Genomic DNA, 56061 nt, shown 5'->3' with positions numbered 1-56061 from the left:
TGACTTTCTTGATCGGGGAAGGGGTGTGCTCGGCATCCGCCGCGCGCTGCTCGCGGTCGCGGTAGGCCAGGTAGGTGCGCTGGGTGGCGATATGGCCGGCCACGTGCTTGGCGTCGTGCCACACGCCCCAGATGAACGAAGAGCCACGGCGCGACAGCCAGGGCAGGCCGAGGAAGTACACCCCAGGCTCCTTGGACACGCCGCGCTGGTGCTGCGGCTTGCCATTGGCGTCGAAGGCATCGACCTGCAGCCAGCTGAAGTCCACGCCATAGCCGGTGGCCCAGATGATCGTGCTGACGCCAGCCTCGGCCAGGTCCAGTTGCAGCAGCGGCTCGCTGATGCACGCAGGGTCCGGCAGACGCTTGCGGGCCTCGGGCTCTTCCGGCAGGTCCAGGCCGTTGCGCTCGACGTAGGCATCGGCGGCATCGAGCAGGGCCAGGTAGTTCTCGTCGCCACGACGGATGTTGTCGGCCAGGTCGGGCTGGAAGGTGACCACGCCGTCGGCGAAGGCCTTGGTCAGGCCGACCAGGGTCATGCCTTGGTGGGCCAGGGCGCGGAAGTCCACGGTATGGCCGCCACGGGCGCCGCTGACGGCGATGGTCACGTGCTCGCGGCCAGGCTTGGCGATTTCCGCGTCCCATTCGCCGAGCACGCCCAGCCACCAGCAGAAGTCACGGTTACGGTAGCTGCGTGGCGGGCGGTCATGGGCGCCTACCGACAGGTAGACCTTGCGCCCGGCACGCATCAGTTCCTCGGCGATCTGCACGCCCGAGGAGCCGGCACCGACGACCAGCACCGCGCCTTCGGGCAGTTGCTGAGGGTTGTAGTAGGCGGCCGAGTGGATCTGGTGCAGGCGTTCGTCCTTCGGCGCGATGGCCGGGATCACCGGGCGCTGGAACGGGCCGGTGGCGGCCACCACACGGTTGGCGTGGATCATGCCCTCGTTGGTTTCGATGGTGAAGCCCGGGCGGTCGGCGTTGCGCACCACTTTCTTCACCTCGACGCCGGTGCGCACCGGCAGGTTGTACTTGCGCACGTAGGTCTCGAAGTAGTCGGCGACCTGGTCCTTGCCAGCGAAGGCATCGGGGTCGAGGTCGAATTCCAGCCCTGGGAAGCGGTCGTGCCAGACCGGCCCGTTGGCCACCAGGGAATCCCAGCGGCCGGTACGCCAGGCTTCGGCGATGCGCTTGCGCTCCAGCACCAGGTGGGGCACGCCGAGTTTGCTCAGGTGCTCGCTCATGGCCACGCCGGCCTGGCCGGCACCCACCACGAGGGTGTCGATTTCGATTGTGTTCATTGTCATGTCCGATCCCTTCTTGAAAGGCGGTTTTATTCAGGTCGGTTGGGAGACCGTCTTTGCCTGGGGCCAGACTAGGGATGCGCTTTGGATCGCGAAATTATTATTTAGCTAATGCTTGCCCATAAATTGACGAAGGCCTTGTGATACGGGGCTTTGAGCCATGCTGGAGGCCATTGGCGCGGGCAATTTCCTGGCCCTTGGCCCGGCTTAGTTTTTTCCTGCCCAAGACCCAGGAAAAAGGTGGTTTCGTGGGCCGGCCGCTTCTGCCCAGAATGCCTTCGATTACGCGAAAGTTCGCTTTTCGCAGTGCATGGGACAGACACGATCAGGAGTCGCAGACATGACCTTTTCCATCATTGGCCGCTGCCAGGAAACCGGCCAGTTGGGCATCGCCATCAGCTCGTCGAGCATCGCCGTGGGCGCCCGCTGCCCCTGGGTACGCGCCGGTGTGGGTGCCGTGGCCACCCAGAACATCACCTTGCCGGCCCTCGGCCCGCAGATCCTCGATGTCCTGGAGCAGGCCCAACTGCCACCTGCCGCCGCCCTGGACCGGGTACTCAGCGCCAACGGCTGGAGCGAGTATCGCCAGGTCACGGTGATCGACAGCCAAGGCCAGGTGGCGCTGTTCACCGGCAAGGAGGCCCTAGGCGTGCACAACGCCGTGGCGGGCGAGCAATGCGCGGCGGCGGGCAACCTGCTGACCTCCACCCAGGTCATCGAAGCCATGGTCGAGGCGTTCGAACAGGCCGACGGGCACCTGGCTGACCGCCTGCTGGCCGCCATGCACGCCGCGATCGCCGCCGGCGGCGAGGCGGGGCCTGTGCATTCGGCGGCGCTGAAGATCGCCGGCGAGCTGACCTGGCCGCTGGTCGACCTGCGCGTGGACTGGACGGACGAAGACCCCATCGCGGCCCTCGACCAGCTCTGGCAGGCCTACCGGCCGCAGATGCAGGACTACGTGACCCGCGCCCTGAACCCCACCGCCGCGCCGAGCTACGGGGTGCCTGGCGATGAGTGAGTTCACCAGCCGTGAGCTGCTGGCCAGGCTGGTCGGTTTCGCCACGGTCAGCCGCGACTCCAACCTCGAGTTGATCGCCTTCGTCCGCGACTACCTGGCGGGCCTGGGCGTGCACAGCGAGTTGTTCCACAACGCCGAAGGCACCAAGGCCAACCTGTTCGCCACCATCGGCCCCACGGACCGCGGCGGCGTGGTGTTGTCCGGGCATACCGACGTGGTACCGGTGGATGGCCAGGCCTGGAGTGTCGAGCCGTTTCGCCTGAGCGAACAGGATGGCCGCCTGTACGGGCGCGGCACCGCCGACATGAAAGGCTTCATCGCCTCGGTGCTGGCGGCGGTACCGGCGATGCTCGCCGAACCCTTGAAGGTGCCGGTGCACCTGGCGTTTTCCTATGACGAGGAAGTGGGCTGCCTGGGTGTGCGCTCCATGCTCGCGGCCCTCGAGCAGCGCCCGCACAAGCCGCGCCTGTGCCTGATCGGCGAACCGACCGAACTCAAGCCAGTGCTCGGCCACAAGGGCAAGCTTGCGATGCGTTGCCAGGTGCACGGTGCGGCCTGCCATTCGGCCTACGCGCCCTATGGGGTCAATGCCATCGAATACGCGGCGCGGTTGATCGGCAGGCTCGGTGAGATCGGCGACGGCCTGGCCCGCCCGGAGCAGCACGACACCCGCTTCGACCCGCCGTTCTCCACGGTGCAGACCGGCGTGATCAAAGGGGGCAGGGCGCTGAACATCGTCCCGGCCGAGTGCGAGTTCGACTTCGAGGTACGTGCCTTGCCCGGTTTCGAGGCGCAGGCCGTGGTCGACCAGTTGCAGACCTACGCCGAGGCCGAGCTGCTGCCGCGCATGCGTGCGGTGGATGCCGGCAGCGATATCCGCCTGCAGCCGCTGAGCGCCTACCCGGGGCTGGCCACCCCGGCTGACAGCGAGGCGGCGCAGTGGGTCGCGCTGCTCAGTGGTTCGAGCGAGTTCACCACCGTGGCCTTCGGCACCGAAGGCGGGCTGTTCGACCAGGCGGGCATTCCCACCGTGGTGTGCGGGCCTGGCAGCATGGACCAGGGGCACAAGCCGGATGAGTACCTCAGTGTCGAGCAGTTGCAAGGGTGCGATGCGATGCTTGGGCGGTTGCTGGCGTATCTCAGGGGGCATTGAGTGTGCAGGGGGCTGCGAAGCGGCCCCAAATGGCAACAGAACGTCTTGACTGACCGGCAGTTCAGCCAACCCAGCTCACCTTTTGTCCTGGATCTACTATTTCTTGGGATCGATATGATATGCCGGACCGAAACCGCCCCTTAGAATGGCGTTATCCCGGATGTCGCAAGGCCCGCGTCCATGGTTTCCCAAGAACGAGTAGAACCCCTGCAAGCCCCGCAGATCGCCACATCGGTCAAGCCGGAACTGCGCGTCGGCTTCGTGCTGATGAACCAGTTCACCCTGGTGCCGGTGGCCGGCCTGGTGGACTCGCTGCGCTTTGCCGCCGACAAGTCGTTCCGCAGCCAGCAGGTGTACTGCCAGTGGGACTGGATGACCCTCGACGACCAGCCGATCAGCGCCAGTTGCGGCATGCCCGTCTCGCCGACCAAGCCCTTGAACCTGTGGGCGCAGTACGACTACATCGTCCTCGCCGGCGGCTTGCTGGGCGAGACCCGCAATCCGCCGGCCTGGTTGCTGGAGGCGCTGCGCGACCTGCATGCGGCGAACGTACCGATCATCGCCCTGTGTTCCGGCTCGTTCGTGCTGGGCAAGGCCGGCCTGCTCGATGGCCGGCGCTGCGCGGTGCACTTCACCTTGCGCGATGAGTTCAAGGAGCGCTTTCCCCTGGCCACCATGGTGATCGACAAGAGCTACGTGGACGATCGCGGCATCATCACCTGCCCCGGCGGCACCGCCATCGACCTGGCGGCCAGCCTGATCCGCCGACACTGCGGCGCGGTGCGGGCGCAGAAGGGCCTGGAGTACCTGCTGGTGGACGAGCGGGCGGAGGAGGCGCGGGAGGAAGCGGCCAGCGTCTACCAGAACGATCGTGTCCAGCGCGCCATTGCCTTCATGCGCGCCAACCTGGATGCCTCGATGACCCTCAAGGCCGTGGCCGAGGCGGTCGGCACCCACCCCCGGCAACTGCACCGGGAGTTCGTCGCCAACACTCAGGAGCCGCCTGCCAATTACTGGCGCAAGCTGCGCCTGGACCATGCGCGGCGGCTGCTGGTCAATACCAGCCAGAACATCACCACCATCGCCCTGGCTTGCGGGTTTTCCGATGCTTCGCACTTCATCCTGTGGTTTCGCAAGCAGTATGGCGAGACGCCGTACAGCTTCCGCAAGCGGCGGCATGAGGTGGAACGCTTCGACTGGCATGGGGACAAGGTGGGGCTGGACCCGGAGTTGTAGCAGGAGGATTGTAGGGGCTGCACAGCAGCCCCGGCGTTCTCAACGCTGCCCGAAGGCCTGGATCTCGATCCGGTACTCAGGCGTTGCCAACGCCGCGCCCACGCACGCCCGCACCGGTGGTTGGTCGCCAACCCAAGCGTCGTACACCTCGTTCATCGCCTTGAACTCGCCCATGTCGGCCAGCCAGATCTGCATGCGGGTGAGGTTGCTCTTGGTGGCGCCGACCTGGGCCAGCCAGTCGTCGAGCTGGGCCAGCACGCAGCGGGTCTGCGACGCGATATCCCCAGGCGCCAGGGCCACGATCCCCGACGTCTCGATGCGCCCATCGACGATTACCAATTGGCTGGCGCGCGCTCCGGGGTTGATACGTTCGATCATCCTGGCGCTCCTTCAGAACAGCACATAGGTCTTGCGCAGGGGCTCGCGGATATCCCACACGCCCTCGCAGTTCTCCGGAAACAGCACGGCATCGCCGGCGCGCAGTTCCACCGGTTCGCCACCGTCCGGGGTGAAGGTGCACCAGCCGCTGACGATATGGCTGAACTCACGGTTCTTCAGGTGCCGGCGGAACACGCCCGGGCTGCTTTCCCAGACGCCGATGCTGGCGTTCACCGCCTCATCGGTCTGGTGTTGCCCGGTGGCGGCCTGGGCGATCGGCTCGCCGATCGGCAACTTGGCAGGTGCCAGCTCGCCCAGGGGCGATTCGGCGGCATTGCGCACGACAGTCAGTACTTGGCTCATGAAAACAGGCTCCTTGAGGTGTTGCGAGCAGGGGTGGTCATGCAGGGACTATCGCACCGGGGCGCTGGCCGGCCATATAACGCCTGGGACGAGTCATGGAAGGTGGCCGCCGGCTTATGCAAGTTGTCATGGATGTTCTAGGGGGCAAGGCAGGAGGCTTTCTATCGTGTCGGGACAATCACAAGAAACCGGAGACCCTCGACATGAAAAACACCCAGGCCATCCCAATGGAGCACGCCGCATGACCCGCTCGGCACTGGAGCGCCTCGACGGCGAATGCTTCGACGTGCTGGTCGTCGGCGCTGGCGCGGTGGGCTGCGCCGCCGCCCGGCAACTGGCCGCGCGCAATTTCCGCACCCTGCTGGTGGACCGTGGCGATATCGGCGCCGGCACCTCATCCCGCTCCAGCCGCATGCTGTATTCCGGGTTGGGCTACCTGGCTGCGCGCTACCCCTTGTGGCAGATCCCGCTGCGCCCGCTCGACATGTGGCAGCGCCTGCGCTACACCCGCGAGGTGATGCGCTGTCGCGCCGAGCTGGTCAAGGAAATGCCCGGGCACCTGACCAAGCACCGCTTCCATTATCCGTTCCGCCAGGGCGACCGTTATCCGCCATGGCTGGTGGACATGGGCTTTCGCCTGGTCGAGGCCCTGGGCGGCTGGAAGGTGCCGCTGGCCTACCGGCGCCTGTCGCGGGACAAGGCCGCAGGCGAGAGTGCCATGGCCGCCGACCTGGGCGGGCCATTGCGCGGAGTCGGGGTGTTCGAGGAGTACATGTACGCCTGGCCCGAGCGCATCTGCGTGGACACGGCGCTGGACGCCGAATGGCGTGGCGCCACGCTGCGCACCTACACCCGCGTCAGCCAGCTCGAGCGCGCCGATGGCCACTGGTGGGTCACCCTGGATGAGCAGGCCCCGGAATGCCTGGGTCAGGCCCGGGTCAAGGCCCGGGTGGTGATCAACGCCGCCGGGCCTTGGGTCGACCGGGTACCGGGCGCGGGTGGCGACAGCGATACGCGCGTGCTGGGCATCAAGGGCGTCAACGTCATGGTGCGCCTGCCCGAGTCCTACCGTGGCCAGGGGTTGGAGGCGTTCTCCAGCAAAGGCGAGCCGTTCTATGTCTTCCCCTGGCGCGACTTCCACTTCATCGGCCCCACCGAGTCGACGTTCACCGACAACCCGGACCAGGTGCGTGTGCAGGACAGCGAGATCGACTACATCCTCGGCGAGGCCAACCACCTGTTCCCCGAGCTCGGGCTGACCCGCGCCGACGTGCAGCACTGCTGGTGCGGCGTGCGTCCTACCTCGACCCTCGACGGCCGCACCGCCTACCTGCCGGTGCGCCTCAGCGAAGCGGCGGACAAGCCGGACCTGCTCACCCTGACCGGCTCGACCATCATGCTCCACCGCCACGCGGCGCGGGTAATCGCCCGGGCGGTGGAGCGGCGGCTGGGCAAGCGTGGCGCCGCGCCGAAGGGCATGCTCGAGCGGGAGCGGGTGGCGGCGGACGACATTGCCCGCCTCGTTGCCCGCGAGCATGTGGTACGCCTGGTGGACCTGGTGCGCCGGCGCCTGCCTTGGGGGCTGGACCCGGACCTGGGGCGCCAGCGCGTGGAGCAGCTATCGCAGGGCATGGCGGCGGCGTTGGGCTGGTCCGAGGTGCGGCGGCAGGAAGAGCTGCGGTATTTCGAGGAGGATACGGCGCGGGTGTACCGGCAGTTGTGAGGGCCGCAGCGGCTCGCGTGGGCTGCTTTGCAGCCCATGACCGCTGAACCGGCCTCGGGGTGTGCCCGCGAATACCGCTACCGCGACCGTGTCAACAGGCCATCGAGCACCACTTCGCAGGCCGCTCCCCAGCTCGTGCTGGAAGGCTGGTGCATGAGCACCGCCAGGCCGTCGGCAGTGAAGGTGCCCGGCGTGGCGATCGCCTGGCCCAGGGCCTTGAGGGGCTGTTCGGGCTGACGCTGGGCACTGGCCACACAGTCCTGCAGGTTGCCCAGCACCAGGGCCCGCGCCTGCTCCGGCGGCAGGCCCTTGTCGCTCAGCCATTGCTGCAGGTCGTGCAGCAGGAAGTAGAACCAGCCGTTCATGCACGCCGCGACGGTGGCCAGTTCGAACGCCGACTCGTCAGCGACCACCACCAGGTTGCCGAGTGGGCCCAGGCATTGTTCGGTGGGCCCATCCGCCGGGCAGACCACCACGGTGGACTGGTTGTACTGCGCCGCGTACGACAGCATCGCGCGGACGCAACGGGCGCCAGGAAAGGCCGTCGCCAACTGCTCCAGGCTCACCCCGGCCGCCAGCGACACCAGGCGCTGCCCAGGCCGCACCTGCACCTGCGCCGCCAGTTCGCCGAGCGACCCGGGGCGCACGCCGAGCACCAGCAGCTCGGCCTGCTCGACCACCGCCTGGTTGTCGGGCAGCACCTGGCAACCGTATTCCCGGGCCAGGGCCGCGGCCCGCTGGGCATTGCGTGGAGAGAGCAGGATGGCGCCGGTGAAGCCGCTGCGGCGCAGGCCATGTACCACTTTTTCGGTCAGCTCGCCGACCCCTAGGATGCCCAGGCTGTGCATGCCGCCTCCTTCAGCTTTCCAGGCCGGCGCGACGCTGGCCCCAGAACAGGTTCATGTTGACCCCCAGGCTGAGGAACGGCTCTGGTGGGTTGCGGTTCGGCCCAGCGCCGCCGAGCAGGAAATCGATCAGTTCGTCGCGCTCGCCCGCCAGCCAGTCGGCCAGCAGGGTGCCGGTGGCGGTGCCGCGGGTGATGCCCAGGCCATTGCAGCACAGTGCCCCATGGATGTTCGGCGTCAGGCTGCCGAAGAACGACAGGTGGTTGCGCGACAGGCACATGGAACCGCCCCAGGTGTATTCGAACGGCATGCCCGAGAGCATCGGGAAGCGCCGTTCGAACGATTCGCGGTGCTGGCGCCCGGCGCGGTCCAGGTAGCGCTGCTGGGCACGGCCGTCGGCGTTGAAGCTGAAGCTGTTGCGTACCAGCAGGCGCTGGTCGGGGGTGCGGCGCAAGGTGCTGCCGAACGGGTCGGCGGGGATGATGCCCCAGGTCGGCTTGCCGCCCAGGCGCGCCTGTTCCTCCTCGCTCAGTGGGCGGGTCATGCTGGCGTAGGTGAATATCGGCAGCAGGCGCCCGGGCAAGAAGCCGAAGTGGCTGGCGAAGGCGTTGTTGGTCAGCAGCAACTGGTCGGCGACGATCTCGCCATCCGGATGCCTGAGGGTGATGCGCCGGCCTTGCTCGAGGTGGCTGATCGGCGTGTTCTCGTACAGCGTGACATTGCCCGGCAGGCTATCGGCCAGGCCCTTGACCAGGCTCGCCGGTTGCAGCAGCTGGGTGCCGGGGGTGTACAGCGCCTTGCGGTAGAAGGCAGTGCCCAGGTGCGCGGGCAGGTCACGGGCGTCGATCATCTCGTAGGGCTGGCCGAGCTTGTCCAGGCCGCTGCGGTAGGCATCCAGCACCGCCAGGCCCTTGTCCTCCACCGCCGCCTGGTACTTGCCGTCCGGGCGCAGTTGGCAGTCGATGCCATGCTCGGCGATCAGTTGCCTGAGGATCGTTTGGGCGCGCAGGTTGAGCTTGAGGTTCATCCTGGCCGTGGGCAAATCGCCAATGTAGTCAGCAGCGCCAATGTCGTGGGGCAGGTCGATGGCAAAGCCGGAGTTGCGCCCCGAGGCGCCGAAGCCTACCTGCTGCGCCTCGACCAGGATCACCTGGTCGCCGGGGTGACGCAGGGCCAGTTGCCGGGCGGCGGCAAGGCCGGTGAAGCCCGCGCCGAGCACGACCCAGCGCGCTTCGCTCCGCCCCCGGTGAGCGGGACGAGGCTGGCGCCTGGGGCTGAGGTCGAACCAGCCGCAACCGTTGTCGTCCGCGGGGGTAGAGGTGTTTCTGTACATGTTTTTTATCCGTGTTGTTTTCTCCAATATCGCACCGAGGGGGCAGGGGGGATATAACGTGCGGGACGGCTCATGGAAGGTTTTGCCGGCAAACGGTTTTACAGCCGCCATTTGGGGGCGCGAAGCGGCTCCAGGACTACTTGGATATTGAGCCTACTCCTCACGCCCATGCGGCCGGTTCTTCACCATCACGAACAGCTTCACCCGGTCGCTCACCTCTTGCAGCAGGTGACGGAAGCCTTCCTCGCCATCCTGCCCCACCGGATCGACGAAGCTCCAGGTGATCGTCGCATTGGACTGGGGCAGCTCCGCCAGTTCGTTGGTGCGCCTGTCGCACAAGTCGATCAGGTAGTCGAACGCTTCACCGGCGAAGGTCTCCAGCGGCTTGCTCTGCAATCCTTGGCCGGATATCCCGGCATGCTCGAGCACTGCCCGTACACGTGGATCCACCTCGGTAGGTCGCACGCCGGCGCTGAAGGCCTCGAAGTGCTCGGGATCGGCATGGCGCAGCACGGCCTCGGCGATCAGTGAACGGGCGTCGTTGTGAATGCAGACGAACAGTACGCGCAGTCGTGGGTTCATGGCTCGGCACCTCGGGCGGCGGGTTGGCAGGGATGCCTGTCCAGATTAACGCCCGGTGCCCGGCGTGGGGTCGCTGTAAGGAAAAGTTCACTTTGCGAGAGCGGGCTTGTCGGGCGGCGAATCGTCGCGAACGGGTTGCAACCGACACGCCCCCGCCCATCCTCAGTGCGCCAGCGCCTGGTTCGGCCGATAAAAAATGAAGTGGCTGGTCTCGGCCGTCTTGCGGTAGGCCTTGGCCCAGTCGGGTAGTACGTGGCGGTCGTGGAAGTACAGGGCACCGCCGGTGGAGTCCTCGAGCTGCTGGTTGAGCGCCTTGCGGGCGATCTCCTTGGCCATCGCGTAGCGCTGCGCTTCCTCCACCTGGTCGGGACGCCCGTCGCACCACCAGGAAAACTGGCAGCTCCCGCGCTCCACACCCTGCTTGACCACGCCGCAGATACTGTCGGGGAAGCCGTCGTGGCCCAGGCGGTTGAGCACCACGCTGGCCACCGCGGCCATGTCCCGGGCATCGGTGCCCTTGGCTTCCCAGTAGAGGGTACGGGCCAGGCAGGTGATGCTGTCGTCCATGGGCGACTGGCCGGCCGGGTCGACTGCCTGCACCTCGCCAGGGCTGAGGGTTTCGCGTGGCTTTGGCGGCGTGGCGTCCTCGACGACCCTTTCCTCCAGCACCTCGGCCTTGTCCTCGGCGACCGCGGCCTGGGGGCTGTCGGCGGCGTGCAACGGGCCTGCGAGCAGGGCCAGGGTCAGACCGGACAGCATCCACGAGAGGCGCATGGCCATGCTCCGAAGTGTGAAGTGAATCTCAGTCTAGTGCCCTGCATGGCTTCAATCGAGCATGAGGCCCAGCACCAGTGGCAGGGTGATGGCCGCGGCCATGGTCTGCAAGGCGATGATGGTGGCCATCAGCGGGGCGTTGCCGCCCATCTGCCGGGCCATGACGTAGGATGACGACGCCGTGGGCAACGCCTGGAACAGCACCGCCACCACGGCTGCCTGGCCTCCCAGCCCGAGCAGGCGGCACAGGCCCCAGGTTGTCATTGGCAGGACCAGGAACTTGAACGCCGAGGCCGCCGCCAGCGGCCGCACCTGATGGCCCAGGCGCGCACCGCCCAGCGCCGCGCCGACGCACAGCAGGCCCAGGGGCAGGGCGGCCTGGCCCAATGCCTTGACCGTCGGTTCCAGCCCCGCCGGCAGGCCCAGCCCGCTCACCCGCAACAACAGGCCGCCGGCGCAACCGACGATCAACGGGTTGGCGAAGATCGCTCGCAGCACCGTGAGCGGTGAGCTGTGGCGTGCGCTGAAGCGGGCGAACACCAGCACGCAGAGCAGGTTGACCAGCGGCACGATAGCGGCATTGGCCACTGCCGCCAGGGCGATGCCCGCGCTGCCGTAGATCCCGGCGGCAAGGGTGGCGCCGATGTAGTTGTTGAAACGCACACCGCCCTGGAATACCGAGGTGAAGTCGGCGCCATCGTGGTGCACCACGCCTTGGTAGAGCACCAGCAGGGCGGCACCGAGCACGGTCGAGAGCATCAGCACGCCGACCATGCCCAGCACCGGCACACCGTCGAGGTTGGCGGTGGCCAGGCCGTGGAGGAACAGCGACGGTAGCAGCACGTAGTAGCTCAGACGCTCGGCGCCGGGCCAGAAGGTGTCGGCGAGGAAATGGCGGGTGCGCAGGAAAGCGCCCAGGGCGATGAGCAGGATGATGGGCACCAGGGTGGTCAGCAGCAGGTGGAGCATGGCGGCATTCCGTTGTCGGGTCTGGCACAGACTACCGCTGAGCAACGATGGGAAAAAACGGTGTTTTCTGCAGTGACTATTGAGGAAAACTGCATGGTCGCGAGGGGGATCAGCTCGCCAGGGCTGCCCCGAGCACGGCACTGAGGTGCCGGCGCTGGCTCTTTTCATGTTCCAGCAGCACCACCCGACGGGTCAGCTGCGGTTCGCCGAAGGGCAGGCGGATCGCCGGCGGCAGGCGTTCCAGGTCATCGTCGGCCATGGGAATGATGGCCACGCCCAGGCCCATGGCGGCCATGCGCGCCAGGGCTTCCTGGCTGTCCAGCTCCATCTGTTCGCTGACCTGCAGGTGTTGGCGGCGCAGTTCCTGCTCGATCTGCCGGCCGGCCCAGGCGCGCTTGTCGAAGCGCAGGAACGGCTGGCTGGCCAGCAACTGCGGCAGACTCTGGCCGGCGAGCTCGGTGCTGGCCACCGCCCAGAAGCGGTCCTCGAACAAGGTGGTGTACTGCAGGCACTGGGGGTAGGGGCTGACCGGCTCGGTGGTGATCGCGGCATCCAACTCGCCGTCCTCGACCCGCCGCGCCAGCTCCGCCGACATCCCCGAGGCGACGCTGATGTGCAGCTGTGGGTGATGGGCCTTGATCCATACCAGGGCCTTGGGCAGGCGCCGCGCCAGTACCGTATGGATCGCGCCGATGCGCAGCCGCCCGCGCAGGCTCGGGCCGCTGGCCAGGGCGTCGGCGAGTTCGTCGTAGGCCGCCAGGATGCTTTCGGCGCGAGCCACCGCCAACTGCCCGGCCTCGGTCAGCGCCACCTGGCGGCGGCTGCGGTCGAACAGGGTGACCTGCAGTTCGTCTTCCAGGGTCTTGATGTGCAGGCTTACCGCCGAAGGGGTCAGGCTGAGCAGGTCGGCAGCCCGGGCGAAAGTGCCGTGGCGGGCGATGGTCACCAGGGTGCGCAGGGCTTTGAGGGACATGCGAACGGCCTCCGGGGTGGGGTGGCGGCACGTTACAGGCTTCGGGCGGTGGGCGGCAAGGACAGGGCTGCGTTGTCTTGCAGAGAACAAGCGCCCGAAAGCCCAACGGGTACCCTGTAGGGTCGGGCTTGCCCGCCAAAGGCAAGCCCTGTCGCCCCCGGATCAGGCCACATCCACCAGGACGATCTCGCTATCCTCCACGGCCGTGACCTTCAACACCGGCTCCTGCTCGATGGCCAAGCCATCCCGCGCCTTGACCCGCACCCCGTTCACCTCCACCAGCCCCTTGGCCGGCACCAGATATCCCCGGCGTTCGGCATCGAAGCGGTACTCGGCGCTTTCCCCGGCCCGCAGGGTGGCCGCCACCAAGCGTGCGTCGGTACGGATACGCAGGCTGTCTTCATCCCCGGCCCGGCCGCTGGCCAAGGTCACGAAACCCTCGCCACGCTCGCCCTTGGGAAACGGCCGGGTGCCCCACGACGGTGCTTCGCCGACCCGCTCGGGGACGATCCAGATCTGGAAGATGCGCGTGTCGACCTTCTCCAGGTTGTACTCGCTGTGGACGATGCCGGTACCAGCGCTCATCACCTGCACATCGCCAGCCTCGGTACGGCCCTTGTTGCCCAGGCTGTCCTGGTGGGTGATGGCCCCTTCGCGGACATAGGTGATGATCTCCATGTCCCGGTGCGGATGCGGTGGGAAGCCGCTGCCGGCGGCGATCAGGTCGTCGTTCCACACGCGCAGGTTGCCCCAGTGCATGCGAGCCGGGTCGTAGTACTCGGCGAAGGAGAAGTGGTGATGGGCGTCGAGCCAGCCATGGTTGGCGTGGCCGAGGCTTTCGAACGGTCGCAGTTGCAGCATGATCGTGCTCCTTGAATGGGTGGAATGACGCCATGATGCGCCAATAAAAGATCGAAAATAAGCGTAAATATCGGCTTTATATGATCTATTTAATAGATATATAAAGGTGCGGTACTCCCTGCGATTCATCGCCTAATCCCCTGATCTTCAAGCATTCGCTGGCGATTTTTTGCAGATGCGGCGAACATGGCCTGCTGATTCGACCTGCAATGGAGTGACCGTGCCCCACGAGCTTCCCCCAGCCTCGGCTGAGTTGACGCCACCGGCCCAACTGCCTTGGTTCCGCCGCCTGGCCGCGCGCCTGCTGGGCCGTGGCCTGACCCGCCTGCGGGCACAGCACCGCGACTCCTGGTTCCTCGGCCATGCCACCGGCCAGCGCAGTGGCCATGCCGACGGCCTGCGCGAAGGTTACGAGCGTGGCCGGGCGGAAGGCTACGAGGCCGGGCGCCAGGTGCTGGTGATCCGCGACGTGCGGCCCGACAGCGCCGCAGTCCCCGGTCAGGACGACGCGCTGTTCGACGACTGGCGCCTGCCGCTGAGTGCCGAGCTGAAGAAACGCTTCAAGGCCGACGTCGCCCAGCGCCTGCCCGCCCAGGCACAGCCCAGCGCGGCGCAATGGAAGCTGATCTTCAGCGATACGCCGTCCACCTGCGTGGTCGCTGGCGCGGGGGCGGGCAAGTCCACCTCGCTGGTGCTGCGCCTGCTGCTGCTGCGCCATTACCTGGGCTTCGAGCTGGACGCCATGACCGTGGTGACCTTCACTCGCGAATCGCGCAAGGACTTCATCAAGCGCCTGGTACAGGTCTTCGCCCTCTGGCAAGTCGAACTGCCGCCAGCCCAGGCCCGTGAGCTGGTGCGCACCTTCCACTCGCGCATCCTGCCGCTGGTGCGCAGCCTGCCGGGCTTCGGCCAGTTGCGCGCGTTCGAGACCCTCGGCCAGGAACTGCCCGCGGGCAACGAGGCCAACGCCGAGGGCAATCCCTTCGACCTGCGCCTGAACGACGCCCAGCGTCAGCAGCTCAACCTCTGCTACCGCGACCTGCTGCAAGGCAACCCACGTTTCGCCGAACTGGTGGCGGCGATGCGCCGTGAGGCCCTGCAGCTCAAGCCGCTGGACCCGGACCACCCCGACGTGCAGAAGCGCGTGCAGGTGACCCAGCTGGCCGCACAACGCGACGAGGAGCTGTGCGACCTGATCGAGGACCTCTGGTTCGCCGCCGGCGCCTGGCCGATCAAGGGGATCGAGCCATGCCGCGACACCGTGCAGATCCGCGGCAGTCGTTTTCACGTGCATGGCCGCCTGGAAGGCCTGGACGCCTGGGTGGTGCTGGGCTTCGACCCGTCCGAGAGCGCGCAGTACCAGCGCCCAGGGGCCAGGCTTGGAGTGCGTGCGGAGTGGGCGGTGAAGCGCACCCTGTTTCAAGCTTTCTGCGACAAGCCTTTGATATGGCTGGAAAACTACGCATCGGCAAAACGCCTGGCCGCTTCCCTGGCCGGCGATGCCGTGGCCGGGCCGGGGTTCGAGTACAAGGTCAAGGGCGAACTGGCGCCGGCGCCCTTGCTCGATGCCTTCGTCAGTGCGGCCAGCTTCATCGAGAACCTGGGCCTGGACGTGGGCACCGCCGTGGCCGGGATGCGCTTTGCCCCAGGCGACAGCGACGGGCTGTTCTTCGAGGCCCTGGCCTTGTACTGGCAGGCGCTGGAGGCGCACCTGCTGGCCCAGTCGCCACCGGTGATGACCTACAACCGCATGTTCGCCCTGTTCGGTGAGAACAACCCGGAGAACCTGCGCCTGTTGCCCGACCCGCTGCTGCGCCCGATGGCGCATCTGATGATCGATGAATTCCAGGATGTCTCGCCGCAGATCGTCAGCTGGTTGCGCGCGAGCCTGGCAGAAATCCGCCGACGCGGCCCGGCTATGCACGTCGGGCGCAACGCCGGGCATTCCTCGTTGATGTGCGTGGGTGATGACTGGCAGTCGATCTACGGCTGGCGGGGCAGCTCGCCGAAGTACTTCATGGAATTCGCCAAGACCTTTCCGTCGCCGGCCAATACCCGGGTGATGCTGGTGGAGAATTACCGCAGCCAGCAGCACATCATCGCGGCCGCCGAGCACCTGGTGAAGGGCGCGCCGGCCATCGCCGGCAAGAAGGCCAGGGCCAGCGGCCCGGCGGCCGAGCTGCCCTTGTCGCCGGTGAAGGTTTGCGAGCGCGATGAGGCGGCGCTGGCCCAGACCCTGATGGAGCATTACCAGCAGGGTGAGACGGTGATGATGTTGTTTCGAAAAACAAGCGATAAGTCGTTGATAAACGAGCATTTGGTTTCGGTTCTTCAAGTTGAGTCCAGCTTGCCGCCGGATCAGCGCCGGCTGCGCCAGCTCACCTACCACAGCGCCAAGGGCCTGCAGGCCGACGCGGTATTCATGCTCGGCGACTGCCAGTACCTGACCAGTTCGCCGTACAAGAACCAGGTCTATCGCCAGGCAGGCCTTGGCCGTGCCGGGGATGCCCAGCCGTTCGACACGGCGCAGAAGGAAGAGGTGCAACGCCTGGCCTACGTGGCCGTGACCCGGGCGGCCAGGCACTGTTATTGGCACGTGGAGCCGGCCAGCGGTGAGGCGGGGCAGCTTCGCGCCTCGGCCCAGGTCGATGGCCGGCACGTGTTCTTCGAGGACCTGCGCGGCCAGTAGCCGTGTCGTGGCCAGGGGTCGGTGTCGCGCATGCGACGGTCGTTGAGGGGCCAGCATCGCGTCGCCGCATGCGCGAAGGTGGGATGCCGGACGCCGTGCGGACGTCCGCTGCGTAGTAGCCGCCGGCATGAGGGCGGCGGCATGTCCGGCCTGGCGCGCAGGCGCCGGGCCCTGGCCAGGAGAATGCCCATGCGCTCGACCGCGACACCCAAGGATCACCTGCTTGACCTCAATGGCATCGAGATCGCCGTCCGTACCTGGGGGCCGGAGGATGGCGTTCCGGTGCTGGCCTTGCACGGCTGGCTGGACAACGCGGCCTCCTTCGAGCGCCTGGCGCCACTGCTCGACGGTTGCTTCGTGGTGGCCCCGGACCTCGTCGGTCACGGCCGTTCCGATCACCGCCGCGACGACAGCGGCTATTACCTGTGGGAACACGCCGAAGACATGCTGGCGGTGCTCGACAGCCTGGGCCTTTCGCACGTCCATGTGCTGGCCCACGGCATGGGCACGGGGATCGCCTCGGTGCTGGCGGCGTTGTCCAGTTCGATTGCCAGCATGATTTTCCTCGATGGCATGGGGGCTCCCTTCACCGTTGCCGAGGATGACCGGGTGCAGCACCTGGCCCGGGCCTACCGCCTCAAGCGTCTGGTGCGGCGCAGCCGCCTGCAAGGTTTCGCCGAGCCGGACGGCAGCCAGTTCGACAGCCTGGAAACCGCGCTGCAGCAACGCCGTAACCGCCTCGACGGCAACCTGTCGGACGAGGCCGCACGTTTGCTGGCACTGCGTGACCTGCTGCAGGTGGGCGAGGGCTATTGCTGGCGGCACGACCCGCGCCTGGTATTGCCCGAGCCCATGCCGCTGACCGAGCGTGAAGCCTGCGACCTGCTCAGGCAAATAAACTGCCCGCTGTACCTGATGCTCGGCCGCCAGGGGGCCTTCGCGGGCAGTGGTTTCGAGCAGCGCCGCGCGGCCTTGCCTGGGCATGCCCGGGTGTCCTGGCACCCCGGAGGGCATCATTTCCACCTGGAGGCGCCGGACAGGGCGCTGGTGGACCAGATCCTGCGGGTGCTGGCCAGCCACGACCTGGGCCAGTTGCAGCGCCTGGTCAACGAATGAGCGCGACCGGGCGCTGGTCGAGCCGGCGCCCGATAGGCTATGGTGCTGCCAAGCCTTTCCCTGTGCCTTGCAAGGAGGAACTGCGCATGCGGCCTTTCACCATCCAGTGCATCGACCATGTGGTGCTGCGGGTCAGTGACCTGGCGCGCAGCGTCGCTTTCTATCGTGACCTGCTCGGCTGCCAGGTGAGCCGTCAGCGGGACGACCTGGGCATGATCCACCTCGCCGCCGGCACGGCGATGATCGACCTGGTGGCGCTCGACGGCCCGCTGGGGCGTCGAGGTGGGCGAGCCGCAGCCCGTGAGGGGCGCAATGTCGATCACTTCTGCCTGCGCATCGAGCCGTTCGACGAGGCAGCCCTGGTCGGCTACCTGAACGCGGCGGGCGTGGTCGTGGAGCCCGCCGAGAAACGCTACGGTGCCGAGGGCGAGGGGTTGTCGCTGTACTGCTTCGACCCCGATGGCAACCAGGTCGAGCTCAAGGGGCCCTCCGCCGGCCCATAGGGAAAGCCCAGTACCCCGGCGGCGCCGGGATCAGGAGACTGCATGAAGGACCTCATCGTCAGCCAGCACATGATAGGCACCCCCCAGGGCAGGCTGTTTGCCCAAGCCTGGACTCCCACTCAGGCGCGGGGCGAGCCCTTCGTCCTGCTGCATGACTCGCTCGGCTGCGTGGCGTTGTGGCGCGACTTCCCCGCGCAACTGGCGCAGGCCACCGGGCGCCGGGTCGTCGCCTACGACCGGCTGGGCTTCGGCCGTTCCGATGCCCATCCCGGCCATCTGCGCCCGGGCTTCGTCGAGGCCGAGGCGCACGAGGGTTTCGCGGCCGTGCGTGGTCATTTCGGCATCGACGACTTCCTCGTCCTTGGTCACAGCGTGGGCGGTGGCATGGCCGTGGGCTGCGCAGCGGCTTTCGCCGGGCAGTGCCGGGGCCTGGTCAGCGAGTCGGCCCAGGCCTTCGTCGAGCCCCTTACCCTCGACGGCATTCGTGCCGCGCAACGGCAGTTCGCCGAGCCCGGGCAGTTGCAGCGGCTGGGCAAGTACCATGGCGACAAGGCCGAATGGGTGCTGCGGGCCTGGGTGGACACCTGGCTGAGTGAGGCCTTCGCCGGCTGGAGCCTGGATGCACTGCTGCCCAGGGTGCACTGCCCGCTGCTCAGCCTGCACGGCGACCAGGATGAATTCGGCTCGCCCGCACACCCCCGGCGCATCACCGCCCTGGCCGGTGGGCCGAGTGTCATGCAACTGCTGCCCGGCTGCGGGCATGTGCCGCACCGCGAGCAACCAGCGGCGGTGCTCGAGGCGATCGGCCGGTTCCTGGCCTGACGCGGCCATGGGCTGCGATGACCTTTCCCTTGGCGTGGCCCTCTAAACCAGGCGTTCAGGCCGGCTCAGGGCTTTGCCGTGGTGCGGTTCCCCTGCATTTGGGCGTTGCGGGGCGACGACGGCGTTGACTGTCGGGAGGAACATCCTGGGTTGTGCTGGTGTCTGCCGGATATCAGGGCCGGCCCATTACCGGCAAACCGCCCCACAGGTGCCGGCCATGGGAAAACACACCTTGCCAGCGAGAGCCTGAAACCATGAATCGCGCGTTCCCGGATGGACCCGCCTTCCGCGACCGCCGCCAGGCCGGGCGAGCCCTGGCGGCGGTGTTGCGCGCCAAGGTCCAGGGCGAGCCGTTGGTACTGGCGCTGCCACGGGGCGGGGTGCCGGTGGCCTTCGAGGTCGCCGAGGCCTTGCAGGCACCGCTGGACGTGGTGCTGGTGCGCAAGATCGGTGCACCGGGCAATGCGGAGTTCGCCATCGGCGCGGTGGCCGAAGGCAACCCGCCATTCTGCGTGGCCGACCAGGCTGTGATGGACATGTTCGGTGCCAGCCAGGCTTGGTTCGATGCCGAGCGCGACCGGCAACTGGCGGAGATCGCCCGGCGGCGCGCCGTCTATTGCGGTGACCGGCCATTGCCTGAGGTGGCTGGCCGGGAGGTGATCCTGGTGGACGACGGCATCGCCACCGGCAACACCGCCCGCGCTGCGCTGATGGCGCTGGCCGCCGCCGGGCCTTCCCGATTGCTGTTCGCCGCGCCGATCGGTGCCTGGGAGTCGGTGGCGCGGCTCAGGCCCCTGGTGGATGAGTTGGTGTGCCTGCAGATGCCCGAGCCGTTTCGCGCGGTGGGCCTGCATTACGAAACGTTCGAGCAGACCACCGACACGGAGGTCGTCGCGCTGCTGCGTCAGTCACGTTCCTGAAGGAGGCCGCAGGCCGGGGGCGGTGGATATCCCGGCAAAGCTGATTATGCTTCAACAGGCTTTGCGATGCGGGGCGGTACGCCTCGTCGTGCTTCGCGCAACCGAGTGTCAATCCAGGGCCAGGGTGCGATGATCAACTGCGTGCAAGGTACTCCGGCCTGAAAACAACAAGACGGAGGCAACCCATGGCGGCAATCGACAGCACATCCACGGGCAGTGCGCCCCAACGCGGCATCACCCGGGAGGAGCGCAAGGTCATCTTCGCTTCATCCCTGGGCACCGTATTCGAGTGGTATGACTTCTACCTCTATGGCTCGCTGGCTGCGATCATCGCCAAGCATTTCTTCGCCGGCGTCAACGAAACCACATCCTTCATCTTCGCCTTGCTGGCCTTCGCGGCAGGCTTTGCCGTACGACCGTTCGGCGCGATCGTGTTCGGTCGCCTGGGTGACATGATCGGGCGCAAGCACACCTTTCTCATCACCATCGTGATCATGGGCCTGTCCACCGCGCTGGTCGGCCTGCTGCCCAGCTACGCGAGCATCGGTGTGGTCGCACCCATCGTCCTCATCACCCTGCGCCTGCTCCAGGGCCTGGCGCTGGGCGGTGAGTACGGCGGCGCCGCGACCTACGTGGCCGAGCACGCACCCAAGGGCAAGCGTGGGTTCTTCACCTCGTGGATCCAGACCACCGCCACCCTGGGGCTGTTCCTCTCGTTGCTGGTGATCCTGGCCTGCCGGACCTTGCTGGGCACCGAGGCCTTCGAGGCCTGGGGCTGGCGCATCCCGTTCCTGCTGTCGATCCTGCTGCTGGCGATCTCGGTGTACATCCGCCTGCAGCTCAACGAGTCACCGGTGTTCCTGAAGATGAAGGCCGAGGGCAAGGCGTCCAAGGCGCCGCTGACCGAGTCCTTCGCCCGCTGGGACAACCTCAAGGTGGTGATCATGTCGCTGCTCGGCGGCACCGCCGGCCAGGCGGTGGTCTGGTACACCGGGCAGTTCTATGCGCTGTTCTTCCTCCTGCAGACGCTCAAGATCGACCCGCAGGCGGCCAACCTGCTGATCGCGGGTTCCTTGCTGATCGGCACGCCGTTCTTCATCCTGTTCGGCAGCCTGTCGGACCGCATCGGCCGCAAGAAGATCATCATGGCCGGCTGTATCCTCGCCGCGCTGACCTACTTCCCGATCTTCAAGGGGCTGACTGAGTACGGCAACCCGGACGTGTTCGTCGCCCAGGAGCGCAACCCGGTGGTAGTGATCGCCGACCCCAGCCAGTGCGCGTTCCAGTTCGACCCGGTGGGCAAGGCCCGTTTCACCAGCTCCTGCGACCTGGCCAAGAGCCTGCTGGCCAAGCGTGCCATCCCCTACGAGAACGAACGGGCCGAACCTGGCAGCGTGGCGCAGGTCCGCATCGGCGAGCAGGTGATCCCGAGTTTCGAAGGCAGTGGCCTGGCGCCGGAGGCGTTCAAGGCCCAGAACGATGCCTTCACCGCGACCCTCGGCAACGCCCTCAAGGAGGCGGGTTATCCGGAGAAGGCCGATCCGGACAAGGTCCACTACCCGATGGTGCTGTTGCTGCTGACCATCCTGGTGATCTACGTGACCATGGTCTACGGCCCGATCGCCGCCTGGCTGGTGGAGCTGTTCCCGGCGCGCATCCGCTACACCTCCATGTCGCTGCCGTACCACATCGGCAACGGCTGGTTCGGCGGCTTCCTGCCGACCGTGGCGTTCGCCATGGTGGCGGCCACCGGTGATATCTACTACGGGCTGTGGTACCCGATCGTCATTGCGGTGATGACGGCGATCCTCGGCATCTTCTTCCTGCCAGAGACCAAGGACCGGGATATCCATCACGCCTGAACAGCGCTGTTCGCGGCGCATCAGCGCCGCTCCCACAGGGTCTGCGTCGATCGCAAGTGCGGTGGTTTGCAGGGCCTTGTGGGAGCGGGCTTGCCCGCGAATGGGGGCACACCGGTTCAGTCGAAACAGTCCTGCAGGCTGAAGCGATAGCCGATGTCGATTTCACGGGCGGCCCCGGGGCCGCCGGTTCGCTTGAGCATGAACTCGAAGGCCGGTTCGTACAGGCCATCGCGCAACACCGCGCCGGCGAGCACCTCGACCTCGTACCAGCCGTTGTCCAGCTCGATGATCGGCCGCCCAGGCTGCTGGTAGCGCGCCAGCAGGTCGCCGAGGGTCTTGTTGGTGAAGTGCTGCAGGATGCGCCAGGTGAACAGCATCAGCGTGCGATGCTCCACCCGCAGCAGGTAGCCAGCCCGGCGGTGCTGCAGCCGGCTGCCGGCCTCGCGCAGGACGGGGGTGGCTTCGTTCAGGCTGAAGATGATCCGGTAGGGCAGGTTCTCGATGCCGGCCAGGGGCAAGACGACGCCCGCGAGCACCGCCTGGTCGCCACTGTCGTTGTGGGTGAACTCGTAGGCCAGGTCGTCGGGCAGGTCGTTCTCTTCCTTGAAGCGTTCGAGCAACTGGATGTCGCCGACGAGGAAGTAATCGACCAGGTCGTTGAGGACTTCGCTGAATTCGTAGCGCATTGGGTTTCCTTATTGTGGCTGCGCTTCTTGGCGGGAAAGGGCACTGTAGCGGAAGAACCGCCTGGCGTGGTCGCTCAATGTCGCTGGGCGATCTGGATCAGGTTACCGCAGGTGTCGTCGAACACGGCCACGGTGACCGGCCCCATGGCCGTCGGCGGTTGGGTGAAATGAATGCCCGCGGCGCACAGGCGTGCGTACTCGGCCTGGATGTCCTTGACGCCGAAGGAGGTGGCGGGAATCCCGTCCTGCTTGATCGCCGCCTTGAAGGCCTTGGCGGCCGGGTGCACGTCGGGCTCGAGCAGCAGCTCGACGCCGTCGGGGTCGTTGGGCGAGGTGAGGGTCAGCCAGCGGTGCTGGCCCATGGGAATGTCGTGCTTGGGCTCGAAGCCCAGTACATGGTGGTAGAACGCCAGGGCCTTGGCCTGGTCGTCGACGAGAATGCTGGTGACGACGATCTTCATAGGCAATGCATCCTTCCTGTGGGCAGTTACCTGCAAGTAAAGACGCCCGGTGCTCGTGTTGCCATGCCATCGCGGGGCTGCTTTGCTGCCCATCGCTGGCAAGCCCACAGGGTACAGCGCAATCCTGAAGTTTGGCGCTGTCCCTGCGCAAGCAGGCTTGCCGGGGGGCGAAGCGCCGCCAACGGCTCAGCTCAAGGCTGCCGCCTGCTGCAGGTTCAGCGAGCGGGTTTCCGGCGCCAGCGCCCAGCTGACCAGCAACCCCACCAGGGTCACCGCCGCGGCGGCGTACATCGTATGGGCGATGCCATAGTCCTGCAGGGAGATGGGCACCAGGTAGGTGCCCACCGCCGCGCCGATGCGCGACAGCGAGGTGCCGACGCCGACCGCCTGGGCGCGGATTTCGGTGGGGAAGATCTCGTTGGGGTAGACCAGTGCCAGTACCTGGGCACCGCCGATGGCCACGGCATAGGCGCCGAACAGGATGAGGATGAGCAGGGCGTTGCTGTCGTGGAACAGCCCCAGCCCGAACAGCGCCAGTCCCGAGAACAGGAAACTGCCGATCAGCAGGTTGCGCCGGCCGATGCTGTTGATCAACCGCGCGGCGAGGATGCAGCCAACCACGAACAGCAGGGTGATCGCCATCGAACCGAGGGAGGCCCAATCGCCCTTGAGATTGAGTGCGTCCATCACTTTCGGGGCGAAGGCGTATACGGCGAACAGCGGAATCACCGAGCAGCTCCAGAACGCGCTGACGAACAACATACGTCGGCCATAGCCGGCGCGCATCAAGTCCCAGGCCGACAGCGTGCTGCTGCGTGGCTCCTCCGGCAGGTGTGCAAGGGAGAATGCCGGGCCGTAGACCTGCTTGATGATCCGCTCGGCCTCGGCATTCCGGCCCTTGCTCAGCAGCCAGCGCGGCGACTCGGGCGTGCCCAGGCGCAGGAGCAGCAGCACCGCGCCGAATACCGCGGCACTGGCCAGCACCAGGCGCCAGGCTTCGGCATCGCCCAGGCGCAGGATGATCTCGCCCAGCCCGTAGGCCGTTGCAGCACCGGCGAACCAGATGACGATGAAGCCGGCCAGGCGCGGGCCGCGGGCGTTCTTCGGCATGAACTCCACCAGCATCGAGGTGGCCACCGGGTACTCGATGCCCACGGCCACACCGATGATCAACCTGAGGATGAACAGGGTCTGGGCATCCTGCACCCAGTACTGGGCGAGCGAGGCGAAGATGAACAGCAGCGGGCCGATGAAATACACACGGCGACGGCCCAGGCGGTGGGTCAGCCAGCCGCCGAGGAAACCGCCGAAGAAGATGCCGATCAGCGCCGAGGCGGCGATCATGCCTTCCCAGAAACTGTCCAGGCCGAGGGCGGCGGCGGTGGGTATCAGGGCGATGCCGATCAGGCTGAGGACGTAGCCGTCGACGAACGAGCCGCCGGCCGAGCGCAGGGTGAGCAGTCGATGGAAGTGGTTCAGGGGGACGTCTTCGATCGATTGAGCGGGGTGAGTCATGGTTTCTCCTGGTACAGCTGAGCTTTTGTTGTTTTCAGGCCGTCAGGCGGCCTTTGTTCAGCGAGTGGGTCCATGGCGCGGCGTGTCAGGCCGCTGGCGGCAGGATGGACGTGGGTGAACCTGTGGGCTCGCGCCAAGCCTCTGCGCGGCAAGGCACAGGTGCTGCAGAGGTGGCAGGGTGAAGGGAAGGGGCGCCGAGGCGCCCGGTCAGAGGTCGATGACCAGGTCCGAAGTCGGCCGGCTGCAGCACAGCAGGCGCAGGCCCTTGTCGATCTCGCGCTGGCGGATGCCGCCGTTGTGCTTCATCTCGACGTCGCCTTCGAGCAGGGCGGTCTTGCAAGTGCCGCATACGCCCTGGCTGCAGGAGGACGGCACGATGGCGCCGGCCTTCTTCGCCGCGGCGAGCACGGTCTGCTCGGCGGTCATGGTGAAGGTCTTGCCGGAGCGGGCCAGGCGCACGTTGAAGGTGGCCTGGGCCTGGCCTGTGGCAGGTTCGGCGGGGGCCGGTTCCATGATCGGCTCGGCATTGATGTCGAAGCTTTCCTGGTGGTAGCGGGACAGGTCGAGACCGCCTTCGGCCAGCAATGCGCGGGTTGCGTCCATGTAGCCCTTCGGGCCGCAGGTGAAGACCTCGCGCTCGAGAAAGTCCGGCACCTGCTGGCGCAGCGCCTGCAGCGACAGGCGGCCGATGGGGCCGCTCCAGCCAGGCTCGTCACCGACGTCTTCGCAGAAGAACAGCGTGCGCAGCTGGGGCAGGGTACGCTCGAGGCGCTCCAGCTCGGCGCGGAAGATGATGTCTGCCGGGGTGCGCGCACTGTGCACGAAGACGATGTCCAGCTCGGCATGCAGGTCGGCGGCGGCGCGGGTCATGGCCATCAGCGGCGTCACGCCGGAGCCGGCCGAAAGGTACAGTAGCTTGCGCGCGGGCCCGGCCACCGGCGTGAAGTTGCCCGCCGGCCCCGACGCGGCCAGGGTGTGGCCGCTGCGCAGGTTGTCGTGCAGCCAGTTGGACACCACACCGCCGGGCACCCGCTTGACGGTGATCGAGACGGTGAACGGCCGGGTCGGCGTCGACGACAGGGTATAGCAGCGCGATACCGTCTGCCCGTCGATCAGCGGCGACACGGTGAGGAACTGCCCAGGCTCGTAGGCGATGGCGTGGTGGACCGGGCTGCGGAAGGTGAAGGTCTTCACGTCGTGGGTTTCGTCCACCACGCTCACGCATTCCAGGCGCTGGCTGTCGGCGCTGCCCCACTGGGCACCGAAGGTGCTCCAGTGGGCAGGGTCGTTGAAACGTTCCTCGACCATCAGGCTGGGGATCACATGGATGCTGTTCATGTCTGGCCTCACACGCCATGCGCGGCCAGGCGCGCGGCATACCAGCGGGAGAATTGATCGACGTAGCGCTCGGTGAAGGCCGAGAACGGGCCGGGTGCGTAGGCCGGGTCCTGGGTGCCGCTGTGGGTGATGCCGACCAGGCTGGCGTCCTGCTGGTTGGTGGCGATCCACACTTCGGTCAGCGCCTGCAGGTCGTAGTCGACGCCTTCCACGGCGTCCTTGTGCACCAGCCACTTGGAGCGCACCAGGGTCCTGTCCGGCGACAGCGGGATGATGTAGGTGATCACGGCATGATCGCTCATCACGTGGGTCCAGGAGTTGTGGGTCCACAAGTGGGTATCGCCCAGGTCGCGGCGGGTCAGCTCGCCGAACAGCCGGGTGCAGGCCACTGCGGTGCTGAGGGTTTGGGACTCGCCGCGTCCGGCGATCACCAGGCGCTGGGTGCGAAACTGGGTCACGGCGTCTTCGTCGAGGTATTCCACGGCGGCGCAGAGATGCCCGTCGCGCTCCCAGTCCCGCTGGGCATCGGCGTTGCGCTGGTAGTATTCGTCGAGGGCCTTGAGCGAGTCCTCGCCCATGCCGTCGGTGCAGAAGCCGAAGTCCTCCGGCAGGAAGGAGGCGGTCAATTCAGGGTGGGTACCCGCGCAGTGGTAGCACTCGCGGTTGTTCTCCATCACCAGCTTCCAGTTGCCGTTCTCGATGATCTCCTGCTCGTGGGCGATCCTGGTGTTGGTCAGGTCATAGGGCGCGAAGCGCGGGGTCATGGTCTGCTCCAGCACCGCGATGTCCTCGGGCGGGTTGTCGCCCAGGCAAACGAAGATGTGCGTGCCGATCACCTTGCAATGCACCGGGATCAGGCTGCGGCACTTGGGGTCGAAGCCCTTGCCCATGTGCGCGGCATGCTTGAGGCTGCCGTCCAGGTCATAGGTCCACTGGTGGTAGGGGCACACCAGCATGCCCACGGTGGACTTGCCGGCCTCCTTCAGGCGCGCGCCGCGGTGACGGCAGACGTTGCGGTAGGCCCGGACCTGCTCGTCGTCATCGCGCACCAGGAGGATCGACGACTTGCCGATGTCGAGGGTCGAGACGTCACCGGGCTCGGCGATGTCGGCGGTGACACCGACCAGGATCCAGTGCTTGGTGAAGAAGATATCCACGTCGGTGTCGAAGATATCCTGGCGGCCGAACAGTTCGCCGTTCATGCCGAAGCCGGGTTGACGCAGGGCGACGAGCTCACGATGGCTCTTTTGGACAGGCGCAATGTTCATTGTTTTCCTCAGGCACTTTGTCAGACATTACGGAGGCTGTGCCCGCAGTATCAGAACGGCCCGAAAAAGCGTCAACGCGCCTAATTTTACCGCTCGCATTACTCAGGGTTATGCGAGCGGCGGCTTTACCGCGCGGCTTCTGGCAGGGCGTCGCGCAGCCAGTCGATCAGCGCCAGGATGGCCGGGGTGGCGCTGCGCCCGTGGGGGATCACCACGTAGTACGCCTCGCGCGGCCTGACCGTCAGCTCGGTCAGGCGTACCAGTTCGCCGCTGGCCAGCAGGTGATCGATCATCCGCCCCCAGCCCAGGGCCACGCCATGGCCGTGCAGGGCGGCCTGGATGGTGTCGGTGTACAGGTGGCAGCGCAGGCTGTAGCGCAGCTTGGGGGGCGTATGGCCCTGCTCCCTGAACCAAGTGGGCCAGGTCATCCAGCCTTCGCTGGTGGCGTCGGCGTCGAGCAGGTCGCTGGTGTACAGGTCGTGCAGCGAGGTCGGTGGCGTATTGCGTGCCAGCCAGGCGGGCGAGCAGACCGGGAAGATCTCTTCCTCGAACAGCAGCACCGCGCTGCCGTCTTCCCAGCGGCCGTTGCCGTAGCGCACCAGCAGGTCGACGTCATGGTTGCGCAGGTCGCCGGTGAACATCTGCGTGGCCAGGCGCAACTGGATCTGCGGCAGGGTAGCGCGCAGGTTGCCCAGGCGCGGCATGACACGCAGTTGGGAGAAGGTCGCAGTGGTGCTGAGCACCAGCTCCTGTTCGCCACTGCCTTCGCTGATGCGGTCGAACACCGCGGCGATCTTCTGCAGGGAGTCGGAGATCACCGCGAACAGCGCCTGGCCCTCGCTGGTCAGGCGGATGCCCCGGTGCAGGCGCTGGAACAACTGGGTGCCGAGGTTCTCCTCGAGCTGCTTGACCTGCTTGCTCACTGCCGCCTGGGTGACGCCCAGCTCGCGGGCGGCGAGGGTGAAGCTGTTGTGACGGGCCACCGCCTCGAACTCGAGGAGCGCAGTCATCGACGGGATGATGCGCCGGTAGCCTTTGTGCTTGTTGCCGTTTTCTTGTGTTTTCATTCGACGTCCTGGCAAGGCGCGGTGCGCTGGTCCGCACTGCGGGGCAGACATTGGCAGAAAAACGGCGGCAGGTGTAGCCCGGTCCTAGGGCTTTTTACTATGGCGATAGCGGCCCCAGCATCTGCCAAACCCAGCGACAAGCCGCAAGACCTGCACAGCCCCCCGATTCAGGGGAATCCACTGGGGAATCCTCCCCAACTCGTTCCGGTTGTCACCGCAACCCACTGAAAAACCACACGAATATTTATGGCATGCCGCTTGCTCCGGCCCTTCGCAGAGTCCCTGTGTCCCCCGGAGGTGCAGCATGATGACCCCGCTCAAAGGCTCCGTCCTGACTTCACTCGTGCTGGCCCTGTTCGGCTGGCAGGCGACCAGCGAGGCGGCGGTGCAATGCCAGCGCACGCTGGTGGCCAACGTGGTGGCGCTGGACCAGCCGCTGATGTTCAACCGCCTTGGCGCGCAGAACGCCAACGGCATGATGTTCGCCCTGCGCCAGGATGTGGTGGACGAGCACCTGGTGCCGCTGTCCAAGGGCGGTGCCGCCGTTCCCGGCAAGGTCACCCTGCGCCCGGACAAGCGCCCGCGGCCGATCGTGCTGCGGGTCGCCGCCGGTGACTGCCTGACGGTCAACCTGACCAACCTGCTGGCCTACCAGGCCAACCCCAACAAGCACGGCCTCGATCACGACGAGCACGACGTCGAAGGCGAGGAAGAAGACGACGCCCAGGCCGGGCACCCGGGCGGAGAACACTTCATCGCCGACGAACAGGTGACCGACCGCCACGTGGGCTTCCAGGTCAACGGCATGCAGGCGGTCAACGGCATCAGCGACATCGCCGCCAACACCGGCCGCAACGGCAGCTTCCTGGTCGCCCCCGGCAATACCCGCAGCTACACCCTCTATGCCGAGCGCGAGGGCGCCTTCGCCGCCACCAGCCTGGGCGCCACCTTCGGTGGCCAGGGCGGGGCCGGGAACGTGGCCAACGGGCTGTTCGGCCAGGTGGTGGTGGTGCCCAAGGGCGGCCGCACCTACCGCAACACCCTCACCGAGGAGGAAATGCGCCTGGCCACCACGGGTCGCGCGCCCACCGGCCAGCCGGTGATCGACTACGAGGCTCGCTATCCGCAGGTCGAGCCGTGGATCGCCGAAGGCAAGGCCGGCAAGCCGATCATCGCCATGGTCGACGGCAACGAGATCCTCAGCAGCGAGACCGACGCCATCGTCATGGGCCCCAACCCCGACGGCAGCTTCCCACGCTCGACCTATCCACTGGAAAGCGTCGGCAAGCGCAACCCGGCACTGCCCAACCGCCTGGAGGCGTTCCGCGACTTCGCCTCGCAGTTCGCTGACGAAGTGGCCGCCACCCAGGCCTTTCCGGGCTATTGGGCCGACCCTGTGATGGGCCACGTCCTGGAGCCGACCCGCGATTCCTTCATGATCAACTACGGCTCTGGCGGCATGGGCGCCGAGGTGGTGGCCAATCGCCTCGGCGTGGGGCCGATGCACGACTGTTTGTCGTGCGCCTACGAGGAGTTCTTCCTCAGCGCCCACACCGTGGGCGACATCGGCACCCTGGTGGACGTGCCGGCCAACGTCGGCCTGGAGCAAATCCGCCCGGGCGAAACACCGCCGGCCAGCGCGACCGGGGTCAAGGCCAGCATGGCCCTGTACCCGTCGGAGCCGTCCAACGTGCACCACAGCTATATCGGTGACTTCACCAAGTTCCGCAATACCCACAATGGCCACGAGCAGCACATCTTCCACCTGCACGGCCACCAGTGGCTGTTCAACCCCAATGACGACAACTCCGATTACCTCGATGCCCAAGGCATCGGCCCGGGTGTCGGCTACACCTACGAGATCGCCAACGGTGGTTCGGGCAACCGCAACCGGGTGGCGGGCGATGCCATCTACCACTGCCACTTCTACCCGCACTTCGCCCAGGGCATGTGGGGCATGTGGCGGGTCCACGACGTGTTCGAGGAGGGCACCCGCCTGGCGGTCAGCGGCGAAAGCGAGAACGGCTTCCACAGCACCCCGTTCGCCCTGCGCAGCGGCAAGCCCGCTGCCGGTGCCCGGGCCCTGCCGGACGGCGAGATCATCGTCGGCACGCCGATCCCGGCGATCGTGCCGTTGCCCGGCAAGGCCATGGCGCCGATGCCGGGCAAGGTGACGGTGGTGCCGAAACTCGCCCAGACCCTGGTCGCCGGCCATGACGACGATGACGAAGACGACGAGGAAGGCGACGACCACTCAGGGCATGGCGCCTCAGGGCCCCGCGCAGTGGGCTCCCTGGCCCTGGTCGATCGCAGCGAGAGCAACCGCAACGCCGATGGCAGCCTGAAGAACCCCGGCTACCCGTTCTGGATCGGTGGCATGGAAAGCAGCGTCGGCCAGCGCCCGCCGACCCCGCCGCTGGACATGCTCGACCCGGCCCTGGCCCGTCAGCTCAAGGACAGTGGCAATGCCCTGTGGGCCGACCTCGACCCGAACCAGGTCGACGGTTGGGATGGCGGCCTGAGCCGGCACACCCTGGACGGCCTCTCCTCCGGTGGCCAGGCCCTGACCACCACCACCCGGCTGGACTTCTCCAAGGTGGTGCACAAGGCCAAGCCGATCTACCTGCCGGAAGAGGGCACCGAGGTCGAGCAGGCGGCCATGCTGTTCCATGCCAAGGCCGAGCACGCCAGCTTCGCCCTGCTGCCAGGCGGCCAGTTGCAGCCTGGCAACTTCCGCACCAACGGTGCCTTGCCCAGCGCCGGCGCGCCCTTCTATGAACCGTGCATGGACGATCGCGGCAAGCGCCTGACCCAGGCCTCGGGGCTTGGCGAGTTCTTCAGCGGCGAGAGCCTGACCGGCCTCAACTTCCGCGGCGGCTCCAGCTTCACCGCCGACCGCCCGCGCATCTACAAGGGCGCCAACATCCAGTTCGACGCGGTGTACAACAAGGTCGGCTACCACTTTCCGCAGGCGCGCATCATCGCCCTCTGGGAAGACGCCTGGCCAGTCATCACCAAGCAGCGCCCACCGGAGCCGCTGGTGATGCGCATGAACACCTTCGACTGCACCCTGTACCAGCACACCAACCTGATCCCGGCGTTCTACGAGATGGACGACTATCAGGTGCGCACCCCGACCGACGTGATCGGCCAGCATATCCACCTGCCCAAGTGGGACCTGACCGCCTCTGACGGCTCGGCCAACGGCTGGAACTATGAAGACGGCGTTCTCTCGCCCGGCAGCTTGGTGGAGCGCGTGCAGGCCATCCGCAGCTTCAACGGCTGCACCGAGGGTGACGAACGCGAGGGCACCGCCGCCTGCCCGAAAGCCAAGCAGCACCCGTACTTCGGCCGCTTCGGCAGGGCCGACTGGCTGGGCGCACGCACGGCCATGCAGCGCTGGTTCGCCGACCCGCTGGTCAACGTGCACAACGTCGACCGTGGCCTGGGCACCATCTTCACCCACGACCACTTCGGCCCGTCGACCCACCAGCAACTGGGCCTGTACGCCACCGTGCTGGCCGAGCCGGCCGGCTCCACCTGGTACCACGCCGAGACCGGCGAGAAGCTGTACGACCCGGCCGTGCGCCAGGATGGCGGGCCGACCTCGTGGCAGGCGGTGATCCACACCGGCGACCATGATGGCGATGGCCGCAACGACAGCTACCGCGAGTTCTTCCTCGAATACAGCGACTTCCAGCATGCCTACGAGGCGGGTGTGTACGTGGGCGCGGGCCCGGACGGCATCCCCGACAGCCAGGCCTATCCGGCCACGGCTGACAGCTTCCGTTACGCCATCAACCCGCCCGTGCGGCAGAAGGCGTCCAACCTGCTGGAGGCGGTGGTCGAGTCGCGTGGCGGCCTGGCCCCGGGTTGCCCGACCCGGCCGTGCCCGCAGGCGATCTCGGTGGATGATCCGGGCATGTTCGTCGTCAACTACCGCAACGAGCCGCTGGCCCTGCGCGTGTTCGACCCCAACAAGGTCGGCCCGGACGGCAAGCGCGGCATGCAGGCCGATGGCCTCGGCGGCGACCTGGCCTACGCCATGCAGAGCCGTACCGACCGCGCCATCCCGGCAATGAACCTGGCGCCGTCGGCGATCACCGCGGCGGTCGGGCCTACCGGCGGCACCACGCTGTTCCCACCGCACATCAACCAGGGCAGCGAGCCGGGCGACCCATTCACCCCGATGCTGCGCACCTATTCCGGCGACAACGTGCGCCTGCGCATCCATGCCGGTGGTCACGAGGAGGAACACAACATCACCCTGCACGGCGTGAAGTGGCTGCAGAACGGCTCCGGCTATGGCAGCAGCTCCAACTCGGGGTGGAAATCCTCGCAGATGGTCGGCATCTCCGAGCAGATGGGCTTCATGGCACCGGTGTCGATGATCTCCAGCTCCGCGGCCACCAACGGTGACTACCTGTACTCCCTGGACGCGGCACTGGAGGGCTACTGGAACGGCATCTGGGGCGTCATGCGCAACTACACCGCCCATCGCCCGGACCTGATCGCGCTGCCGAACAACCCGCAGCCGGTGGCCATGCGCAACACCGTGGCGTTCGATGGCATCTGCCCGCGAACCACCGCCAACCCCAACGGCATCGGCAGCCGGCCGACGGTCAAGCGCAGCTACGAGATCGTCGCCGCCCTGGCCAACGACATCCTGCAGAACAACCACGGGATCAGCATCGACGACCCGGCCGGCGTCGGCCAGCACGTCGGCGGCCCGCTGAAGGCCAACGGTGGCACCTTGGTGTTCAACAGCCGCAAGACCAGCATCCCGCAGGTGACGGTGACCGACGAGGAGGAGGGCACCACCTTCACCATCGGCGGCCACAGCGCCCCATTGCACGACCCGACCGCGGTGCTGTACGTGCGCAAGGCCGACCTGGACCCGGCCACCGGCAAGCTCAAGGCCGGGGTCCCGGTGGAGCCGCTGGTGCTGCGGGCCAACGCCGGCGACTGCCTGAGCATCACCCTGGAGAACCGCCTGCCGCTGGTCATGCCCGACCTGCCCAGCACGGCCGTGATGCAGCACGTGGTCAAGCGTGACCGCAACGGCAGCGAGGGCTCCACCGCCTTCAACAACAACCTGATGCGCCCGTCCAGCCACGTGGGCCTGCACGCCCAGTTGCTGGCCTACGACATCACCAAGTCCGACGGCGCCAACGTGGGCCTGAACCCGGTGCAGACCGTGCCACCGCGCGCAGGCAGCAGCGGCGCGTACCCGAGCAAGGTGTACCAGTACTACGCCGGGCATCTGGAGCGCGAAGGCAAGCCGGTGCTGCAACTGGGCCGCACGGTGGACAACATCAACACCACGGCCATCGAGTTCGGCGGCCTCAACCTGACCCCGGCGGACTTCATCAAGCAGCCGCAGAAAGGCCTGGTCGGCGCCATGAGCATCCTGGCGCAGGGCGCCACCTGGACCGAGGACGCAGCCAGCCGTGCCCAGGCCACGGTCAAGGTCGCCGGCCAGCCCGACTACCGCGACTTCGTCACGGTGTGGCAACGCGCGATGAACATGCGCTGGGCCGATGGCCGGCCGGTGGAGGGCATCAACACCGAAGGCAACGGTGTGCCGGGCGATCCGAAGGACAACGGCAACATGGCCATGAACTACAAGACCGAGCCCCTGTGGTTGCGCTTCGGCCTGGCGCCGGACGCACCCTTCGGCCACGCCGACGGCAATGGCTTCGCCGATGTGCCCAACGCCCACATGGCCTACAGCAACGACCTGGTCGGCGGCGACCCGCAGACCCCGGTGCTCTGGGCCAAGCCCGGGCAGCCACTGCGCAGCCACGTGCTGATGCCCAGTGGCGGCAGCCGTGGCATCACCTACCAACTGGACGGGCACCTGTGGCCGCTGCACGCCTACCAGGCCGAGAAGAACGACCTCGATGGCTACCCCATGGGCCTGCCAGGCATCGGCTCGGTGCGCTTTGGCTACAACCCGATGTCGGTCTACATCGGCGCCCAGGAAAGCGTGCTGCCGGCGGCGCACTTCAGTTTCATGCTGCCCAGCGCCGGGGGAGCCAACGCCGTGCCGGGGGACTACCTGTTCCGCGACTACGCCGCCTACGGCAACGTCTCGGGGCTGTGGGGCCTGCTGCGGGTCACCCACGAAGCGCCGCCGGCCACCGCACCGGCGCAATGACAGAAGAGGGGGAGCGTGAGCATGGACAAGAAGACCCGCCCCGCCTACCTGGGGGTATTGCTGGGAGTGGCGCTGATCGGCCTGGGGGTGGCCTACGACAAACTCTGGTGCGACCCCCGCGAGCTGCTGCAGGCACCTGCCGATCCGCAGGCCCTGCACCGGCTCAGCCGGGATGGCGTGACCGTGGAGTTCGAGGCCCGGCCACTGGAGGGCGGCGAGCTGCGTGAAGGCAGTTTCGCCAACATCCGCTTCAAGGTCAGCGACCAGAGTAGCGGCCAGCCCTTGTCGGGCATGGCCCCGGGGGCCTGGCTGGACCCGGCGCAAGCGGCCCCCGCCGGGGACCGTGACAGCAGTTGCAAGGCCCGCGTGGCGCTGTTTCTCAAGAGCAGCATCGGCGCCCGGCCGTTGCTCGACCTCAACAGCTACTTCTTGCTGGTGCTGAACAGGGACGCCAGCCTGACGGTGATCGACCCCACGGTGTCGGTGGGGGGCGTCACCAGCACCCTGGCCCGCATCGACCTGCCGGGGCGGCCCATGGACTGGGTGGCCACCGGCGACGACAAGCAGGTGTTCGTGTCGATGCCCGAGCGTGGCCAGGTGGCGGTGATCGATACCGAGACCTTCCGCCACGTGACCAGCCTGGACGCCGGCGAACAACCGCTGCGCGTGGCCCTGCAGCCGGACCAGCGCCGGCTGTGGGTGGGCAACAACAGCAGCGACCCGGCCAAGGGCGGGGTGACGGTGATCGACGTGCCCAGCCGCGGCACCCTGAAGTTCTTCGCCACCGGCTCCGGGCATCACGAGATCGCCTTCAGCGCCGACTCGCGCTACGCCTTCGTCAGCAACCGCGATGCCGGTACCCTGAGCGTCATCGATGCCGCCGAGATGCGCTTGGTCAAGACCCTGGAGGTCGGCCCGCACCCGCTGTCGGTGGCCTACTCGGCGCTGTCCCAGGCGGTCTACGTGGTCGACGGCAAGGAAGGCACGGTGCAGGTGATCGACGCCCGCAGCCACCAACTGCGCCATACGGTCAAGGCCAGCCAGGGCCTGGGGCCAATGCGCTTCAGTGGCGACGGGCGCTACGGCGTGGTGCTCAATACCCTGGAGAACCAGGCCGTGGTGATCGATGCCAGCAACGACCGGTTGATCCACCGTATCCCGGTGGCGGCCGAGCCGTACCAACTGGTGTTCACCAAGGGCTATGCCTACGTGCGTGGCCTGGCCTCGCCGAAGGTCAGCATGATCAACCTGGGCAGCCTGGGCGAGGGGCGCGAGCCGATCGTCCAGGGTTTCGAGGCCGGCGCCGCCGCACCGCGCCAGGCCGGCGACCTGCCGTTGGCCCAGGGCCTGTCGGTGGCGCGCGATGACAACTCGGTGTTCGTGGTCAACCCGGTGGACAATACCACCTACTTCTATGCCGAGGGCATGAACGCGCCGATGTCCGGCTACAACAACCGTGGCCATCAGGCCCGCGCGGCGATCGTCATCGACCGCAGCCTGCGCGAGCTGGCCCCAGGCGTGTACGGCTCGACCGTGAAGATGCCGGCGGCCGGGACCTTCGACGTGGCTTTCCTGCTCAACCAGCCGCAGATCATCCATTGCTTCAGTACCGACGTGGCGGCGGTGCCTGGCGCGGCGGCCCGGCGCAAGGGCGTGCACGCCGAGTTCCTCGGCAGCGACCAGCCGGCGATACAGCACAACCCCTTCGTCACCCGGGTACGCATCCTCGGCAGCGATGGCCAGCCGCGCCTGGGCCTGCGTGACCTGAGCCTGCGCTACTTCCTGGCGCCCTCGTCGATGCCGCGCAGCCTGCCGCTGGAAGAAATTGGCGACGGGGTCTACCAGGTGTCGCTGCAACTGGCCGAGGCGGGTGCCTGGTACCTGCACCTGCAGTCGCCTTCGCTCGGACGCAAATTCACCGAAGAAAACTACACCAGCCTGCGCGTCTTGCCCGCCGCAGCATCCACCGCTTCCCAAGGGGAACCCAGGAGTGTGCGATGAACGCCAATCGTCCCAAGCTGCTCGCCCTCGGCCTGCTGCTGGCCAGTAACCTGGCCCTGGCCCACGCCGGGCATGACCACAGTGCCCAGGAGCATGCCGGCCATGCCGCGCAGGTGCCGGCGGCTCACCAGGAAAAGGCCAGCGTGCGCTTCGCCGACGTTGCCTTGCTCGACCAGGACGGCCTGCCGGTACGCCTGGAAAAGGACCTGGTGGGCGACCGCCTGGTGGTCATGGGCTTCATCTACACCAGTTGCACCACGGTATGCCCGGTGGTCTCGTCGATCATGTCCAAGGTCCAGCAGCAACTGGGCGGGCGGGTTGGCGAGGAGGTCCAGCTGGTGTCGATCAGCGTCGATCCGCAGCGTGACGATCCCAAGCGCTTGCTGGGCTACGCCAAGGCTTTCCAGCATGGGCCGGGCTGGCGCTGGCTGACCGGCTCGCCCTATGCCATCAGCGAAACCCTCAAGGGCCTGGGCAGCTTCAGCGCCGACCTGGCTCAGCACCCGCCGCTGATCATGGTCGGCGACGGGCGCAGTGGCCAGTGGACACGCTACTACGGCTTCACCGACCCGCAGGTGCTGATCGAGGAGGTCAACCGCCTCAGCGCCCGACGGGTGCACGCCAAGAGCACCGCCATCGCCGCCACGCCTGACCACCAGGAGGTGCACCCATGAGCAACCCGGCCACCCGCCGCGCCAGCATGCGCGGCCTCGACTGGCTGGCCCTGGCCGGCTGCCTGTGGATCCTCGCCTCGGTGGCGCTCGCCCACGAGGGCCATGGCCCGGCAACGCCGTCGTTGCCACCGGCGCCCCCGCCGATGGCCAGCGGCGGCACCCATGATGCCCAGGCCTGGTTCACCGATACCCTGCTCAAGGACCAGAACGGGCGCGAGCTGCGTTTCTACAGCGACGTGCTCAAGGACAAGGTGGTGATGCTCAATGTCATCTTCACCCACTGCACCGACGCCTGTCCGCTGATCACCCGCAAGTTGCGCGAGGTGCGCGAGGCCATGGGGACGGAGTTGGCCAGCCAGGTCACCTTCGTCTCGATCAGCAGCGACCCGGCCAACGACACGCCGGCGGTGCTCAAGGCGTTCGCCGAGAAGCAGGGGGTGGACGGGCCGAACTGGCTGTTCCTGACCGGCGGGCAGGACGAGGTCGAACAGGTGTTGGGACGCCTCGGGCAGTTCCTGCCCAGCCCCGAGCAGCATTCGACGCAACTGATCGCTGGCGATGTGGCCGGCAAGCGCTGGAGCAGGATCCGCCCGGATGCGCCCGCCGTCGCGATCGCCCAGCGCATGCAGTTGCTGGCCCAGCCACTGGCAGGTCGGTGAACGCCATGGGCCGGCTGCTGGCACTGTGGCTGGGCCTGTCCCTGTGCGGAGCGGCCGTGGCCCTTGACCTGAACGAGCAGGAACAGGCCGGCAGGCGCCTGTACCGCGAGGGTGTGTCGAGCAGCGATGCCCAGGTGCTGGCACGGGTCGGTGCCAGCGACGTGCAGGTGCCCGCCAGCGTATTGCCCTGTGCCAGCTGCCATGGCAACGATGGCCGTGGCCGCGCCGAGGGCGGCGTGCGCCCGCCGAGCCTGGACTGGCAGCGCCTGGCCGTGGGGCAGGGGGCGCGCCAGGTCAACAACCGGCGCTACCCGGCCTACACCGAGGCTAGCCTGGCCCGGGCCATCCAGCATGGCCTGGACCCGGCCGGCAACCGCCTGGACCCGGCCATGCCGCGCTTCGACCTGAGCCTGGCCGACCAGCGCAACCTGACCGCCTACCTCAAGCGCCTGGCCGAAGAGCGCGACCCCGGCGTGGAGGAGGCCGTGCTGCGCCTGGGCACCCTGTTGCCCACGCACGGGCCATTGGCCGAGGCGGGCAGGGTGGTGCGCGCGGTCCTGGAGGATGGCCTGGCGCAGCTCAACCAGCAGGGCGGCCTCCATGGCCGTCGCCTGCAACTGGTGGCGCTCGACCCGGGGCCGGACCGGGACAGCGCCCAGCAGGCCTTGGCGCGCTTGCTGGACGACGAGCAGGTGTTCGCCCTGGTCGCCCCGCTGGCCCCGATGCTCGACGCGCACCTGGCCGGCGAACTCGAACGGCGTGGCGTGCCGCTGGTCGGCAGCACCCCGCGCAGCGGCGCCAGCCCGCAGATCTTCGACCCGTTGCCTGGCCTGCCCGAGCAACTGCTGAGCCTGGCCAGGCATGCCCGCGACAGCCTGGGCCTGGCTTCCGACGGGCTGCAGGTGGTGTATGCCGGGGCAGAGCAGGCGGCGCTCGCCGAGACCGTGCGCCAGCGCCTGCAAGGCGCCGGCTGGGCCCCACCGCCGACGCAGGCGTTCGAGGGCCAGGCGCCGGACGGCCAGGGCATCGTCTTTCTCGGCCGTGCCCAGGCTTTCGCCGAACTTGCCGGAGCGCTGCACGCCGCCGGGCGCCAGCCGTACCTGTTCGCCGCCTCCAGCCAGGTGGCTGGCGCCGTGCCTGGCCTTGCGCAGCCCTGGTCGCAGCGGCTGTTCCTGGCCTACCCGTTCCTCCCCGGCGACTGGACCGAGCAGGGGCGTGCCACCCTGGCCGGCCTGCAACGCCGCCAGGGCCTGGACAGCCGCCAGGCGTCGCTGCAGGTGGGCACCTGGTGCGCCCTGCGCCTGCTGGCCGAGGCCCTGAAGCAGGTGGGCCGCGACGCCAGCCGCGAGCAACTGGTGCGTACCCTGGAAGGCCTGCACGACGTGGACACCGGCCTGACCCCGGCCCTGGGCTTCGGCCCGGGGCGGCGCCAGGGGCTGGCCGGCGCCCATGTGGTCCAGGTGGCTCTGCCTGGGCCACGCTTTCACGCCGTCGCCCCGTACCGGGCCATTCCTGATACCCCTTGAATGGAGGTCGCCATGCGAATCCTGTTGCTGTGCCTGTTGCTCGGTAGCCTGCCGAATGCCTGGGCCGACTTGGTGGCGGCGCGGGTCAATGGCGTGGAGATCAGCGTCATGCGCCTGGAGCGCTACTTCAGTGAATACCTCCAGGAACAGGGGCGGGCGCTCGCCAGCATTCGCAGCCCGAGCCTGTACAAGCGCCTGCGCGACCAGGCCCTGGACGAGCTGATCGACAAGGAGCTGCTGTGGCAGGAGGCCGGTCGGCGGGGTATCGTCGTCGATGAGGCACAGGTGGCCGCGCGGCTCGACCAGCTGGAACGGGCCTTCGGCAGCGCCGCGGCGTTCGAGCGCCGCCTGGCCGAGGCCGGCTTCGATAGGGCAGGGTTCGCCGACTACACTCGTCACGAGATGGCCGCCCAGCAGGTGTTCGCCCAGCTGACCGCCATCGATGCGCCCAGCGAGGCCGAGGTCGAGGCCTTCTATCAGGCGAATCGGCAAAGACTGCAGGGGACGCAGAACCAAAGTGATAACGCTTCGGTCGAAGGGGAACAGGGCCTGGCCATGGCCAGGGCCGCGCTGGTCGGGCAGTTGCAGGCCCAGGCGTGGCAGTCGGTGCGCCAACGCCTGCGTGAAGGGGCGCAGGTGGAGCGGGCGCGCTGACCCACCTCCGAGCTGGCTTTCCCCACTTCTGGGGAATAACGCAGGGCAAAAGGCCATCAGGTTTCCCCGCATCTGGGGGGAGCCTGCCTGGCATGCGCCGGACAGTGTGGAGGCAACCCAGCAGATCAATGACTTACAACGGTGCGACATGACTATTCACGCCTGGCACGAAGCCTGCTCAAGCCTGTATGAGGCCGCACTTCGCAGACCGGGAAACCGGGCAGTTCTTGGGAGTCGACCTTGGTGAACAGAGTATTGGTAGTCGATGACGAGCAGACCCTTGCACAGAACCTGCAGGCCTACCTGCAGGCGCAAGGCCTGGAAGTCCATGTCGCCCATGACGGTGCCACGGGTATCGGCCAGGCCACAGCCCTGGCGCCGGATGTGATCGTGCTGGATTACCGCTTGCCCGATATGGAGGGGTTCGAGGTCCTGGAGACCGTGCGCAGGAACAGGCAGTGCCATTTCGTGCTGATCACCGCCCACCCGACCGCCGAGGTCCGTGAGCGGGCCGCCGAGCTTGGCGTCACCCATGTCCTGTTCAAGCCGTTCCCGTTGGCGGAGCTGGCCCGCGCGGTGTTCGACCTGATGGGCATGGAGCGCCAGCGCGCGGCAGCGGACACACAGGCCGAGGGTTTCGTCGAACGACGCCAGAACAGGAACGAGACGTTCCCCCTGCAGTTGTACGATGGCAGCTGGGTCCTGGCCGATCGCCGCCGCAACGGCGCCAAGCCCCCCGAACCTGACGACGACCAACTGCTCACCGGGGAATAGCGGCGCCCGCGGCCACTTTGGAACTCCCGAACCAGCCTGCGACGCGCCCTCTGAGCGGAGTCGCAGGTCATGCCCGAAGCCACCGATCCAGCCGTCGACGCATACCCTGTAGAAGCAGGCTCGCCCGTGCAAGGGCCGCTGCCGACGTCTCAACCTTGCGCCTACCCCCGCGAACTGCTCGCCCAGGCCCGTCTCGAGGCCGGTGACGAGCGCCTGCTGAGTTGCCTCGAACGCCTTGCCGGCGACACCCCTGCCACCTTCACCCAGCGCCTGGGCGCCACCTTGCATTTCCCGGTGCTCGACAGCCAGGGGCTGCTGGCCAGCACGCCGGTCTTCGAACAGGTCAGCCTGGCCCAGTGCCTGAAACGTGAATTCGCCCAGGTGCTGCGTGGCGGCGAGGTCATCGGCGTATTCGCCGACCCGTTCGACAACGCCCGCCTGGCCTGGATCGACGATTGCCTGCAGGGCGCGCCGCTGTACCTGGCCCATGCCGCGGACCTGGCCGCCTTCCTGGCGCGCCAGGAGGAGAGCTTCCACGCCATCGACGCCCTCGGCCAGGACGCCGAGCCCGGCGCCGAAGCCGACCCGCTGCAGCGCCTGTCCCTGGCCAGCATCAGCGAAGACCAGAGCCGGGTGGTCAAGCTGGTCAACTCGACCCTCTACGATGCCCTCAAGCAGCACGCCAGCGATATCCACCTGGGCATGACTGGCCAGGGCCTGACCATCAAGTACCGCATCGACGGCGTGCTCAATGGGGCTGGCAAGGCCAGCGGCAGCGCCTTCGCCGAACAGGTCATCTCGCGCATCAAAGTCATGGCCGAGCTGGACATCGGCGAGAAGCGCGTGCCCCAGGACGGCCGCTTCAAGGTCGCCTTGGGCGAGCGGCAGATCGACTTTCGCGTGTCGATCATGCCGAGCATCTTCGGCGAAGACGCGGTGCTGCGGGTGCTCGACAAGCAGGACCTGTCCGATCAGGTCAGCGGCGTACAGCTGCAGGCCCTGGGGTTCGCCGACGAGACCCTGCGCGCCTTGCGCCGCCTGGCCGCCGAACCCTACGGCATGATCCTGGTCACCGGCCCCACCGGCAGCGGCAAGACCACCACCCTCTACGCCATGATCAGCGAGATCAACCACGGCGTGGACAAGATCATCACCATCGAGGACCCGGTCGAATACCAACTGCCGGGGGTGCTGCAGATCCCGGTCAACGAGAAGAAGGGCCTGACCTTCGCCCGTGGTCTGCGCTCGATCCTGCGCCACGACCCGGACAAGATCCTGGTCGGCGAGATCCGAGACCCCGACACCGCGCAGATCGCCGTGCAGTCGGCGCTCACCGGGCACCTGGTGTTCACCACCATCCATGCCAACAACGTCTTCGACGTGATCGGCCGCTTCAGCCAGATGCAGGTCGACCCCTACAGCTTCGTTTCCGCGCTCAACGCCGTGCTGGCCCAGCGCCTGATCCGGCTGGCCTGCCCGCACTGTGCGCAGGCCTGCGCGCCGAGCGACGAAACCCTGGCCGCCTCGGGCCTCACCCGGGCGGCCGTCGGCGGCTGGATCTTCGTCCGCGCCCAGGGCTGCGGCCAGTGCCGTGGCAGTGGTTATCGCGGACGCAGCGCCATCGCCGAGCTGCTGCACCTGGACGACGACCTGCGGCAGATGATCGTCGAACGTCGCCCCCTGTCGCAGATCAAGGCGCTGGCCTGCCAGCGCGGCCTGCGCCTGCTGCGCGCCTCGGCCCTGGACCTGGTCCGCGAAGGCCGCACCACACTCGAGGAGATCAACCGTGTCACCTTTATCGCCTGATCGCTATTGCGCCGTGCTCGGCGCCGAGGGTGTCGGCCTGGGTCGCTGGCACGCACGTCAACACCAGTGGCTGGGCAGCCGCAGCTTCGCCTGCGCAGCCGGCCAGCCGGCTTGGGTCGCGCCCTTGGAGGCGCTGGCCGCGCTGCTGGCCGAGCAGGGCGTACGCGGTGCCCAGTTGCGGGTCTTGCTGTCGGCCCGCTACAGCCGTTTTTGCCTGGTCCCCTGGAGCGACGCCATTGGCCATCCACGGGAGCGGGATGCCTATGCCCGGGCCTGCTTCGAGCACCTCTACGGCCAGCCCCTGGACGACTGGCGCATCGTGTTGTCGGCGGAGCCGGCGGGGGTTGCGCGCATCGCCACGGCGTTGCCCGAGGGCCTGCTGCAGGGGCTGCAGGCGCTAGGCCAGGAGAGCCGGCTGCGCCTGCGTTCGGTGCAGCCGTACCTGATGGCCGCCTACAACCGCAGCCTGGCCCAGCTGGAGCAGGGCGACTTCCTGTTCGTCCTCGCCGAGCCGCGCCGCAGCGTGCTGTTGCTGGCGGCCGGAGGCGCCTGGCAGCAAGTGTTGGCCCAGGGCTGCGCCGACAACGACCAGGCCTTGCAGGCCTTGATCGAGCGCACCTGCGAGCTGTATGGCGAGCGCCTGCCGCGCATCTACCTGCACGCCCCGGGGCGTGAGCAGGTGCCACAACTGGCGGCGGTGCAGCTGTGCCCGCCGGCGGGTGACAGCGACCCGCTGTGCGCCATGTGGCGGGCGGTGGCCTGACATGCGCCGCCTGGACCTGGAATTCCAGCCCCGGCGCAGCAGCCCGCTGGCCTGGGCGTTGCTGGCCCTGGGCTGCTGCGCCCTGGCACTGCTGGTGCTGGTGCAGCAACGGCTGCAAGGCGAGCAACTGGACCTGGAGGCCCGGGTGCACCAGCTTGAGCAGCAGCTCGGCCGCCGCCCGGCCACCGCCGCGCCGCAGAGCAGCGCCGCCAGCCGCGAGCAGGCCGAGCAACTGGCGCAGATGCGCCACGTCTCGCAGCAGTTGCAACGGCCCTGGGAGCAACTGTTCGCCATGCTCGAAGCCCAGCCCCAGGAAGACGTCGCCTTGCTCAGCCTCACCCCCGATGCACGCAAGGGCCAGGTCCGCATCGCCGCCGAGGCGCGCAACCTGGAGGCCATGCTGCAGTACCACCAGCGCCTGGAGCGCAGCGCCGAGTTGCACGATGTCTCGCTGCTCAACCACGAGGTGGTGTCTGGCCAGCCCGAGCGTCCGGTGCGCTTCAACCTCACCGCCACCTGGGAGACCGGCCATGCACGTCCCTAGCCTGATCGTCCATGAACACCTGGCTCGCCTGGGCCGGGCCGGCCTCGGCGCGGTGCTGGTGGCGCTGCTGGCGCTGTTCGTCGCCTGTGCCTGGGTACTGCCCCAGTGGCAGGCCGTGCGCGAGCTGCGCGCCAGCGAGGCGGATGCCCGTGTGCAGGTCCAGCGCCTGCAGCGTGGCGAACTGAAGGTGGCGGCCAAGCCCGAGCAACAGGTGCTGGATGGCTTGCGCCGGCAACTGCCCGGCCAGCCCCAGGCCAGCGAACTGATCGAGCGCTTGTACCGCCTGGCCAGTGCCGAGCGCATCAGCCTGGCCCGTGGTGAATACGCCCTGGGCATCGATCCCAAGACCCGGCTGGCGCGCTACCAGATCGTCCTGCCGGTGCGCGGCAGCTACCCACAGATCCGTGGCTTTCTCCAGGCATTGCCCGGCGCGCTGCCGACTCTGGTGCTGGAGGACCTGGAGCTGCAACGCAAGCGCATCGGCGACGGCGAGCTCAATGGCCGCCTGCGCATGACCCTCTACCTGTCGAGGTCGTGATGAACACTCAGCGCGTGGTGATGTGGATGGGCTTTCTGGGCTTGAGCGCTGCCTTGGCCTGGGCGCCGGGGCACTGGTTCGGCCAGGAAGACAGCGTCGTTCCCTTCGCGGGCAAGCCCGCTCCCACAGGCGTCGTGGGCGCCGCTGAACCCGTGGGCGAGCGCTCGTCGGGGCGTCGAGGCGCCGTGACAGGGCCGGCCCAGGCCCCACGAAACCTGTTCCCGGTGCAGCAATGGAGCCAGCCCAAGGTCCTGGCCAGCGTGACCGAACGCCCTGTGATCGCCGCCCCGGTGGCCGCCGTCGCGCCCACCGCGCCGACGCTGCCGTTCCAGTTCGTCGGCCGCCTGGGCGATCGCGATGACCTGCAGGTGTTCCTGCAGAACGGCGAGAAGCTCTACGTCGTGCGCCAGGGCGACGTCATCGACGACACCTACCGCCTCGACCACGTCTCGGCCACCGAGCTGAGCCTGGTCTATCTGCCACTGCACCAGCCACAGACGCTGTTTGTCGGGAGCGCACCATGAAGCCATCGAAGTCGTGCAAGCCTGCTCCGTTCATGCTCCTGGCCCTGTGCGTGGCCTTGGCCGGTTGTGGCTCGAGCGCCGTGCGCAAGGACAGCGACGCGCTGTTCAAGGAAGGGCAGTACGAGGCCGGCATCGCCCGCCTGGAAGAGGCACTGCGCGACAAACCGCGCGACACCGAGCTGAACATCGCCCTGGCCCATGGCCGCCAGCGCGCGGTCGAGGCCCTGCTGGCCCAGGCCGACAGCGACCGTAGCCGCCATGACTTCAGCGGTGCGCGCATGGGCTATGGCCGAGTGCTGACCATCGAGCCGAACAACCGCCGCGCCCAGGAAGGTATCCGCCAGCTGGAGTTGATGCGTACCCTCGATGAGCGCGTCGCCCTGGGCCAGGCGGCGCTGCGTCAGGGCGACCTGTTCGGTGCCGAGCGCCACATGCGCGAAGTGCTGCGCCTGGACCCGCAGAACCAGAAGGGCATCATCCTGCGCAGCGACATCGAGAACGTCCAGGCGCGTACCGCCCAGCCGTTCCCGCAACTGCGCAGCAAGCTGGAGCGGCCGGTGACCCTGGAGTTCCGCGACGCCAACCTCAAGACCATCTTCGAGGTGCTGGCCCAGGTGGCCGGCATCAACTTCATCTTCGACAAGGACCTGCGCCCCGACATGAAGGCCACCATTTTCGTGCGCGAGGTGCGCATCGAGGACGCCGTGGCCCTGCTGCTGGAGCAGAACCAGTTGCACCAGAAGATCGTCAACGACAACACCCTGCTGATCTACCCCGCGTCGCCGCAGAAGACCAAGGACTACCAGGAACTGGTCATGCGCACCTTCTACCTGACCAGCATCGACGCCAACACCGCGCTGAACATGCTCAAGACCATGCTCAAGACCCGCGACGTGTTCGTCGACGAGCGCCTCAACACCCTGACCATGCGCGACACCCCCGACGCCGTGCGCATGGCCGAGAAGCTGCTGCAGTCGCAGGACCAGTCCAACCCCGAGGTGGTACTGGAAGTCGAGGTGATGGAGGTGGCCCGCTCGCGCATCCTCGACCTCGGCCTGCAATGGCCCAACACCTTCGGCGTGCTCAACGACCAGGGCAACCCGGTCAGCGTGCTCGACCAGTTGCGCGGCATCAACTCCAGCCGCATCAGCATCGGCCCGGCACCCCAGGCCAAGATCAATGCCGCGGACAAGGGCATCAACACCCTGGCCAGCCCCGTGATCCGTGTCAGCAACCGCGAGCAGGCGCGCATCCACATCGGCCAGCGGGTGCCGATCGTCAGCGCCACCTCGGTGCCTTCGACCCAGGGCCCGGTGATCACCGAGAGCATCACCTACCTGGATGTGGGCCTCAAGCTCGAAGTGCAGCCCACCGTGCACCTGAACAACGAGGTGGCGATCAAGGTGGCCCTGGAGGTGAGCAATGCCACGCCCCTGGAGCCGACCCGCCAGGGCACCATCCCGGTCCAGGTCGACACCCGCAATGCCCAGACCAGCCTGCGCCTGCACGATGGCGAGACTCAGGTGCTGGCCGGCCTGGTACGCAACGATCACAGCTCCAACGGCAACAAGATCCCAGGCCTGGGCGACATCCCTGGGTTGGGCCGGCTGTTCGGTAGTCATCGCGACGACATGAGCAAGTCCGAACTGGTGCTGGCGATCACCCCGCGCATCGTGCGCAACCTGCCGTATCAGAGCCCGTCGGACATGGAGTTCGCCACCGGTACCGAGTCCAGCCTGCAGGTACGCCAACTGGCCCAGCCGCTGCCCTCGGGCGGGCTGCCGGCCGAGGCTCCGCTCGATGCGCCCGCCGACGCGCCGTTGGCCGAAGGCCAGATGGCCGTCGTGCCGCCCACCCGGAGCCCACGGCCATGAAACGCCCGCAGCGTGGTTTCAGCCTGATCGAGGTGGTGCTGACCCTGGCGCTGCTCGGGCTGCTCGCCAGCATGGCCGCGCCCTTGACCGAGACCGTGGTGCGCCGCAACAAGGAACAGCAACTGCGCGAGGCGCTGTACCAGATCCGCGACGCCATCGATGCCTACAAGCGCGCCTTCGACGCCGGCTACATCGAGAAGCGCCTCAATGCCAGCGGCTACCCCCCGAACCTGCAGGTGCTGGTGGACGGCGTGCGTGACGTGCGCAGCGCCAAGGGTGCCAAGTTCTACTTCCTGCGCCGTATCCCCCGCGACCCATTGCTCGCGGCCAAGGACGACGACCAGGGCGGCTGGGGCCTGCGCGCCTACGACAGCAGCGCCGACGACCCGCGCCAGGGCGAGGACGTGTTCGACGTGTATTCCCGGGCCCGCGGCAAGGGCCTCAACGGCATCCCCTACGGGCAATGGTGACGGCGATGAAACGTAGCCTGGGTTTCACCTTGATCGAACTGCTGGTGGTGATGGCGATCATCGCCACCCTGATGACCATCGCCATGCCGCGCTACTTCGACAGCCTGGAGGCCTCCCGCGAGGCGACCCTGCGCCAGAGCCTGGCGGTGCTGCGCGAGGCCCTGGACCACTACTACGGCGACACCGGCAGCTACCCCGAGTCGCTGGAGCAACTGGTGGAGGCGCGCTACCTGCGCAATACGCCGGTCGACCCGATCACCGAGCGCAGCGATGCCTGGCAACTGGTGCCGCCGCCCGAGGGCGTGGCTGGCGGTGTGGCCGATATCAAGAGCGGAGCAACCGGGAGGGCGCGTGATGGCAGCCTCTATGCCCAATGGTAAGGCCTGCGCGGGCTTCACCTACCTGGGCGTGCTCTTGCTGATCGCGGTCGGCAGCCTGGCCCTGGCCGCCAGCGGCAGCCTCTGGTCGGCGACCGCCCAGCGCGAGCGTGAGCGCCAGTTGCTGTGGGTCGGCGGCCAGTACGCCCAGGCCCTGCGCAGTTACTACCGGGCCTCACCGGGCCTGGCCCAGTACCCCCAGGAGCTGCGCGAGTTGCTGGAGGACAACCGTTTTCCCTCGCCGAAACGGCATATCCGCAGGCTCTACCCGGACCCGATCGAGGGCAGCGACGACTGGGGCCTGCTGCGCTCGATCGATGGCCGCATCACCGGCGTGCACAGCCGCTCGGATGCCACGCCGCACAAGCGCGCCGGCTTCGACGCCCAGTGGTCCGCGTTCGAAGGGCTGGAGCACTACAGCGACTGGCAGTTCGTCGCCGAGCAGGCCTTCGCCGAGGGTGGCAACGCCACGTTCCGTCATGCCGGCCCGGGAGATACGCCATGAAACGCCTGGTCATGATCGGCTGGCTGTGCCTGTTGCTGGGCGCCTTGCCCAACGGTGCGGCCCGCGCCAGTGCCGAGGACGAGATGATGGGTTTCATCGTCGACCACACCATCTCGCACATCGGCCACGACTTCTACAACGCCTTCACCGACCGCCTGCGCGCCACCAGCCGCCTGGATTTCAACCTGGTGGTGCGCGAGCGCCCCGATGCCCGCTGGGGCAGCCTGGTGACGGTGGAGTACGAACGCGAGGTGCTGTACCGGCGCTTCCTGCCGCCCAACACCACGCAACTCAAAGACGAGGCCGTCGCGGCCGCCGACCTGGTCAAGCAGCAGATCATCCAGCGCAAGCTGCAGCGCCTGCTACAGGACACCACCGATCTGGAGAGGGACGAGCTATGAACAACCGCATTCCCCGTTGTATCGCCGCCTGCCTGCTGGCCGGCGCCGCCGCGGGCCTGGCCCAGGCCACGGAGCTGGTGTACACGCCGGTCAACCCGGCGTTCGGCGGCAACCCGCTCAACGGCACCTGGCTGTTGAACAACGCCCAGGCGCAGAACGACTACGACGACCCAGACCTGAAGAAGCGTACCTCGTTCAGCGGCACCTCGGCCCTGGAGCGCTTCAGCAACCAGCTCGAGTCGCGGCTGCTGTCGCAGTTGCTGGACAACATCAGCAACGGCACCACCGGCAGCATGTCCACCGACTCATTCCTGATCGACGTCATCGACGATTCCGGCGCCTTGAGCATCAAGGTCACCGACCGTGCCACAGGCGAAGTCTCGATCATCGAGGTCAGCGGCCTGAACCCCTGAGAGGGACGGGTCAATAGGGGAGAACGACCATGAAACGCCTGCTGAGCACACTGCTGATCCTCGCCACCTTGCAAGGCTGCGGCCTGCGCGAGCCGATGCCCGCCGAACAGGACACCGAGACGCCGACCCTGACGCCTCGGGCTTCCACCTACTACGACCTGTTGAACATGCCACGGCCCAAGGGACGGCTGATGGCGGTGGTGTACGGCTTTCGCGACCAGACCGGGCAGTACAAGCCGACCCCGGCCAGTTCGTTCTCCACCAGCGTCACCCAGGGCGCGGCGAGCATGCTGATGGATGCCCTCAATGCCAGCGGCTGGTTCGTGGTGCTCGAACGCGAAGGCCTGCAGAACCTGCTGACCGAGCGCAAGATCATCCGTGCCTCGCAGAAGAAGCCCGACGTCGCGCCCAACATCCAGAGCGAGCTGCCACCGCTGCAGGCCGCCAACCTGATGCTCGAGGGCGGCATCATCGCCTACGACACCAATGTACGCAGCGGCGGGGAGGGCGCCCGCTATCTGGGCATCGGCGCCTCCCGCGAGTACCGGGTCGACCAGGTCACCGTCAACCTGCGCGCGGTCGACGTGCGCACCGGGCAGGTGCTGGCCAACGTCATGACCAGCAAGACCATCTACTCGGTCGGGCGCAGCGCCGGGGTGTTCAAGTTCATCGAGTTCAAGGAACTGCTCGAGGCCGAGGTGGGCTACACCACCAACGAACCGGCCCAACTGTGCGTGCTCTCGGCGATCGAGGCGGCGGTGGGGCACCTTTTGGCGCAAGGTATCGAGCGGCGGCTGTGGCAGGTGGCGGGGGACGGCGGGGGCGACAAGGCGGTGTTGGAGAAGTACCTGAGCCAGAATCAGTAGGAGTAGGTGGCTTCTGGCTGTAAGCCAGTCCAGCCCAGTGAATGGACAGCAAATCAGCGTCTCGGTAGGACAGGCGGAAACCTGCGCCGTGGCAAGCTGAGTAACCTCGCCGGGTCGGAGAAGTCCGACCCGGTTTTTTTACTTTTTTGGTCTGGAGGCTCAGTTTCAAAGTTCTTCCTGCCAAAAATCGAGCGGTGCTGCAAAACACGGGGAGGCATGCGCGTTTCCGAGCCTGGTGGCCAACGAGACTGAGTCGATAGGGGATCAACCCGCCTTGCGCAACGTCAGGTTGATCCGCCGCTCGCCCAGGCGTGGATGCACGCCTGGCTTGATTGGTAGCACACCGTGAAAGCGCAGGCGATCTTCGCCGCCCCAGACCAGCACGTCGCCGTGGCCCAACGGTATGTGCCGGGGCCGGTCCGACCGTTGCAGCCCACCGAACAGGAACACCGCCGGCAAGCCTAGCGAGATCGACACTATCGGTTGGCCGAAGTCCGCTTCGTCACGGTCCTGGTGCAGGCTCAGGCGGGTGCCGGGCAGGTAGTGGTTGACCAGGCAGGCGTCCGGGACGAAACCGTCGAAGCCGGCAGTGGCCGCAGCGCGGCCGGCCAGGTCGAGCAGTATCGGCGGCAGGGCGGGCCAGGGTTGGCCGCTGACCGGGTCGGTCGGGCTGTAGCGATAGCCCTTTTCGTCACTCACCCAGCCCAGCGACCCGCAGTTGGTCAAGGCCACCGCCATGTGCAGGCCGCCCGGGGTGCGCATGTGCCGGAAGGGCGCGGCGCGCAGGACCGGGCGCAAGGCGTCGAGCAGCGCCTCGACCTCGGGCACGGCGAAGCCGGGCAGCAGCACGGTCTGGCTGGCCAGGCGTTGCGGCTGGGGGCCGAACAGGTCGAGGTCGGACTGGATCATGGTGCTGGCACGGGTCGGAGGTCTGGCCATTGTAGCGTTGTGGGGCTTTTCGTGGATAAGCCTTCTCACAAAGGTTCACTGCGGTGCTGACTTGGGTGGGCTTGCCGACGGGGGGAGAGGGACAAAAAGGAACCGCGGCGCCAGGGAGAAGCACACCGCGGTCCAAGGGGGAGGGGGTTATTGCTGGGTCACGGTCGCCAGGTTGGCGTTGCCGTACTGGGTGATGGTGGCGGTCTGGTTGGCGCCGCTCTGGTCGACGAAGGCCAGGTTGGCGTTGCCTCCCTGTGTCACGAAGGCGACGTTGACACCATCGGCCTGCTTGATGGTGGCTTCGTTGCCGCTGCCGTACAGCTGGTAGGTGTAGCTCTGGTTGCCATAGCCGGACTGCTCGAGGGTGATGGCGTTGCCGCTGCCGGCGCTCAGGCCCGTGGCGTAGTTGTCGCTGCCGCGCTGGTCGGCGATCAGCAGGTTGTCGCTGCCGTTCTGCTCGAAGTACAGCTCGTTGTTGCTGTCGACCTGGTTGGTCTGCATCTGGTTGCCGGTGCCTTTCTGGTTCAACTGGGCCAGCTGGTTCATGCCGTCCTGGGTCAGGTTGACGCCGTTGCCGGTGCCGGTCTGGTTGATCTCGGCACGCTGGCCGCTGCCGAACTGGCCGCCGGGTTTCTCGCCCTTCCAGTTGCTGGCCATGATCTTGTTGCCATTGCCGGTGGTGGTGATGCTCAGGCTGTGGTTGTCACCGGTCTGGTAGGTGAAGTGCAGGTTGTCGCTGCCGTTCTGGGAAATGCTGGTCACCGACTGGGTGGTCTCGTACTGATCCGACCAGCTGGCGTTACGCTGGCCGTTCTGGGTCAGGCTGGCGGTGTTGGCCTGGCCGAAGCTCTGGTCGATGTAGCCTTCGTTGAGCTGGCCTTGCTGGTACACGGCGGCCTGGCTGGCGTTCTGGTTGTCTTGCCAGACCTCCATGGAGTTGCCGGTGCCGTACTGCAGGATGCCGATGGTGCCGCCCAGGCCGTCGCGCTGGTCGCCGTAGGCCCAGTTGGCCGAGCCGTCCTGGTAGATCTGGATGTCGCCGTCCTGGTGGCTCAGGTGCTCGGCGGCGGCGAAGTTGCCGCTGCCGCCTTGCATGATCAGGCTGCGGTTGTTGGTGCCGCCGAACAACTGTTCGACGACCGCCTCGTTGCCACTGCCCCATTGCTGGGTGGTGGCCTGGCTGCCCACCTGGGTGTCCTGGAACACCAGCGAGACGTTGCCGGTGCCTTGCTGGGCCTGCAGGGACTGGTTGTTCTCGCCGATCGACTGGCTGGCGAAATTGTCGTTGAGGGTGCCGCTGGACTGCTGGGTGATCTGGCTGCCGTTCTCGTACAGCTGTTCGCCGTAGCCGGCGTTGTACGAGCCGGTGGCGCTCTGCTGGATGTCGCTGGTGCTGTTGTCCTGCACGGCCATGTGGTTGTGGCCCTGGCCGGTCTGGTGCTGGGTGGCCGAGGCGAAGGGCGCGAGGCTCTGCAGGACCTCGGCGATGTTCTCGTTGCCCTGCTGGGTCTGGGTCGAGGTGCTGTCGTCGGCCATGACCTGGCCGGCCAGGGCCAGCACGATGGCGGCGCTTAGGGGAGCGAGCTTGAACATGATGGTGCCTCCAGGTCTATCGGTATTGGGTGATGTGAATCTGCTGGCCGTTGCCGGCCTGGGTCACGGCGCTGGTGAGCCCGCTGCCGTGCTGTTCGATGTTGGCCGTGTTGTAGTCGCCGATCTGTTCGATCGACGCGCTGTTGCGGCTGCCACGCTGCTGGATCGACGCGCTGTTGCCTTGGCCCTGCTGGGTGATCGACGCCATCAGGTCGCTGCCTTCCTGCAGGATGAACGCCTCCTGCGCGCCCCCGGCCTGGACGATGCGGCCCAGCAGGGCCTGGCCGTTCTGGTCGAGGGCGGCGCGGTTGCCCGTGCCCTGCTGCTCGATCACCGCCAACTGGCCGGCGCCGGCCGGCAGCAGGCGGACGATCGACGGCTCGCCGAGGTCGTTGCCGGCGGCAAGGTCGGCGTTGTCCATCAGGTCATCGGCCCAGCCGGGCGGGATGGCCTGGCCCACCAGGGCCAGGCCGAGCAGCAGTGGATACAGGCGTTGCATGGCGTCTCTCCCTGGCCTTGGCTACTGCACGTTCACCGGCACGGTGCGTTCGCTGCCCTGGCTGCTGCGGATGATCGCCGTCGGGTTGGCCGTCGGGATCACCGTGGTGCTGTTGCTCACCGCCAGGCGCCAGCGGCCGGTGATCGGCACTGCGACGCTGCCCAGGGTCACCAGGCCGTTCGGGGTGGTCACCTGCACCGTGACGGTGTTGCCGGTGGTCACCGACGACGTGCCGCTGATATCCCAGTTGAAGCGGTTGTTGGAGCGCGCCGTGACGCTGGCCGCGGTGACCGTGAAGGTCTCCTGGGCCGGGCGTGGCGACACCTGCACGGTAACCGTGCCGCTGCCGGAGAGCGCCCCCAGGGCATCGCGCGCCACGTAGGTGAAGCTGGTGCTGAACGGGGCGGTGACGGTGCCCGGCGGTGTGTAGGTGACCACGCTGCCATCGGTGCTGACCGTGCCTCGGCCGGCCGGTGGCTGGGTGACGCTGGCCACGCTCAGCGGCAGGTTGCCTTCCGGGTCGCTGTCGTTGGCCAGCACGTCGATGGTCAGCGGCACGCCCAGGGTCGCGACGCTGTCCGGCACTGCCGTCGGCGGCTGGTTGGGCGCGACATTGACGGTCACGGTGGCCGGCTCCGACTTCAGGCCCTTGGCGTCCTGGGCGCGATAGCTGAAGGTGGCCACCAGTGGCGAGGTGGCACCGGGCGGCGGGGTGTAGGTCACCGCGGTGCTGCCGTTGAGTACCACCGAGCCGAGGCCGGTACCGGGCTGGGTCAGGTCGGCGATGCTCAGTGGCAGGTTGCCGTCCGGGTCGCTGTCGTTGGCCAGCAGGTTGAGCGTCACGGGGACGCCGACGCTGGTGCTGCCGCTGTCGGGCTGGGCCAGCGGCGGCTGGTTCTCGGCTTCCACCGGCGCGCTGCCGACCACCACCACCGGCTCGACGTCGCTGCCGCCGGCGGCGGACTTGACGGTGACGCTGGCAGGTGGCTGGGCGAGGTCATTGACCGTCAGGCTCTGCAGGGTACCGGCCTTGGACAGGCGACCATAGCCCTGGGCGACCAGGTCCGGGACCTGCACTTCATCGCTGGAGCTGGCCTCGATGACCAGGCGCTTGTTGGCCCAGTCGTAGCGCGCGGTACGAATCTTCACCACGTCGCTGAGGGTGCTCGACAACGACGTTGGGCGGGTGGCACCGGTGCTGCTGCTGGCGGTGACCACCACCACCGCAGGCGGTGCGGCCTGGCTCAGTTGCTGGCTGAAGAACAGCCCGTTGTTGTCGGTCAGCAGGTTGAACTGGCAGGGCGAGGGCGGCGTACCGATCAGCTCCAGGCCGTTGCGCATGCACAGGCTGGCGCTGTTCGGTGCCTTGGCGAACAGCTCGACGCGGGTCCCGGCGGCATTGCGCTGGTAGGTGGCGCGCTGCAGCTCCACCGGGGTCTGGGCACGTGCGTCGAGGACCTTGCCGGAGACGGTGAAGAGGTTGGTCTGGATGGTCCCGGCCGGGCCTTCTATACGCACGAAGTTGGTGTTGAATGGGCTGCCGGTGACGGCTTGGGTGATGTTCGGGTCGCCGACGAAGGTCTCGGTGGCACCGGTGTCCGGGTTGACTTCGGTGTAGGGCCCGTCGACGCTGCGCAGGAACGGCCCGAGGTTGCCGTTGAGCGCGCCGGTGAAGTTGCCCGGGCCGCCGATGCCGATGTCGCGGGTCATGTTGATCGCGCGTCGGCCGGTGGAGGTGACGTTGATGGTCTCGACCCCGTAGGGGTGGGTGATGGTGTAGACGCCGGTGCGTGGGATCGTGGCGCGGATGCGGATGCGGGCGAAGCTCTGCTGGTCGCCATCGACCGGCACCTCGGAGGCGAAGGCCGCCTCCAGGCCTGCGACGTAGACCTCCAGCTCGTAGCCGCTGTTGCCCACCTGCGGGATCTCGGTCTCGGCCAGGAACCAGAACAGCTCCGAGGGCCAGTTGTCCGGGAACACCATCGGCAGCCTGTCGTCGTAGCCTGGCTCGGCGGCGAGCATGCACATGTAGTTCGGCGCTGCCGGGGTGCCGGGCGCCCGCGAGCTGATCGCCCGCGACTGGCACAGTTCCAGGGACAGGTCGGTGGAGTCCTTGTACCACATCGGGTAGCGCCCGGTGGCCAGGGTGTAGGGGCCTGGATCGACCTCGGAGAGCGCGGCCCAGGCCACGCCGGAGAGGGTGAAGGAGAGCCCGGCGGCGCATAGCGCCCGGCGTGGCCAAGTGTTCATGCTGCCTCCTTGAAGGCGGAGCCTTTGTCTGTTCATGGCACCAGCACCACGTCTTCGCTGTCGCTGCCACCGTGGGCGCTGGTGACTTGCACCTTGGCCGGGGGGATCGGCGAGAGCCCGGTGGTGAGAGTCTTCACCGCGCCGTTGCCGGAGAGGCTGCCGATCAGGGCGCCGTTGCCGGTATGGGCGGTGAGGGCGGGCGGGCTGGTTTCGTCGCTGCTGCTGGCCACCAGGGTCAGCTGGCCGCTGGCCAGGCTGTATTCGGCGCGGCTGATGGTCACCAGGTCGGTCAGTGGCAGGTTGGCGCTGGTGGCGCTGCTGGTGGGGATGGCCACGCTGTTGTCGGCGTTGACCACCAGGGTGGTGGGCAGGCTCGGGTTGAGCGCCGACTGGGCGTACCAGGCACCGGTGCTGTTGGCTTCGGTCAGGGTCAGGTTGGGTGTCTGGCTGGTGAGGGTGACGCTGGCCGGCTGGGGTGGGGCCATGACGAAGACATCTTGCTGGGCGCGCAGGTCGCCGTTCTCGCTGTGCCGCGAGTAGGTGCTGCGCAGCGGCAGCAACGGGGTCGGCCGGTGCACCTCGGAGAGCTTGCCGGAGACGGCGAACAGCTCGGTGCGCAGGTCCAGGCCGTTGGGGCCCTCGATGCGCACGTAGTTGGTGTTGAACGGGCTGCCGGTGACAGCCTCCTCGAGGTTCGGGTCGCCGATGTAGCGTTCGCTGGCGCCGGTGACCGGGTTGGTCTCGGTGTAGGGGCCATTGACGCTGCGCAGGAACGGCCCGACGTCACCGGTGAGCGCGCCGTCGTAGGTGAGCGGGGTGCCGATGCCCAGGTCGCGGGTCATGTTGATCGCCCGGCGGCCGGGAGTCTCCACGTCGAACACATCGACGCCATAGGGGTGGGTGACCACGTAGGTACCGGCCACGGGCACGTCCACGCGGATCCGCACCCGGGCGAAGCTGATCTGGTCGCCATCGATGGGTTCCTCGACGCTGAACGCCGCCTCGAGTGCCGTGCCATAGCTCAACTCGATGCCACGGGCGGCATCGACGATCTCGGCATCGGCGGTGAACCAGAAGGCTTCGTCGGGGAAGTTGCCAGGGAACTGGATCGGCTGGGTATCGTCGAACACGCCCGGCGCCGGCGTCAGTGGGCACATGTAGGACGGTGCGCCGGGGGCGCCGCCGACACGTGAGCTGACGGCCTTGGACAGGCACAGGTCGAGGGTCCGGCCGTGGGTGTCCTGGTACCAGGCGGCGAACCTGCCGTTCTCGGGTAGGTAGGGGCCCGGGTCGACCGCATACAGCGCAGCCTGGGCCGGTAGCTGGAGCATGCTGGCAAGGATCGCCACTGCCAGCGGGTGGGGTATCGGTCGGTGCATGAGTCAATCCCTCCTGCAAACGGGCCCAAGGGGTTGGGGCGTCTGACGAGGGATCGGCAACAGCCGTGCCAGTTTGTGGATCTTGCCCTGCAGGCCTTGTGGCGCAAGGGCTGCGGT

Annotated in this window: 50 protein-coding genes (1 of these 50 only partly in view); 29 read left to right on the top strand and 21 right to left on the bottom strand. The window is 67.5% G+C overall.

Going from position 1 to position 56061, the window contains the following annotated elements:
• A protein-coding gene (locus WCE05_RS16910) for an NAD(P)/FAD-dependent oxidoreductase (protein ID WP_225790077.1) crosses the window boundary here: on the bottom strand, positions 1-1303 show its 5' portion. It extends 20 nt beyond the left edge of the window; the window shows 1303 of its 1323 coding nt (coding positions 1-1303); the start codon lies at positions 1301-1303; the stop codon falls past the left edge of the window.
• A 337-nt stretch (positions 1304-1640) separates the two neighbouring features.
• Between WCE05_RS16910 and WCE05_RS16905 the strand changes: the two genes are divergently transcribed.
• From WCE05_RS16905 to WCE05_RS16895, 3 genes are all read left to right on the top strand, one after another.
• On the top strand, positions 1641-2318 hold the full coding sequence (locus WCE05_RS16905) for a DUF1028 domain-containing protein (RefSeq protein ID WP_253080069.1): 678 nt from the start codon (positions 1641-1643) through the stop codon (positions 2316-2318).
• Positions 2311-3471 carry an acetylornithine deacetylase gene (argE, locus tag WCE05_RS16900; RefSeq protein ID WP_225790079.1) on the top strand — a complete coding sequence of 387 codons (1161 nt, stop codon included), beginning with the start codon at positions 2311-2313 and terminating at the stop codon, positions 3469-3471. Before WCE05_RS16905 ends, argE begins: the two co-directional genes overlap by 8 nt.
• 180 nt (positions 3472-3651) lie before the next feature.
• Positions 3652-4707, top strand: coding sequence for a GlxA family transcriptional regulator (locus tag WCE05_RS16895; RefSeq protein ID WP_225790080.1), 1056 nt, complete (start codon positions 3652-3654; stop codon positions 4705-4707).
• A 39-nt stretch (positions 4708-4746) separates the two neighbouring features.
• Here WCE05_RS16895 and WCE05_RS16890 read toward each other — a convergent pair whose 3' ends face one another.
• On the bottom strand, positions 4747-5085 hold the full coding sequence (locus tag WCE05_RS16890; protein ID WP_225790081.1) for a RidA family protein: 339 nt from the start codon (positions 5083-5085) through the stop codon (positions 4747-4749).
• A 12-nt stretch (positions 5086-5097) separates the two neighbouring features.
• Positions 5098-5448 (bottom strand): cupin domain-containing protein, encoded by a 351-nt coding sequence (locus WCE05_RS16885; protein ID WP_225790082.1) that lies wholly within the window; start codon positions 5446-5448, stop codon positions 5098-5100.
• A 241-nt stretch (positions 5449-5689) separates the two neighbouring features.
• Between WCE05_RS16885 and WCE05_RS16880 the strand changes: the two genes are divergently transcribed.
• Positions 5690-7171, top strand: a complete 1482-nt coding sequence (locus WCE05_RS16880) for an FAD-dependent oxidoreductase (RefSeq protein ID WP_262923650.1) — start codon at positions 5690-5692, stop codon at positions 7169-7171.
• Positions 7172-7248: 77 nt separating this feature from the next.
• Here WCE05_RS16880 and WCE05_RS16875 read toward each other — a convergent pair whose 3' ends face one another.
• The 7 genes from WCE05_RS16875 to WCE05_RS16845 all read right to left on the bottom strand — a co-directional run bounded on the left by WCE05_RS16875 (position 7249) and on the right by WCE05_RS16845 (position 13508).
• Positions 7249-8019, bottom strand: a complete 771-nt coding sequence (locus WCE05_RS16875; protein ID WP_225790083.1) for an NAD(P)-binding domain-containing protein — start codon at positions 8017-8019, stop codon at positions 7249-7251.
• A 10-nt stretch (positions 8020-8029) separates the two neighbouring features.
• Positions 8030-9349 carry an NAD(P)/FAD-dependent oxidoreductase gene (locus WCE05_RS16870; protein ID WP_368816200.1) on the bottom strand — a complete coding sequence of 440 codons (1320 nt, stop codon included), beginning with the start codon at positions 9347-9349 and terminating at the stop codon, positions 8030-8032.
• Positions 9350-9502: 153 nt separating this feature from the next.
• Positions 9503-9931, bottom strand: coding sequence for an arsenate reductase ArsC (locus WCE05_RS16865; RefSeq protein ID WP_253102332.1), 429 nt, complete (start codon positions 9929-9931; stop codon positions 9503-9505).
• Between the two features lie 162 nt (positions 9932-10093).
• Positions 10094-10705, bottom strand: a complete 612-nt coding sequence (locus WCE05_RS16860; protein WP_225790086.1) for a cell wall hydrolase — start codon at positions 10703-10705, stop codon at positions 10094-10096.
• A gap of 51 nt (positions 10706-10756) precedes the next feature.
• Entirely contained in the window at positions 10757-11674 is a 918-nt protein-coding gene (locus WCE05_RS16855) for an AEC family transporter (protein ID WP_225790087.1), read from the bottom strand.
• A 109-nt stretch (positions 11675-11783) separates the two neighbouring features.
• A complete protein-coding gene (locus tag WCE05_RS16850; RefSeq protein ID WP_225790088.1) occupies positions 11784-12647 on the bottom strand; it encodes a LysR family transcriptional regulator in 864 nt (287 codons plus the stop codon).
• Between the two features lie 162 nt (positions 12648-12809).
• Entirely contained in the window at positions 12810-13508 is a 699-nt protein-coding gene (locus WCE05_RS16845) for a pirin family protein (protein ID WP_253102336.1), read from the bottom strand.
• A 175-nt stretch (positions 13509-13683) separates the two neighbouring features.
• Here WCE05_RS16845 and WCE05_RS16840 point away from each other — a divergent pair, with 175 nt between their 5' ends.
• From WCE05_RS16840 to WCE05_RS16815, 6 genes are all read left to right on the top strand, one after another.
• Complete coding sequence (locus tag WCE05_RS16840) at positions 13684-16197, top strand: UvrD-helicase domain-containing protein (protein ID WP_368816199.1); 2514 nt, start codon at positions 13684-13686, stop codon at positions 16195-16197.
• Between the two features lie 189 nt (positions 16198-16386).
• On the top strand, positions 16387-17313 hold the full coding sequence (locus WCE05_RS16835; RefSeq protein WP_368816198.1) for an alpha/beta fold hydrolase: 927 nt from the start codon (positions 16387-16389) through the stop codon (positions 17311-17313).
• Between the two features lie 86 nt (positions 17314-17399).
• Positions 17400-17816 (top strand): VOC family protein, encoded by a 417-nt coding sequence (locus WCE05_RS16830; RefSeq protein WP_368816197.1) that lies wholly within the window; start codon positions 17400-17402, stop codon positions 17814-17816.
• 42 nt (positions 17817-17858) lie between these two features.
• Positions 17859-18638 carry an alpha/beta fold hydrolase gene (locus tag WCE05_RS16825; protein ID WP_368816196.1) on the top strand — a complete coding sequence of 260 codons (780 nt, stop codon included), beginning with the start codon at positions 17859-17861 and terminating at the stop codon, positions 18636-18638.
• 254 nt (positions 18639-18892) lie between these two features.
• Positions 18893-19558, top strand: coding sequence for a phosphoribosyltransferase (locus WCE05_RS16820; RefSeq protein ID WP_368816195.1), 666 nt, complete (start codon positions 18893-18895; stop codon positions 19556-19558).
• A 185-nt stretch (positions 19559-19743) separates the two neighbouring features.
• Positions 19744-21420 (top strand): MFS transporter, encoded by a 1677-nt coding sequence (locus WCE05_RS16815; protein ID WP_225790095.1) that lies wholly within the window; start codon positions 19744-19746, stop codon positions 21418-21420.
• 116 nt (positions 21421-21536) lie between these two features.
• Here WCE05_RS16815 and WCE05_RS16810 read toward each other — a convergent pair whose 3' ends face one another.
• From WCE05_RS16810 to WCE05_RS16785, 6 genes are all read right to left on the bottom strand, one after another.
• Complete coding sequence (locus WCE05_RS16810) at positions 21537-22106, bottom strand: hypothetical protein (protein WP_368816194.1); 570 nt, start codon at positions 22104-22106, stop codon at positions 21537-21539.
• A 74-nt stretch (positions 22107-22180) separates the two neighbouring features.
• Positions 22181-22567 (bottom strand): VOC family protein, encoded by a 387-nt coding sequence (locus WCE05_RS16805; RefSeq protein ID WP_368816193.1) that lies wholly within the window; start codon positions 22565-22567, stop codon positions 22181-22183.
• Between the two features lie 186 nt (positions 22568-22753).
• Entirely contained in the window at positions 22754-24082 is a 1329-nt protein-coding gene (locus tag WCE05_RS16800; protein WP_253080075.1) for an MFS transporter, read from the bottom strand.
• A 207-nt stretch (positions 24083-24289) separates the two neighbouring features.
• Positions 24290-25420, bottom strand: coding sequence for an FAD-binding oxidoreductase (locus WCE05_RS16795; protein ID WP_368816192.1), 1131 nt, complete (start codon positions 25418-25420; stop codon positions 24290-24292).
• Positions 25421-25428: 8 nt separating this feature from the next.
• Entirely contained in the window at positions 25429-26688 is a 1260-nt protein-coding gene (locus WCE05_RS16790) for an SRPBCC family protein (RefSeq protein ID WP_368816191.1), read from the bottom strand.
• 125 nt (positions 26689-26813) lie between these two features.
• A complete protein-coding gene (locus WCE05_RS16785; protein WP_368816190.1) occupies positions 26814-27755 on the bottom strand; it encodes a LysR substrate-binding domain-containing protein in 942 nt (313 codons plus the stop codon).
• Between the two features lie 304 nt (positions 27756-28059).
• Here WCE05_RS16785 and mnxG point away from each other — a divergent pair, with 304 nt between their 5' ends.
• The 19 genes from mnxG to WCE05_RS16690 all read left to right on the top strand — a co-directional run bounded on the left by mnxG (position 28060) and on the right by WCE05_RS16690 (position 49284).
• On the top strand, positions 28060-33915 hold the full coding sequence (gene mnxG, locus WCE05_RS16780; protein WP_368816189.1) for a manganese-oxidizing multicopper oxidase MnxG: 5856 nt from the start codon (positions 28060-28062) through the stop codon (positions 33913-33915).
• Between the two features lie 21 nt (positions 33916-33936).
• Positions 33937-35916: a cytochrome D1 gene (locus WCE05_RS16775; RefSeq protein WP_253080078.1), complete on the top strand. Its 1980-nt coding sequence runs from the start codon at positions 33937-33939 to the stop codon at positions 35914-35916.
• On the top strand, positions 35913-36590 hold the full coding sequence (locus WCE05_RS16770) for an SCO family protein (protein WP_225790104.1): 678 nt from the start codon (positions 35913-35915) through the stop codon (positions 36588-36590). The genes WCE05_RS16775 and WCE05_RS16770 overlap by 4 nt, the downstream gene beginning before the upstream one ends.
• Entirely contained in the window at positions 36587-37249 is a 663-nt protein-coding gene (locus tag WCE05_RS16765; RefSeq protein WP_368816188.1) for an SCO family protein, read from the top strand. Before WCE05_RS16770 ends, WCE05_RS16765 begins: the two co-directional genes overlap by 4 nt.
• Positions 37250-37254: 5 nt before the next feature.
• Positions 37255-38775, top strand: coding sequence for an ABC transporter substrate-binding protein (locus tag WCE05_RS16760; protein ID WP_368816187.1), 1521 nt, complete (start codon positions 37255-37257; stop codon positions 38773-38775).
• A gap of 12 nt (positions 38776-38787) precedes the next feature.
• Positions 38788-39429 carry a SurA N-terminal domain-containing protein gene (locus WCE05_RS16755; RefSeq protein ID WP_368816186.1) on the top strand — a complete coding sequence of 214 codons (642 nt, stop codon included), beginning with the start codon at positions 38788-38790 and terminating at the stop codon, positions 39427-39429.
• Positions 39430-39669: 240 nt separating this feature from the next.
• Entirely contained in the window at positions 39670-40203 is a 534-nt protein-coding gene (locus WCE05_RS16750) for a response regulator (protein ID WP_225790108.1), read from the top strand.
• Positions 40204-40272: 69 nt separating this feature from the next.
• Positions 40273-42009, top strand: coding sequence for a GspE/PulE family protein (locus WCE05_RS16745; RefSeq protein WP_368816185.1), 1737 nt, complete (start codon positions 40273-40275; stop codon positions 42007-42009).
• Positions 41990-42772 (top strand): hypothetical protein, encoded by a 783-nt coding sequence (locus WCE05_RS16740; RefSeq protein ID WP_225790110.1) that lies wholly within the window; start codon positions 41990-41992, stop codon positions 42770-42772. Before WCE05_RS16745 ends, WCE05_RS16740 begins: the two co-directional genes overlap by 20 nt.
• A gap of 1 nt (position 42773) precedes the next feature.
• On the top strand, positions 42774-43316 hold the full coding sequence (locus tag WCE05_RS16735) for a PilN domain-containing protein (RefSeq protein WP_253080083.1): 543 nt from the start codon (positions 42774-42776) through the stop codon (positions 43314-43316).
• Positions 43303-43854 (top strand): type 4a pilus biogenesis protein PilO, encoded by a 552-nt coding sequence (gene pilO / locus WCE05_RS16730; RefSeq protein ID WP_225790112.1) that lies wholly within the window; start codon positions 43303-43305, stop codon positions 43852-43854. The genes WCE05_RS16735 and pilO overlap by 14 nt, the downstream gene beginning before the upstream one ends.
• The gene (locus WCE05_RS16725) at positions 43854-44378 is read left to right on the top strand and encodes a hypothetical protein (RefSeq protein WP_368816184.1); all 525 of its coding nucleotides are present in this window, start codon (positions 43854-43856) and stop codon (positions 44376-44378) included. Before pilO ends, WCE05_RS16725 begins: the two co-directional genes overlap by 1 nt.
• A complete protein-coding gene (locus WCE05_RS16720) occupies positions 44375-46252 on the top strand; it encodes a secretin N-terminal domain-containing protein (protein WP_225790114.1) in 1878 nt (625 codons plus the stop codon). Before WCE05_RS16725 ends, WCE05_RS16720 begins: the two co-directional genes overlap by 4 nt.
• A complete protein-coding gene (locus WCE05_RS16715) occupies positions 46249-46722 on the top strand; it encodes a type II secretion system protein (protein WP_225790115.1) in 474 nt (157 codons plus the stop codon). Before WCE05_RS16720 ends, WCE05_RS16715 begins: the two co-directional genes overlap by 4 nt.
• A gap of 5 nt (positions 46723-46727) precedes the next feature.
• Positions 46728-47102, top strand: coding sequence for a type II secretion system protein (locus WCE05_RS16710; protein ID WP_253102347.1), 375 nt, complete (start codon positions 46728-46730; stop codon positions 47100-47102).
• On the top strand, positions 47077-47604 hold the full coding sequence (locus tag WCE05_RS16705) for a type II secretion system protein (RefSeq protein ID WP_368816183.1): 528 nt from the start codon (positions 47077-47079) through the stop codon (positions 47602-47604). The genes WCE05_RS16710 and WCE05_RS16705 overlap by 26 nt, the downstream gene beginning before the upstream one ends.
• Complete coding sequence (gene csgE, locus WCE05_RS16700) at positions 47601-48005, top strand: curli production assembly/transport protein CsgE (RefSeq protein ID WP_225790118.1); 405 nt, start codon at positions 47601-47603, stop codon at positions 48003-48005. The genes WCE05_RS16705 and csgE overlap by 4 nt, the downstream gene beginning before the upstream one ends.
• The gene (locus tag WCE05_RS16695) at positions 48002-48418 is read left to right on the top strand and encodes a curli assembly protein CsgF (RefSeq protein ID WP_225790119.1); all 417 of its coding nucleotides are present in this window, start codon (positions 48002-48004) and stop codon (positions 48416-48418) included. Before csgE ends, WCE05_RS16695 begins: the two co-directional genes overlap by 4 nt.
• A gap of 29 nt (positions 48419-48447) precedes the next feature.
• Positions 48448-49284 (top strand): CsgG/HfaB family protein, encoded by an 837-nt coding sequence (locus tag WCE05_RS16690; RefSeq protein ID WP_253080086.1) that lies wholly within the window; start codon positions 48448-48450, stop codon positions 49282-49284.
• 264 nt (positions 49285-49548) lie between these two features.
• Here WCE05_RS16690 and alkB read toward each other — a convergent pair whose 3' ends face one another.
• From alkB to WCE05_RS16665, 5 genes are all read right to left on the bottom strand, one after another.
• On the bottom strand, positions 49549-50193 hold the full coding sequence (gene alkB, locus WCE05_RS16685; protein WP_253080087.1) for a DNA oxidative demethylase AlkB: 645 nt from the start codon (positions 50191-50193) through the stop codon (positions 49549-49551).
• A gap of 177 nt (positions 50194-50370) precedes the next feature.
• Positions 50371-51816, bottom strand: coding sequence for a curlin (locus tag WCE05_RS16680; protein WP_253080088.1), 1446 nt, complete (start codon positions 51814-51816; stop codon positions 50371-50373).
• Positions 51817-51832: 16 nt separating this feature from the next.
• A complete protein-coding gene (locus WCE05_RS16675; protein WP_253080089.1) occupies positions 51833-52315 on the bottom strand; it encodes a curlin in 483 nt (160 codons plus the stop codon).
• Between the two features lie 21 nt (positions 52316-52336).
• On the bottom strand, positions 52337-54565 hold the full coding sequence (locus WCE05_RS16670; RefSeq protein WP_368816182.1) for an Ig-like domain-containing protein: 2229 nt from the start codon (positions 54563-54565) through the stop codon (positions 52337-52339).
• A 32-nt stretch (positions 54566-54597) separates the two neighbouring features.
• The gene (locus WCE05_RS16665) at positions 54598-55944 is read right to left on the bottom strand and encodes a hypothetical protein (protein ID WP_225790129.1); all 1347 of its coding nucleotides are present in this window, start codon (positions 55942-55944) and stop codon (positions 54598-54600) included.
• Between the last annotated feature and the right edge of the window lie 117 nt (positions 55945-56061).

The organism is Pseudomonas sp. I2 (assembly GCF_040984075.1).
GTDB lineage: Bacteria > Pseudomonadota > Gammaproteobacteria > Pseudomonadales > Pseudomonadaceae > Aquipseudomonas > Aquipseudomonas guariconensis_B.
The sequence above is the reverse complement of the archived record's forward strand: the minus strand, read 5'-3'. Positions and strand labels throughout refer to the sequence as shown.

What these genes read in the sequence shown, in the direction of transcription:
- WCE05_RS16905 (WP_253080069.1), top strand. Translation starts at nt 1,641, where the DNA reads ATGACCTTTTCCATCATTGGCCGCTGCCAGGAAACCGGCCAGTTGGGC.
- argE (WP_225790079.1), top strand. Translation starts at nt 2,311, where the DNA reads ATGAGTGAGTTCACCAGCCGTGAGCTGCTGGCCAGGCTGGTCGGTTTC.
- WCE05_RS16895 (WP_225790080.1), top strand. Translation starts at nt 3,652, where the DNA reads ATGGTTTCCCAAGAACGAGTAGAACCCCTGCAAGCCCCGCAGATCGCC.
- WCE05_RS16890 (WP_225790081.1), bottom strand. Translation starts at nt 5,085, where the DNA reads ATGATCGAACGTATCAACCCCGGAGCGCGCGCCAGCCAATTGGTAATC.
- WCE05_RS16885 (WP_225790082.1), bottom strand. Translation starts at nt 5,448, where the DNA reads ATGAGCCAAGTACTGACTGTCGTGCGCAATGCCGCCGAATCGCCCCTG.
- WCE05_RS16880 (WP_262923650.1), top strand. Translation starts at nt 5,690, where the DNA reads ATGACCCGCTCGGCACTGGAGCGCCTCGACGGCGAATGCTTCGACGTG.
- WCE05_RS16875 (WP_225790083.1), bottom strand. Translation starts at nt 8,019, where the DNA reads ATGCACAGCCTGGGCATCCTAGGGGTCGGCGAGCTGACCGAAAAAGTG.
- WCE05_RS16870 (WP_368816200.1), bottom strand. Translation starts at nt 9,349, where the DNA reads ATGTACAGAAACACCTCTACCCCCGCGGACGACAACGGTTGCGGCTGG.
- WCE05_RS16865 (WP_253102332.1), bottom strand. Translation starts at nt 9,931, where the DNA reads ATGAACCCACGACTGCGCGTACTGTTCGTCTGCATTCACAACGACGCC.
- WCE05_RS16860 (WP_225790086.1), bottom strand. Translation starts at nt 10,705, where the DNA reads ATGCGCCTCTCGTGGATGCTGTCCGGTCTGACCCTGGCCCTGCTCGCA.
- WCE05_RS16855 (WP_225790087.1), bottom strand. Translation starts at nt 11,674, where the DNA reads ATGCTCCACCTGCTGCTGACCACCCTGGTGCCCATCATCCTGCTCATC.
- WCE05_RS16850 (WP_225790088.1), bottom strand. Translation starts at nt 12,647, where the DNA reads ATGTCCCTCAAAGCCCTGCGCACCCTGGTGACCATCGCCCGCCACGGC.
- WCE05_RS16845 (WP_253102336.1), bottom strand. Translation starts at nt 13,508, where the DNA reads ATGCTGCAACTGCGACCGTTCGAAAGCCTCGGCCACGCCAACCATGGC.
- WCE05_RS16840 (WP_368816199.1), top strand. Translation starts at nt 13,684, where the DNA reads ATGCGGCGAACATGGCCTGCTGATTCGACCTGCAATGGAGTGACCGTG.
- WCE05_RS16835 (WP_368816198.1), top strand. Translation starts at nt 16,387, where the DNA reads ATGCGCTCGACCGCGACACCCAAGGATCACCTGCTTGACCTCAATGGC.
- WCE05_RS16830 (WP_368816197.1), top strand. Translation starts at nt 17,400, where the DNA reads ATGCGGCCTTTCACCATCCAGTGCATCGACCATGTGGTGCTGCGGGTC.
- WCE05_RS16825 (WP_368816196.1), top strand. Translation starts at nt 17,859, where the DNA reads ATGAAGGACCTCATCGTCAGCCAGCACATGATAGGCACCCCCCAGGGC.
- WCE05_RS16820 (WP_368816195.1), top strand. Translation starts at nt 18,893, where the DNA reads ATGAATCGCGCGTTCCCGGATGGACCCGCCTTCCGCGACCGCCGCCAG.
- WCE05_RS16815 (WP_225790095.1), top strand. Translation starts at nt 19,744, where the DNA reads ATGGCGGCAATCGACAGCACATCCACGGGCAGTGCGCCCCAACGCGGC.
- WCE05_RS16810 (WP_368816194.1), bottom strand. Translation starts at nt 22,106, where the DNA reads ATGCGCTACGAATTCAGCGAAGTCCTCAACGACCTGGTCGATTACTTC.
- WCE05_RS16805 (WP_368816193.1), bottom strand. Translation starts at nt 22,567, where the DNA reads ATGAAGATCGTCGTCACCAGCATTCTCGTCGACGACCAGGCCAAGGCC.
- WCE05_RS16800 (WP_253080075.1), bottom strand. Translation starts at nt 24,082, where the DNA reads ATGACTCACCCCGCTCAATCGATCGAAGACGTCCCCCTGAACCACTTC.
- WCE05_RS16795 (WP_368816192.1), bottom strand. Translation starts at nt 25,420, where the DNA reads ATGAACAGCATCCATGTGATCCCCAGCCTGATGGTCGAGGAACGTTTC.
- WCE05_RS16790 (WP_368816191.1), bottom strand. Translation starts at nt 26,688, where the DNA reads ATGAACATTGCGCCTGTCCAAAAGAGCCATCGTGAGCTCGTCGCCCTG.
- WCE05_RS16785 (WP_368816190.1), bottom strand. Translation starts at nt 27,755, where the DNA reads ATGAAAACACAAGAAAACGGCAACAAGCACAAAGGCTACCGGCGCATC.
- mnxG (WP_368816189.1), top strand. Translation starts at nt 28,060, where the DNA reads ATGATGACCCCGCTCAAAGGCTCCGTCCTGACTTCACTCGTGCTGGCC.
- WCE05_RS16775 (WP_253080078.1), top strand. Translation starts at nt 33,937, where the DNA reads ATGGACAAGAAGACCCGCCCCGCCTACCTGGGGGTATTGCTGGGAGTG.
- WCE05_RS16770 (WP_225790104.1), top strand. Translation starts at nt 35,913, where the DNA reads ATGAACGCCAATCGTCCCAAGCTGCTCGCCCTCGGCCTGCTGCTGGCC.
- WCE05_RS16765 (WP_368816188.1), top strand. Translation starts at nt 36,587, where the DNA reads ATGAGCAACCCGGCCACCCGCCGCGCCAGCATGCGCGGCCTCGACTGG.
- WCE05_RS16760 (WP_368816187.1), top strand. Translation starts at nt 37,255, where the DNA reads ATGGGCCGGCTGCTGGCACTGTGGCTGGGCCTGTCCCTGTGCGGAGCG.
- WCE05_RS16755 (WP_368816186.1), top strand. Translation starts at nt 38,788, where the DNA reads ATGCGAATCCTGTTGCTGTGCCTGTTGCTCGGTAGCCTGCCGAATGCC.
- WCE05_RS16745 (WP_368816185.1), top strand. Translation starts at nt 40,273, where the DNA reads ATGCCCGAAGCCACCGATCCAGCCGTCGACGCATACCCTGTAGAAGCA.
- WCE05_RS16735 (WP_253080083.1), top strand. Translation starts at nt 42,774, where the DNA reads ATGCGCCGCCTGGACCTGGAATTCCAGCCCCGGCGCAGCAGCCCGCTG.
- pilO (WP_225790112.1), top strand. Translation starts at nt 43,303, where the DNA reads ATGCACGTCCCTAGCCTGATCGTCCATGAACACCTGGCTCGCCTGGGC.
- WCE05_RS16725 (WP_368816184.1), top strand. Translation starts at nt 43,854, where the DNA reads ATGAACACTCAGCGCGTGGTGATGTGGATGGGCTTTCTGGGCTTGAGC.
- WCE05_RS16720 (WP_225790114.1), top strand. Translation starts at nt 44,375, where the DNA reads ATGAAGCCATCGAAGTCGTGCAAGCCTGCTCCGTTCATGCTCCTGGCC.
- WCE05_RS16715 (WP_225790115.1), top strand. Translation starts at nt 46,249, where the DNA reads ATGAAACGCCCGCAGCGTGGTTTCAGCCTGATCGAGGTGGTGCTGACC.
- WCE05_RS16710 (WP_253102347.1), top strand. Translation starts at nt 46,728, where the DNA reads ATGAAACGTAGCCTGGGTTTCACCTTGATCGAACTGCTGGTGGTGATG.
- WCE05_RS16705 (WP_368816183.1), top strand. Translation starts at nt 47,077, where the DNA reads ATGGCAGCCTCTATGCCCAATGGTAAGGCCTGCGCGGGCTTCACCTAC.
- csgE (WP_225790118.1), top strand. Translation starts at nt 47,601, where the DNA reads ATGAAACGCCTGGTCATGATCGGCTGGCTGTGCCTGTTGCTGGGCGCC.
- WCE05_RS16695 (WP_225790119.1), top strand. Translation starts at nt 48,002, where the DNA reads ATGAACAACCGCATTCCCCGTTGTATCGCCGCCTGCCTGCTGGCCGGC.
- WCE05_RS16690 (WP_253080086.1), top strand. Translation starts at nt 48,448, where the DNA reads ATGAAACGCCTGCTGAGCACACTGCTGATCCTCGCCACCTTGCAAGGC.
- alkB (WP_253080087.1), bottom strand. Translation starts at nt 50,193, where the DNA reads ATGATCCAGTCCGACCTCGACCTGTTCGGCCCCCAGCCGCAACGCCTG.
- WCE05_RS16680 (WP_253080088.1), bottom strand. Translation starts at nt 51,816, where the DNA reads ATGTTCAAGCTCGCTCCCCTAAGCGCCGCCATCGTGCTGGCCCTGGCC.
- WCE05_RS16675 (WP_253080089.1), bottom strand. Translation starts at nt 52,315, where the DNA reads ATGCAACGCCTGTATCCACTGCTGCTCGGCCTGGCCCTGGTGGGCCAG.
- WCE05_RS16670 (WP_368816182.1), bottom strand. Translation starts at nt 54,565, where the DNA reads ATGAACACTTGGCCACGCCGGGCGCTATGCGCCGCCGGGCTCTCCTTC.
- WCE05_RS16665 (WP_225790129.1), bottom strand. Translation starts at nt 55,944, where the DNA reads ATGCACCGACCGATACCCCACCCGCTGGCAGTGGCGATCCTTGCCAGC.